Annotated in this window: 54 protein-coding genes and 1 pseudogene (2 of these 55 only partly in view); 22 read left to right on the forward strand and 33 right to left on the reverse strand. The window is 64.2% G+C overall.

Going from position 1 to position 56,663, the window contains the following annotated elements:
• From B5525_RS04300 to B5525_RS04335, 8 genes are all read left to right on the forward strand, one after another.
• A protein-coding gene (locus B5525_RS04300) for an AsmA family protein (RefSeq protein ID WP_079572927.1) crosses the window boundary here: on the forward strand, positions 1 to 941 show its final stretch. Its footprint begins 1,012 nt before the window's first position; only the last 941 of its 1,953 coding nucleotides appear in the window; its start codon lies beyond the left edge, outside the window; it ends in the stop codon at positions 939 to 941.
• A gap of 60 nt (positions 942 to 1,001) precedes the next feature.
• A complete protein-coding gene (locus tag B5525_RS04305) occupies positions 1,002 to 1,436 on the forward strand; it encodes a DUF4399 domain-containing protein (RefSeq protein WP_079564877.1) in 435 nt (144 codons plus the stop codon).
• A 272-nt stretch (positions 1,437 to 1,708) separates the two neighbouring features.
• A complete protein-coding gene (locus tag B5525_RS04310; RefSeq protein ID WP_079564879.1) occupies positions 1,709 to 1,999 on the forward strand; it encodes a hypothetical protein in 291 nt (96 codons plus the stop codon).
• Between the two features lie 911 nt (positions 2,000 to 2,910).
• Positions 2,911 to 4,299 (forward strand): extracellular solute-binding protein, encoded by a 1,389-nt coding sequence (locus B5525_RS04315; RefSeq protein WP_079564880.1) that lies wholly within the window; start codon positions 2,911 to 2,913, stop codon positions 4,297 to 4,299.
• Positions 4,300 to 4,617: 318 nt separating this feature from the next.
• Positions 4,618 to 5,487, forward strand: coding sequence for a carbohydrate ABC transporter permease (locus tag B5525_RS04320; protein WP_079564882.1), 870 nt, complete (start codon positions 4,618 to 4,620; stop codon positions 5,485 to 5,487).
• A complete protein-coding gene (locus B5525_RS04325; RefSeq protein ID WP_079564883.1) occupies positions 5,484 to 6,347 on the forward strand; it encodes a carbohydrate ABC transporter permease in 864 nt (287 codons plus the stop codon). The genes B5525_RS04320 and B5525_RS04325 overlap by 4 nt, the downstream gene beginning before the upstream one ends.
• Before the next feature lie 81 nt (positions 6,348 to 6,428).
• The gene (locus B5525_RS04330) at positions 6,429 to 7,292 is read left to right on the forward strand and encodes an MOSC domain-containing protein (protein WP_079564885.1); all 864 of its coding nucleotides are present in this window, start codon (positions 6,429 to 6,431) and stop codon (positions 7,290 to 7,292) included.
• A 23-nt stretch (positions 7,293 to 7,315) separates the two neighbouring features.
• Positions 7,316 to 8,311 carry an alpha/beta hydrolase family protein gene (locus B5525_RS04335; protein ID WP_079564886.1) on the forward strand — a complete coding sequence of 332 codons (996 nt, stop codon included), beginning with the start codon at positions 7,316 to 7,318 and terminating at the stop codon, positions 8,309 to 8,311.
• Positions 8,312 to 8,327: 16 nt separating this feature from the next.
• Here B5525_RS04335 and B5525_RS04340 read toward each other — a convergent pair whose 3' ends face one another.
• The 3 genes from B5525_RS04340 to B5525_RS04350 are packed head-to-tail and all read right to left on the reverse strand — an operon-like array spanning position 8,328 to position 11,232.
• Positions 8,328 to 9,146 carry an ABC transporter permease subunit gene (locus B5525_RS04340; RefSeq protein WP_079564888.1) on the reverse strand — a complete coding sequence of 273 codons (819 nt, stop codon included), beginning with the start codon at positions 9,144 to 9,146 and terminating at the stop codon, positions 8,328 to 8,330.
• On the reverse strand, positions 9,143 to 10,057 hold the full coding sequence (locus tag B5525_RS04345) for an ABC transporter permease (protein WP_079564890.1): 915 nt from the start codon (positions 10,055 to 10,057) through the stop codon (positions 9,143 to 9,145). The genes B5525_RS04340 and B5525_RS04345 overlap by 4 nt, the downstream gene beginning before the upstream one ends.
• The gene (locus B5525_RS04350; protein WP_079564892.1) at positions 10,054 to 11,232 is read right to left on the reverse strand and encodes an ABC transporter ATP-binding protein; all 1,179 of its coding nucleotides are present in this window, start codon (positions 11,230 to 11,232) and stop codon (positions 10,054 to 10,056) included. The genes B5525_RS04345 and B5525_RS04350 overlap by 4 nt, the downstream gene beginning before the upstream one ends.
• Before the next feature lie 105 nt (positions 11,233 to 11,337).
• Here B5525_RS04350 and B5525_RS04355 point away from each other — a divergent pair, with 105 nt between their 5' ends.
• Positions 11,338 to 12,651: a tetratricopeptide repeat protein gene (locus tag B5525_RS04355; protein ID WP_244567827.1), complete on the forward strand. Its 1,314-nt coding sequence runs from the start codon at positions 11,338 to 11,340 to the stop codon at positions 12,649 to 12,651.
• 92 nt (positions 12,652 to 12,743) lie between these two features.
• On the opposite strand, the pseudogene B5525_RS04360 reads toward B5525_RS04355, so the two are convergent.
• From B5525_RS04360 to B5525_RS04370, 3 genes and pseudogenes are all read right to left on the reverse strand, one after another.
• A pseudogene (locus B5525_RS04360) lies at positions 12,744 to 13,517 on the reverse strand (zinc-dependent alcohol dehydrogenase); the annotation flags it as partial.
• Positions 13,518 to 13,754: 237 nt separating this feature from the next.
• A complete protein-coding gene (locus B5525_RS04365) occupies positions 13,755 to 15,224 on the reverse strand; it encodes a glycerol-3-phosphate dehydrogenase (RefSeq protein WP_079564893.1) in 1,470 nt (489 codons plus the stop codon).
• Between the two features lie 96 nt (positions 15,225 to 15,320).
• The gene (locus B5525_RS04370; RefSeq protein WP_079564895.1) at positions 15,321 to 18,014 is read right to left on the reverse strand and encodes a sensor domain-containing protein; all 2,694 of its coding nucleotides are present in this window, start codon (positions 18,012 to 18,014) and stop codon (positions 15,321 to 15,323) included.
• A 288-nt stretch (positions 18,015 to 18,302) separates the two neighbouring features.
• On the opposite strand from B5525_RS04370, the gene B5525_RS04375 reads away from it, so the two are divergent.
• A complete protein-coding gene (locus B5525_RS04375; RefSeq protein WP_079564896.1) occupies positions 18,303 to 19,406 on the forward strand; it encodes an NAD(P)/FAD-dependent oxidoreductase in 1,104 nt (367 codons plus the stop codon).
• Positions 19,407 to 19,551: 145 nt separating this feature from the next.
• Here the strand turns inward: B5525_RS04375 and B5525_RS04380 are convergent, their stop codons facing one another.
• Positions 19,552 to 19,737, reverse strand: a complete 186-nt coding sequence (locus B5525_RS04380; protein ID WP_079564898.1) for a YdcH family protein — start codon at positions 19,735 to 19,737, stop codon at positions 19,552 to 19,554.
• Positions 19,738 to 19,977: 240 nt separating this feature from the next.
• On the opposite strand from B5525_RS04380, the gene B5525_RS04385 reads away from it, so the two are divergent.
• Entirely contained in the window at positions 19,978 to 20,184 is a 207-nt protein-coding gene (locus B5525_RS04385; protein ID WP_079564899.1) for a YdcH family protein, read from the forward strand.
• Between the two features lie 125 nt (positions 20,185 to 20,309).
• Here the strand turns inward: B5525_RS04385 and B5525_RS04390 are convergent, their stop codons facing one another.
• Entirely contained in the window at positions 20,310 to 20,690 is a 381-nt protein-coding gene (locus B5525_RS04390; RefSeq protein WP_079564901.1) for a response regulator, read from the reverse strand.
• Positions 20,691 to 20,909: 219 nt separating this feature from the next.
• On the opposite strand from B5525_RS04390, the gene B5525_RS04395 reads away from it, so the two are divergent.
• Both B5525_RS04395 and B5525_RS04400 read left to right on the forward strand, forming a co-directional pair.
• A complete protein-coding gene (locus B5525_RS04395) occupies positions 20,910 to 21,116 on the forward strand; it encodes a hypothetical protein (protein WP_079564902.1) in 207 nt (68 codons plus the stop codon).
• 36 nt (positions 21,117 to 21,152) lie between these two features.
• Complete coding sequence (locus tag B5525_RS04400; RefSeq protein ID WP_079564904.1) at positions 21,153 to 21,404, forward strand: hypothetical protein; 252 nt, start codon at positions 21,153 to 21,155, stop codon at positions 21,402 to 21,404.
• A 28-nt stretch (positions 21,405 to 21,432) separates the two neighbouring features.
• Here the strand turns inward: B5525_RS04400 and B5525_RS04405 are convergent, their stop codons facing one another.
• Positions 21,433 to 22,584: an epoxide hydrolase family protein gene (locus tag B5525_RS04405; RefSeq protein WP_079564905.1), complete on the reverse strand. Its 1,152-nt coding sequence runs from the start codon at positions 22,582 to 22,584 to the stop codon at positions 21,433 to 21,435.
• Between the two features lie 65 nt (positions 22,585 to 22,649).
• On the reverse strand, positions 22,650 to 23,378 hold the full coding sequence (locus B5525_RS04410; RefSeq protein ID WP_079564907.1) for a GGDEF domain-containing protein: 729 nt from the start codon (positions 23,376 to 23,378) through the stop codon (positions 22,650 to 22,652).
• Between the two features lie 182 nt (positions 23,379 to 23,560).
• On the opposite strand from B5525_RS04410, the gene purE reads away from it, so the two are divergent.
• On the forward strand, positions 23,561 to 24,049 hold the full coding sequence (gene purE / locus B5525_RS04415; protein ID WP_079564908.1) for a 5-(carboxyamino)imidazole ribonucleotide mutase: 489 nt from the start codon (positions 23,561 to 23,563) through the stop codon (positions 24,047 to 24,049).
• Positions 24,046 to 25,146 carry a 5-(carboxyamino)imidazole ribonucleotide synthase gene (locus tag B5525_RS04420; protein WP_079564910.1) on the forward strand — a complete coding sequence of 367 codons (1,101 nt, stop codon included), beginning with the start codon at positions 24,046 to 24,048 and terminating at the stop codon, positions 25,144 to 25,146. The genes purE and B5525_RS04420 overlap by 4 nt, the downstream gene beginning before the upstream one ends.
• Before the next feature lie 11 nt (positions 25,147 to 25,157).
• On the opposite strand, the gene aqpZ is transcribed toward B5525_RS04420, so the two are convergent.
• A complete protein-coding gene (gene aqpZ / locus B5525_RS04425) occupies positions 25,158 to 25,880 on the reverse strand; it encodes an aquaporin Z (RefSeq protein ID WP_079564912.1) in 723 nt (240 codons plus the stop codon).
• Between the two features lie 252 nt (positions 25,881 to 26,132).
• On the opposite strand from aqpZ, the gene rpsU reads away from it, so the two are divergent.
• Positions 26,133 to 26,438: a 30S ribosomal protein S21 gene (gene rpsU, locus B5525_RS04430; RefSeq protein WP_079564913.1), complete on the forward strand. Its 306-nt coding sequence runs from the start codon at positions 26,133 to 26,135 to the stop codon at positions 26,436 to 26,438.
• Between the two features lie 202 nt (positions 26,439 to 26,640).
• Entirely contained in the window at positions 26,641 to 27,213 is a 573-nt protein-coding gene (locus B5525_RS04435) for a tetratricopeptide repeat protein (RefSeq protein ID WP_244567828.1), read from the forward strand.
• 52 nt (positions 27,214 to 27,265) lie between these two features.
• Here the strand turns inward: B5525_RS04435 and B5525_RS04440 are convergent, their stop codons facing one another.
• From B5525_RS04440 to B5525_RS04490, 11 genes are all read right to left on the reverse strand, one after another.
• Positions 27,266 to 28,237 (reverse strand): hypothetical protein, encoded by a 972-nt coding sequence (locus B5525_RS04440; protein ID WP_079564915.1) that lies wholly within the window; start codon positions 28,235 to 28,237, stop codon positions 27,266 to 27,268.
• A 97-nt stretch (positions 28,238 to 28,334) separates the two neighbouring features.
• Entirely contained in the window at positions 28,335 to 28,619 is a 285-nt protein-coding gene (locus tag B5525_RS04445; protein WP_079572930.1) for a cupin domain-containing protein, read from the reverse strand.
• 30 nt (positions 28,620 to 28,649) lie between these two features.
• The gene (locus B5525_RS04450; RefSeq protein ID WP_079564916.1) at positions 28,650 to 29,747 is read right to left on the reverse strand and encodes a calcium:proton antiporter; all 1,098 of its coding nucleotides are present in this window, start codon (positions 29,745 to 29,747) and stop codon (positions 28,650 to 28,652) included.
• 54 nt (positions 29,748 to 29,801) lie between these two features.
• The gene (locus B5525_RS04455; RefSeq protein ID WP_079564917.1) at positions 29,802 to 30,608 is read right to left on the reverse strand and encodes an alpha/beta hydrolase; all 807 of its coding nucleotides are present in this window, start codon (positions 30,606 to 30,608) and stop codon (positions 29,802 to 29,804) included.
• Between the two features lie 18 nt (positions 30,609 to 30,626).
• Positions 30,627 to 32,024: an NAD(P)(+) transhydrogenase (Re/Si-specific) subunit beta gene (locus tag B5525_RS04460; RefSeq protein WP_079564918.1), complete on the reverse strand. Its 1,398-nt coding sequence runs from the start codon at positions 32,022 to 32,024 to the stop codon at positions 30,627 to 30,629.
• A gap of 42 nt (positions 32,025 to 32,066) precedes the next feature.
• Positions 32,067 to 32,384, reverse strand: a complete 318-nt coding sequence (locus tag B5525_RS04465; RefSeq protein ID WP_079564919.1) for a proton-translocating transhydrogenase family protein — start codon at positions 32,382 to 32,384, stop codon at positions 32,067 to 32,069.
• Positions 32,385 to 32,396: 12 nt separating this feature from the next.
• Positions 32,397 to 33,524, reverse strand: a complete 1,128-nt coding sequence (locus B5525_RS04470; protein ID WP_079564920.1) for a Re/Si-specific NAD(P)(+) transhydrogenase subunit alpha — start codon at positions 33,522 to 33,524, stop codon at positions 32,397 to 32,399.
• 133 nt (positions 33,525 to 33,657) lie between these two features.
• Entirely contained in the window at positions 33,658 to 33,810 is a 153-nt protein-coding gene (locus B5525_RS04475) for an aa3-type cytochrome c oxidase subunit IV (RefSeq protein WP_079564921.1), read from the reverse strand.
• A 103-nt stretch (positions 33,811 to 33,913) separates the two neighbouring features.
• Positions 33,914 to 34,315: a type II toxin-antitoxin system death-on-curing family toxin gene (locus B5525_RS04480; protein ID WP_079564922.1), complete on the reverse strand. Its 402-nt coding sequence runs from the start codon at positions 34,313 to 34,315 to the stop codon at positions 33,914 to 33,916.
• Between the two features lie 13 nt (positions 34,316 to 34,328).
• Positions 34,329 to 34,553, reverse strand: coding sequence for an AbrB/MazE/SpoVT family DNA-binding domain-containing protein (locus B5525_RS04485; RefSeq protein ID WP_079572932.1), 225 nt, complete (start codon positions 34,551 to 34,553; stop codon positions 34,329 to 34,331).
• Positions 34,554 to 34,707: 154 nt separating this feature from the next.
• Positions 34,708 to 36,639: a M3 family oligoendopeptidase gene (locus tag B5525_RS04490; protein WP_079564923.1), complete on the reverse strand. Its 1,932-nt coding sequence runs from the start codon at positions 36,637 to 36,639 to the stop codon at positions 34,708 to 34,710.
• Positions 36,640 to 36,778: 139 nt separating this feature from the next.
• Between B5525_RS04490 and B5525_RS04495 the strand changes: the two genes are divergently transcribed.
• The 3 genes from B5525_RS04495 (at position 36,779) to B5525_RS04505 (ending at position 42,750) form a co-directional block, all read left to right on the forward strand.
• Positions 36,779 to 38,287, forward strand: a complete 1,509-nt coding sequence (locus B5525_RS04495) for a sigma-54-dependent transcriptional regulator (RefSeq protein ID WP_079564924.1) — start codon at positions 36,779 to 36,781, stop codon at positions 38,285 to 38,287.
• Positions 38,288 to 38,696: 409 nt separating this feature from the next.
• The gene (locus tag B5525_RS04500) at positions 38,697 to 40,889 is read left to right on the forward strand and encodes a L,D-transpeptidase family protein (RefSeq protein WP_079564925.1); all 2,193 of its coding nucleotides are present in this window, start codon (positions 38,697 to 38,699) and stop codon (positions 40,887 to 40,889) included.
• Between the two features lie 265 nt (positions 40,890 to 41,154).
• Positions 41,155 to 42,750, forward strand: coding sequence for a DUF882 domain-containing protein (locus B5525_RS04505; protein WP_079564926.1), 1,596 nt, complete (start codon positions 41,155 to 41,157; stop codon positions 42,748 to 42,750).
• A gap of 25 nt (positions 42,751 to 42,775) precedes the next feature.
• Here B5525_RS04505 and B5525_RS04510 read toward each other — a convergent pair whose 3' ends face one another.
• From B5525_RS04510 to B5525_RS04520, 3 genes are all read right to left on the reverse strand, one after another.
• Positions 42,776 to 44,542 (reverse strand): adenylate/guanylate cyclase domain-containing protein, encoded by a 1,767-nt coding sequence (locus B5525_RS04510; protein ID WP_079564927.1) that lies wholly within the window; start codon positions 44,540 to 44,542, stop codon positions 42,776 to 42,778.
• Between the two features lie 86 nt (positions 44,543 to 44,628).
• Positions 44,629 to 44,901 (reverse strand): DUF2312 domain-containing protein, encoded by a 273-nt coding sequence (locus B5525_RS04515; protein ID WP_079564928.1) that lies wholly within the window; start codon positions 44,899 to 44,901, stop codon positions 44,629 to 44,631.
• Between the two features lie 296 nt (positions 44,902 to 45,197).
• Positions 45,198 to 45,500: a DUF1244 domain-containing protein gene (locus tag B5525_RS04520; protein ID WP_079572934.1), complete on the reverse strand. Its 303-nt coding sequence runs from the start codon at positions 45,498 to 45,500 to the stop codon at positions 45,198 to 45,200.
• Between the two features lie 203 nt (positions 45,501 to 45,703).
• Between B5525_RS04520 and B5525_RS04525 the strand changes: the two genes are divergently transcribed.
• A complete protein-coding gene (locus B5525_RS04525) occupies positions 45,704 to 46,309 on the forward strand; it encodes a DUF1036 domain-containing protein (RefSeq protein WP_079564929.1) in 606 nt (201 codons plus the stop codon).
• A complete protein-coding gene (gene pyk, locus B5525_RS04530; protein ID WP_079564930.1) occupies positions 46,306 to 47,742 on the forward strand; it encodes a pyruvate kinase in 1,437 nt (478 codons plus the stop codon). Before B5525_RS04525 ends, pyk begins: the two co-directional genes overlap by 4 nt.
• An 83-nt stretch (positions 47,743 to 47,825) precedes the next feature.
• Here pyk and B5525_RS04535 read toward each other — a convergent pair whose 3' ends face one another.
• From B5525_RS04535 to B5525_RS04575, 8 genes are all read right to left on the reverse strand, one after another.
• A complete protein-coding gene (locus B5525_RS04535; protein WP_079564931.1) occupies positions 47,826 to 48,251 on the reverse strand; it encodes an OsmC family protein in 426 nt (141 codons plus the stop codon).
• Between the two features lie 267 nt (positions 48,252 to 48,518).
• Entirely contained in the window at positions 48,519 to 49,193 is a 675-nt protein-coding gene (locus tag B5525_RS04540) for a TetR/AcrR family transcriptional regulator (RefSeq protein ID WP_079564932.1), read from the reverse strand.
• A 545-nt stretch (positions 49,194 to 49,738) separates the two neighbouring features.
• Positions 49,739 to 50,944, reverse strand: a complete 1,206-nt coding sequence (locus tag B5525_RS04550; protein ID WP_079564934.1) for an ABC transporter substrate-binding protein — start codon at positions 50,942 to 50,944, stop codon at positions 49,739 to 49,741.
• A gap of 200 nt (positions 50,945 to 51,144) precedes the next feature.
• On the reverse strand, positions 51,145 to 53,067 hold the full coding sequence (gene ftsH / locus B5525_RS04555; RefSeq protein WP_079564935.1) for an ATP-dependent zinc metalloprotease FtsH: 1,923 nt from the start codon (positions 53,065 to 53,067) through the stop codon (positions 51,145 to 51,147).
• Positions 53,068 to 53,333: 266 nt separating this feature from the next.
• Entirely contained in the window at positions 53,334 to 54,425 is a 1,092-nt protein-coding gene (gene tilS, locus B5525_RS04560; protein ID WP_079564936.1) for a tRNA lysidine(34) synthetase TilS, read from the reverse strand.
• 92 nt (positions 54,426 to 54,517) lie between these two features.
• Positions 54,518 to 55,606 (reverse strand): tol-pal system protein YbgF, encoded by a 1,089-nt coding sequence (ybgF, locus tag B5525_RS04565; RefSeq protein ID WP_079564937.1) that lies wholly within the window; start codon positions 55,604 to 55,606, stop codon positions 54,518 to 54,520.
• A gap of 168 nt (positions 55,607 to 55,774) precedes the next feature.
• Positions 55,775 to 56,266, reverse strand: coding sequence for a peptidoglycan-associated lipoprotein Pal (gene pal / locus B5525_RS04570; protein ID WP_079564938.1), 492 nt, complete (start codon positions 56,264 to 56,266; stop codon positions 55,775 to 55,777).
• A 297-nt stretch (positions 56,267 to 56,563) separates the two neighbouring features.
• Positions 56,564 to 56,663 carry the end of an N-acyl amino acid synthase FeeM domain-containing protein gene (locus B5525_RS04575; RefSeq protein WP_079564939.1) on the reverse strand. The gene runs 638 nt beyond the window's last position, so only the last 100 of its 738 coding nucleotides appear in the window; its start codon lies beyond the right edge, outside the window; the stop codon is at positions 56,564 to 56,566.

Genomic DNA, 56,663 nt, shown 5'->3' on the forward strand with positions numbered 1-56,663 from the left:
TCGCCAGCGGCGCGCGCGACTGGAACCGGCAGGCGTTCGACCTCAACGCGCTGTCCTCTACCGACCTCGACATGCGCCTGTCGGCGGCCCGGGTGACGATCGGCGCCTCGAAACTCGGCCGCACCGCCTTCGGCGCGAATTTGCGCGGCGGCGCGCTGGCGCTTTCGGTCGGCGAGGCGCAGGTCTATGGCGGCGTCGCCCGGGGCTCGTTCGGGATCGCGCGGTCGGACGCGGTCGCCGACGTCAAGGCGCAGTTCCAGTTCACCGACGTCGATCTGCAGGCCTGCGCTAGCGAATTATTCGGCGTCACCAAGCTGAGTGGCCGCGGCAATCTCAACGTCTCGCTGGTGGCCTCGGGCTCGAGCCCGTTTGGCTTGGCGTCATCGCTCGACGGCACCGCTTCCCTGACCGGCCATGACGGCGCCATCGCGGGCTTCAATGTCGAGCAACTCTTGAAGCGGCTGGAGCGGCGGCCGTTGTCCGGCGGCGGCAATTTCCGCTCCGGCTCGACGCCTTACGACACGCTGACGATCGCGGTGAAATTCGCCGACGGCATCGCCACCGCCAAGGACATCCGCGTCGAGGGCCCCGCCGCGCATCTGACGCTGACCGGCACCGCCTCGGTGCCCACCCGCGAATACGACATGAAGGGCGTTGCCAGCCTGAACACGACCGGCGGCACCCCCGGCTTCGACCTGCCGTTCGTGGTACAGGGCCCGTGGGACGATCCCCTGATCTTCCCTGATCCGGAAAGCCTGATCCGCCGCTCGCCGGCGAGCGCGCCGCTGCTCGACGCGGTCAAGGATCGCAAGACACGGGACGCAGTGCGCTCGGTGCTGGAGCGGATCACCGGCGGCGGAGCAAAACCGGCGGCGCCGGATACGGCGGTGGCGGCGCCGGCGGATGCGCCAGTGGCGGCCGGGGACGGCAAGACGAACTGAGGCTTGGTTGAAAGCGCCGGATCGCTCCGCGCGATCCGGCTTCATGTTTGGGAGTACAGGATGATCACATCGTTTGGAATCGCCCGCGCGCTCGTTGTCGCGTTCGCCGTCGCCGCCTTGACCCCGGCCTCGGCGCAAACGCCGTCGCCGGACGGGGCCAAGGTCTATTTCATCAACCTGAAGGACGGCGCCGAAGTCGACAGCCCCTTCCTGGTGCAGTTCGGGCTATCCGGCATGGGCGTAGCTCCTGCCGGCGTGGAAAAACCCAACACCGGCCATCATCATCTCCTGATCGACACCACCATGACGCCGGAGCAGATGAAGGAGCCCATCCCCGCCGACGATAACCACAAGCATTTCGGCGGCGGCCAGACCGAAGCCATGGTGACGCTGTCGAAAGGCCAGCACACGCTGCAACTGCTGCTCGGCGACTGGACCCACATCCCGCATGTGCCGCCGGTGATGTCGGAGCCGATCACCATCACGGTGCGGTAGCGACGGCATCGCGATTGTGTTTCCGAAAGCAGAAGCCGCTGGCCGTCATTGCCAGCGACAAACGCAAAGCGTTTGCGCAACGGAGCGGAAGCGGCGAAGCAATCCATTCTCTCTGCGTCGCAAGGATAGATTGCTTCCTCTCTACGTCGCAAGGATAGATTGCTTCGCTTTGCTTCGCTTCGATCCGTTCGTCCCAATTTGGTCTCAAATTCGCCCGCGTCTCAATCGAGGCTGATTGGATTGGGATGACGTACTGAATTAAGGGGTTTGCCATGGGCATCGGACCGTCGCCGCGCAAGAAGCAAAACCGTCCCGCCGTCGACAACGTCGTGTCGCTGCGGCATCCGGATGACGAGTTCTTCGACGTTCTGTCGCCGCTGCTTGAAGAGGCTGCGATCTCCAAAGACGATGAATCGCCGCGTCAGGAGCGCCACGACGTGGTGTGGCTCTCGAAGGAGAATGCCCGGCTTCGCGCGCTTGCGGTTGGGCTATCGAACCTGCTCGGAAACCTCCCCGTTCGCGCGTGGGAGGATGCCGCGCGATCTCAGCGCGACAAGGCGTGAGCATCTCGACGGCTTACGGCAGCCCGATCGATTTGGCGCGTCCGGCGAAATTAACATATCCGCCGGCGGCTCACGATCGGACGCGGTCGGCACCCGACGGGCAAATCACTTCGCGTTCTTGAACTTACTCTGTCCAGCCCCTCTCGCAAAAATATTCTGATTTTCCGAATACCCAAATCACTCTATAACTCCCCGCGTCCATCGTCACGAACGTTGGGGCGGGATGCGGTGGACGCGGCAGCGTCGGGCGCGCGAAATGTCGCAGGGCGGGCTTTGCCTGTGAGCGATGACAGGGCGCGCTGACGAACGATGCCAAAGACGCCTTCGCCCGGACTTCGGCGGATGGGTACCACGCCCGTCGAACGCTTTGGCGCAAGACGGCCGCGGACGGTGAAGTCGTGTGGTCCTGACGCCTCGACGCCGGCGTCAAGTCTCGCGAAGGCAAAGTCGGCCCAACCGGGCGCGGACATGCCAGGTTTCGCGGGGCGACGGTGACAAGAAAGCCCGATCACCGGGGAGAGTACGAAATAAGCCGTTAAAACCATTGCGCAGGGAAGGCCGGATTGCCTCCGCTGAACCTGTATGCTCGTGTGCGCATTCTTTCGTGCATCTTGCACACGAGACCGCGGGTGCAGCGCGCACCCGGCTTTCCCTGCGTCCTCTTCGGGGACGGAGAATTTTTGCATCGGCCCGGACGCTTTGCGCCGCGGGGGCGCGAAGACGCGCTTATTACTTTCGTCGTCCGTGCTTTCGCAGGGACGACGGTAGAGCGGGGTCTTGCCACGACGAAGGTAGAGCGTGCTGCCCCCTCCCTACGCAAGACATAGACGCGCCATCTGGATCAGTCCCCCGCAATGCGTTAGGCTCTCACCCAACCGGTTAACAAAAACCGGCAGATCAGGGAGAATAATGTGAAACCCAAGGGAACACGCGCGCTCGCATTGGCAGTCTCGGCCGCCATCGGCCTGCTCTGCGCGGCGGCGCCGGCACTCGCGCAGGACAAGAAGATCACGGTCTGGTGGGTGAAGGGCTTCTACAAGTCCGAAGACGATGCGCTGCTGGAGGCGATCAAGAAGTTCGAGGCCAAGACCGGCATCAAGGTCGAGCTGTCGCAATACGCGGTGCAGGACATGATCCCGAAGACGGTGGCGGCGCTGGATTCCGGGACCCCACCGGATGTCGCCTATGGCGACTCCTACGACGTGCAGGCGGCCGGCAAGTGGGCGTTCGAGGGCAAGCTCGAGGATCTCTCCGACATCCTGGTGCCGATGAAGTCGGCTTTCGCGCCGAACACGCTGGAGACGGCGCTGCTCTATAACGACCAGACCAAGAAGAAGGCCTATTACGGCTTTCCGCTGAAACAGCAGACCATGCACGTCAATATCTGGAAGGACATGCTGGAGACCGCCGGCTTCAAGGAAAGCGACATTCCGACCAAATGGGCGGACTACTGGAATTTCTGGTGCGACAAGGTGCAGCCGGCCTATCGCAAGGCGACCAGTTCGCGCGTCTACGGCGTCGGTCAGCCGATGGGTGTGGAATCCACCGACTCGTTCCAGTCGTTCTACACCTTCATGGACGCCTGGAACGTCAAGCTGGTCGACGACAACGGCAAGCTCCTGGTCGACGATCCCAAGGTCCGGGAGGAGCTGATAGCGGCGCTGAAGGATTATACCGATACCTACACCCGGGGCTGCACGCCGCCCTCCTCCACCACGTGGAAGGATCCCGACAACAACGTCGCCTTCCACAACAAGACGATCGTGATGACCCACAATTTCACCATTTCGATCGCGGCGAAGTGGTTCGAGGATTCCACCAACCCGGCGCTCACGCCCGAGCAGCGCGCCGCCGGCAAGAAGGCCTATGAGCAGGATATCATCACCGCGGGCTTCCCCAACAAGCCCGACGGAACGCCGATGAAATACCGCTCCGACGTCAAGACCGGCGTGATCTTCTCCGCCTCGAAGAACAAGGCGGAGGGCAAGGAGTTCGTCAAATTCCTGCTGCAGGAGGAGAACCTCCAGCCCTACGTCGAAGGCGGCCTCGGCCGCTGGTTCCCGGTCACGACAGCGGGGCAGCAGAGCCCGTTCTGGCAGTCCGACCGTCATCGCAAGACGGTCTATGCCCAGTTCACCGGCGGCACGATACCGTTCGACTTCACCAAGAACTACAAGTTCACCATCCTCAACAACGAGAACGTCTGGGCCAAGGCGATGAATCGCGTGGTGAGCGAGAAAGTGCCGGTCGACAAGGCCGTCGACGAACTGATCGCCCGCATCAAGCAGGTCGCGGGGTAGGACAAACGATGCTGGCCGCCAACAAAGCAGCCGGTATGATGAAGGCTTTGAAACCGTCGTTGCGAGCGCAGCGAAGCAATCCATCTCTCGGCGACGCAGAAGCTGGATTGCTTCGTCGCTTCGCTCCTCGCAATGACGGGATGCGCTTCTCCCTCTCCCCGCCTGCGGGGAGAGGGTCGGGGTGAGGGGCTCTCTCGGCGAGCGCGACTCGTTGAGAGTCCCCCTCACCCGGCGCTTCGTGCCGACCTCTCCCCGCACGCGGGGCGAGGTGACCACAGGTGACCGCTGGAGGCGGACTTCCACTAAGAGTACTTGAATATGGCGATCACGCTCTCAGCATCCGATATCCCGAGCGCACCATGGTCGGCGCGGCTGACGACGCCGCAGGTCTGGGGCATCGTGCTGCTGGTGCCGTATCTGCTGGTGTTCCTGGCCTTCGTGGTCTATCCGGTCGGCTACGGGCTATGGCTGGCGCGCCATCCCGCGAGCTATGTCGCGCTCTATCACGATCCGATCTTCGCGCGCGCAGCCGTCAACACGCTGATCTTTCTGGTCATCGGCATCAATTTCAAGATGCTGGTGGCGCTGTTCCTGTCGGGCTTCTTCATCCAGGAACGCTCCTGGATCAAATGGCTGTCGGTCCTGTTCATCCTGCCATGGGCGGTGCCGTCGATCCCGACCATCTTGTCGGTGCGCTTCATGCTCAATCCCGAATGGGGCGTGGTCAATCAATTGATCTTCAAGTTCACCGGCGAGGACGGCCCGAACTGGCTGAACGATCCGACGGTGGCGCTGACTATGGCCATCGGGGTGCACATCTGGAAGTCGCTGCCGTTCTGGACATTGATCCTGATCACCGGACGGCTCGCCATCTCGCAGGACCTGTTCGAGGCCGCCGACGTCGACGGCGCGAGCTGGTGGCAGAAATTCCGCTTCATCACCTGGCCGTCGATGCAGACGCTCTATGTCACCTGCACGCTGCTGTCGATGATCTGGACGCTCGGCGATTTCAACAGCGTGTATCTGTTGACCGGCGGCGGGCCCGCCGACCTCACCCATGTGCTGGCCACCCTGGGCATCCGCTATCTCAGGCTCGACCAGCTCGACATGTCGATGGCCTCGATCGTCTGCGCGCTGCCGCTGGTGCTGCCTTTGGTCTATTTCATGATGAAACGGTTGTCGCGATGAAGCTTCCCGCTCGGCTTCCCACCTGGCGCGAAACCGGCACCGAGGCGCGGCTGCTCCTGATCGGCATCCCCGTCTTCATCTGGACCATGGTGCCGATCTATCACATGTTCCTGTTCGCGATTTCGCCGAAGGAAGACGCCTTCTCCGGTAAATTGTGGCCCGCGCATCCGACCCTGCACAATTTCCACATCGTGTTTTACCAGCAGCATTACTTCCTGCGCGATTTCTGGGTGCAGTTCGGCAATTCCGCCGTGATCGCCGCCGCCACCGGCGCGCTGACGCTGTTCGTCGCCACCGCCGCGGCGTTCTCGATCTCGCGGCTGCGCGTGCCGGGCGGCCGGCTGACGATGAATCTCGCGCTGTTCACCTATTTCATCCCGGCGGCATTCCTGGCCGTGCCGATGTACCGCACCATGGGTACTTACGGCCTGCTCAACAGTTCCTGGGCGCTGATTCTGGCAATGGTGACCATCGCCTCGCCCTACGCGATCTGGGTGCTGAAGCAGGCCTCCGACAAGCTGCCGGTCGAGCTCGACGAAGCCGCGATCATGGACGGCGCCACGGTCCTGCAGATTTTCCGCCTGGTCTATCTGCCGCTGATGATGCCGTCGCTGGTCGCCATCGGCACCTACGCGGTGCTGCTCGCCTGGAACGAATATCTCTACGCCTTCCTGCTGCTGTCGAACGACCGCGACATCACGCTGCCGGTCGCGCTCGGCAACTTCCTCGCCGCCGACGATTCGCCGTGGGAACCGCTGATGACCACCGGCTTCATCTACGCGCTGCCGCCGGCCGCGGTCTATTACGCCTTCAAGCGCTACATGGTCGGCGGCCTGACCGCCGGTGCTGTAAAATCATGAGCGTTTGCGGCACGCGGATTGCTTGTGTTACCCGCGAGATCAACGGCTCCCCTGTCAGGCCCGTCGCGCGCGAGGAAATAAATGCCTGTTATCATTGGAACGATCCGCGCCATCATGCGCTACCCCGTCAAATCGATGCAGGGAGAAACGCTGGAGGGATGCGAAATGGGTGTCTCCGGCGTTGACGGCGACCGCGCGCATGCGCTGGTTGACCCCTCGACCGGAAAGATCGCCAGCGCCAAGCAGCCCAATTTGTGGCGTGATTTACTGGCGTTTAGCGCCAAGACGAGCGCGAAGACCGGTTCCCAAACCAATGCGTCAATCATCGTCTCCGACGGCGGCGGCAATCAGATCGACCTCACGGATCCGGATTTCGATATGAAGGTCTCGGAATGGCTGGGACGACGGATAAAATTAATCGACGTCAGGCCGGCCGGCATCGAACTCAACCGGGCGAGGCCGGATGAAGTCATGACGGAGGGAGTCGAGGCGACCGTGACCCAGGATGTTCTGGCGATCGCTTCGGCCGCGCCTGCGGGGGGATTTTTCGACTTCGCCCCGCTGCATGTGATGACCTCGGCCTCGCTCGAGGCCACGCGCGCTGCGGCTCCCGCGGCATCGATCGAGGCGGAAAGATACCGTCCCAACATCGTCATCGAAACTCCGTCTTCGGAGGTGTTTGTCGAGAACCAGTGGGTCGGCCGCCGCTTGCGCATCGGACCGCACGTCAGCATCGAAGTGATCGCGCCGACGCCGCGCTGCGCAGTGCCGATGCTTGCGCATGGAAACCTGCCCCACAGCCGCGAGGCGGTAGCGGTGGTGAACAAACTGAACAGAATCGAATTTCCGCCGCTCGGCCCCGGAACATTCCCGTGCCTCGGCGCCTATGCGACGGTCGTTGCCACGGGCCCGGTGAAGTGCGGCGACCAGGTCGTGCTGGAATGAACGGGCCGGCGATGGGAGCTTGAATGCCGGTCGGATTTCGACAAGGTCGATTCGAAGACACCACGCGACCGAACTGGGACGGCAGCGGACCGCGCCCGTTGAGTTGGGCTGCGTGGTACCCGGTATCGAATGAAGCTTCGGAACGCGTGTTCGCCTCACCCGCAACGGCGCCCTGGTTCTCGATCGGCCCGGCCGCGCGCGACGCGCCGATCAGCCCGGCCTGCCGCCGCTATCCGGTCGTGCTGCTCTCGCACGGCACCGGCGGGACCGTCATGCACCTGGAATGGCTGGCGCGCGATCTCGCCCAACGCGGTTTCATCGCCATCGGCGTCGACCATCACGGCAATACGACCACCGAACCCTATCGCGCCGAAGGTTTTTTGTGCTGGTGGGAGCGGGCGCACGACCTCACGCTGTTGCTCGATTTGATCGACGCAAGCGGCGCGTTCGCAGGGCATGTCGACGTGAACTGCGCCTTTGTCGCCGGCTATTCCCTCGGCGGTGCCACTGCAGCGGCGCTGATCGGCGCCATCAGCGAGACCTCGCGATTCCAGGCGTCGTCCTCCAGCAAGGACAACAGCGGTCCGCGGGAATTCCCCGGCCTCGCCGACCATTTGCCGGGCTTGCTCGAGAGCAGCGCCATTTTCCGGCAGTCCTGGGCGCGGATGCGCGACGACTACCGCGACCCGAGAATCAAGGCGGCGCTATTGATGGCGCCCGGCCGGTCCGTCCAGGGGTTCAGCGAAACAAGCCTCGCCGCGATCGACACGCCGGCCCGGATCGTGGTCGGCGGAGCGGACTTCGTGCGGCCCGGCGCGATCTGGCTGCATGAGCGGCTGAAGGCGAGCACGCTCGATCCCCTGGCGGCCGAGGCCGGGCATTATGTGTTTGTCCCCGAGGCCACCGAAGCCGGGCGCGCGGCCAATCCGGATTACTGCATCGACGCGCCGAGCGTCGACCGCCGGTCCGTGCACCAGCACGTCGCGGCGCTCGCCGCCGAGCTGTTCGAGTTGGGTTGAAAGGATGTGTGAGGCCCTACAACGGCGCGGCGCTCTCGCCTTGCGCGCTCGACAGTTTCGAGGCCAGCGATGCGATCACGATGACCCCCGCGATCAGGCCGATCACCAGGGTGCAGATGGCGTTGATCTCCGGTTTGACGCCGAGCCGCACTTCGGAATAGATCCGGATCGGCAGCGTCGCCGAGCCGGGGCCGGTGGTGAAACTTGCGATCACGAGATCGTCGAGCGACAGCGTGAACGCCAGCATCCAGCCCGCGGCGATCGCGGGCAGGATCAGCGGCAGCGTCACCGCGACGAAGGCGCGGAGCGGATCGCAGCCGAGATCCATCGCGGCCTCCTCGAAACTGCGGTCGAGCACGCCGAGCCGCGACTGCACCACCACGGCGACGAAGCACATCGTCAGCGAGGTGTGCGCGATGGTCACGGTCCAGAAGCCGCGCTCGGCGTTGACGGCGACGAACAACAACAGCAGCGACAGCCCGGTGATGACTTCGGGCATCACCAAAGGCGCATAGAGCATGCCGGAAAACAGCGCGCGGCCCCGAAAGCGCGCGCCGCGCGACAGCGCCACTGCGGCCAGCGTGCCGAGCAGCGTCGCGATCGTGGCCGAAGTCGCCGCCACCCGGAAGCTCATCAGGGCAGCCTCGAGCATGGCGCGGTCGTGGAAGAATTCGGAGTACCAGCGCAGCGACCAGCCGCCCCACACCGTCACCAGCCGCGAGGCGTTGAACGAATAGATCACGAGGATGGCGATCGGCAGGTACAGGAAGGCAACGCCCAGCACGAGCGAGACGGCGTTGAAGGTCGACAGCCCTTTCGGTCCGCGCGCCGTCATCGGGAATCCTCGAACCGGCGGCGCTGCAGCCGATCATAGAGGAGCAACGGCACCACCAGCAGCATGAGCAACATGACCGCGGCAGCCGACGCCACGGGCCAGTCCTTGTTGGTGAAGAATTCCAGCCACAGCGTCTGGCCGATCATCAGCGAATTGGAACCGGCGAGCAGATCAGGGATCACGAACTCCCCGACGATCGGGATGAAGCAAAGCAAGACGCCGGCGGCGACGCCCGGCAAGGACAGGGGAAACGTCACCAGCCAGAACGCCTGCCGCGGCGATGAGCCGAGATCGCTTGCCGCCTCCAACAGCGCCGGCTCCATTTTGGCCAGCGTCGCATAGAGCGGCAGGATCATAAACGGCAGATAGGAATAGACGATGCCGAGATACATCGCGCTGTCGGTGGACAGCCATACCACGGGTGCGGAGACAATATGCAGCACCAGCAGTATCTTGTTGAGCAAGCCATCGTGCTGGAGGACGTTGATCCATGCATAGATGCGGATCAAGAACGAAGTCCAGAAGGGAACGATGACCAGCATCATCGCAATAGGCTGCCAGCGTGTTGGCAGCCGCGACATGCCGTAGGCGATGGGATAGCCGATCAAGAGCAGGATCGAGGTCGAGACCGCCGCAACCACGAGGCTGCGCAAATAGGACAGCACATAAAGGTCGTCGGAGACCAGCAGCCTGAAATTATCCAGCGACAGCGCTGCAGCCGCCGCCTTCAGCGCCGCAATGCCTTGCGTGAGGTCGAACACCGGCAGGTAAGGCGGCTGCGCGATCGCGGTCTGCGACAGGCTGATCTTTACCACGAAAGCGAACGGCACCAGGAAAAACAGCATCATCCAGACGTAAGGCGCGATCGCGGCCAGCCGCGCCGGGCGGGTGAAGATGCGCCGCGCGCTCATTGTTCCAGGACCACGCAATCGTCGGGCGTGAACCACGCCACCACGCGATGACAGGCCTGATAGGCATCGATCTCGATCCGCGCCGTATTGGCTATCGACGAGCGAACAACCGCGCCGGAATCGAGCTTCACCTTGTAGCTGGTGACGCCGCCGAGATAGCTGACATCGGTCACGACGCCTTCGAGCCGGTTGATCGCCTGTGTGGCGGCCGCACCGTCGGAGGCCGGGCCGCGGCGCGACAATTTTACCTTTTCGGGACGGATCGCGACGCAGACACCGGGTTTTGTCATTGGCTGGCGCGGCTCGGCGACGACGATGGTGCCGGCGCCGCTGGTCGCGATCATCAGCCGCCCGCTGTCGCGCGATTCGAGCTGCCCCTCGAAGATGTTGACGTCGCCAACGAACTCGGCGACCCAGCGCGACGCCGGCTCCTCATAGAGCTGCCGCGGCGTTGCCACCTGTTCGAGGCGGCCGGCATCCATCACCCCGATCCGGTCGGCCACCGTCATCGCCTCTTCCTGATCATGGGTGACGATGACAAAGGTCATGCCAAGCCGGCGCTGCAGCTCGACCAGTTCGATCTGGGTGCTTTCGCGCAGCTTCTTGTCGAGCGCGGCCAGGGGCTCGTCGAGCAGCAACAGCCGCGGCCGGCGCGCCAGCGAGCGGGCCAGCGCCACGCGCTGCTTCTGGCCGCCGGAGAGCTGGTCGGGCTTTCGCTTCTCCAGCCCTTCGAGCTTGACCAGCGCCACCATCTCCGCAACGCGGGAAGCAATCTCCGTGCGCGCCATGCCGGCGCGCTTGAGACCGAAGGCGATATTGTCGCGCACGGAAAGATGCGGGAACAGCGCGTAGCTCTGGAACATCATGTTGACGGGACGCTGGTGCGGCAGGACCAGCGCAATATCCTTGCCGTCGAGCAGGATGCGGCCCTCGTCCGGCGTCTCGAATCCGGCCAGCATCCTGAGCAGCGTGGTCTTGCCGCAGCCGCTTGGACCCAGGAGCGCGAAAAACTCGCCGGCCCGGATGTCGAGTGACAGCCGGTTCACCGCCCGGAACACGCCGAATTTCTTCACCACCGCGTCGATGCGCAGCAGCGGCGTGTCCGCCGCCTCCGCCTCGATCGGGGGTGCCGACAATTCCGTGCCGGCGTCGATGATCGGTCGGTCCTCAGCCATGTATCCACTACTACACGGTGGGCGGGCCGGCGCGCAACGCACCGGCTTCACAGTCAGCCGGTCTCGTGCTGCAATACGATCCGGGCTGCGCGCTTGGGAGAGGAAATGAACCGGGACAGGTATGATCAGTCGCTGAGCACCGGGTCCGAGCGCGCCGCGGCGTTCAATCGTGACGGCGTGGACCGCATGCTTTCAGCCTGGAACGGCGCCGGCGACGCCTTCGATGGCGCCATCGCCGAAGATCCCGATTTTGCGCTCGCGCAAATTGCACGCGCCCGCGTCCACCAGATGAACATGGAAATCCCTGAGGCCCGCGCCCGGGCGGCGCGGGCCCGGCAACTGGCGGCCGCAGCAAGTCCGCGCGAACGGCGGCATGTCGAGATCATGGCCGCAACGATCGAAGGCCAGCCGAAAGCGGCGTTATCCGGCGCCGAGCAGCATCTCGAGGAATATCCGCGCGACGCCCTCGTCCTTTCGTTGCTGCTCGGCGCGTTCGGTCTCTATGCCTTCTCCGGACGCGCCGATCACGACGCGGCGAAACTCGCGATCTGCCAGCGTCACGCCGGCCATTACGGCGAGGATTGGTGGTTCCTCACCTATCTGGGCTGGTCGTATACCGAAGCCGGCAATGTCGGCATTGGCCGCGTGCTGACCGAACGGGCGCTTCCGCTACGGCCGGAAAACGCCAGCGCGGCGCATGGTCTTTCCCACGCCCTGTTCGAACTGGGCGAGCCGGAAAGTGGCCGCGCGTTTCTTTCCTCCTGGCTGAACAGGCATGAACAAGCGAGCTTCCTGCACGGACATCTGTGCTGGCACCTTGCGCTCGCGGCGATCGAAACCGGCGATCCGGACGCGGCCCTTGCGATCTACGAGCGCCAGATCAGGCCGCCCAATTCGCCATACCCGCCGCTGAACGTGCTCACGGATTCGGCTTCGCTGCTCTGGCGGCTTTCGCTTGCAGGCACTTCGGGGCTGGAGCCGCATTGGCGCGACGTCGCCGCCTATGGCGATCGATTCTTCCCTCAGGCAGGCGCGCATTTTGGCGATGTTCATTACGCGCTGGTCGCGGCGGCGACCAACCGGGACGCCTTGCAAACTCGGCTGACACAAATGGAAGTCCGCGCCGCCGACGGAAAACTCGCCCCGGGTGCGGGCGCGATCGGCCTTTGTCGCGGCATCCAGGCTTTTGCCGACGGCGACTACAGCAGCGCCGTCCGCATCCTCGAACCGCTGATGCCCGAGCTGGTACGAATCGGCGGCAGTCATGCCCAGCGCGAATTATGGGAAGACACCTTTATTGTAGCGTGCCTGCACGGCGGATATCCCGACAAGGCCGCGCGAATGATTTCCGAACGGCTGCATCGACGACCGTCCGCGCGCGACAGGGCATGGCTGCAGCAAGCAAACGCGCCGCGTTGAAACCATGATGCGGCGAGCCGCCGCGCGAGCATGATCGGGCTGCGCTGGCAAAATGCCGGAATCCGCGCGGGGCGCGGATCCCGGCCCGTATTCTAGGCGTCCGCCAACGCGCCGGCTTCGGATGCTTTCTTCAGCTGCTGGCTAAAATCCAGCACCATCCGCCCTTCGATCTTGCCGGCCTTGAGGTCGGCGAAGATCTTGTTGATGTCGCCGAGCGGCGCGGTCTTGATCTCGGACCGTACCTTGCCCGCGACGGCAAAGGCGATGGCCTCATCGAGGTCGCGGCGCGTTCCGACGATCGACCCGCGCACGGTGATGCGCTTCAGCACGACGTCGAAGATCGGGGTGGGAAACTCGCCCGGCGGCAGACCGACAAGGCTGACGGTTCCCCGGCGCCGCACCACCCGCAGCGCCTGCGAGAAAGCAGGCGGCGAGACCGCGGTCACGAGAACGCCGTGCGGGCCACCGCCGGTGGCTTTGAGAATATCCGCCACCGCATCCGGCGAGCCCGCGTCCACCGCGATGTCGGCGCCGGCGCTGCGGGCCAAAGCGAGCTTGTCCGCCGCGATGTCGAGCGCGGCCACGTGCAACCCCATCGCCTTGGCGTACTGGATGGCCACCTGCCCGAGACCACCAATGCCCGAAATGGCAACCCATTCGCCCGGCCTCGCCTCGGTTTCCTTGAGGCCCTTGTAGGTCGTGACCCCCGCACAGAGAATCGGCGCAATCGCCGCGAAGTCGACACCGACCGGAAGCCGCGCCGCAAAGGGCGCTGAGGCGATAACGTATTCCGCGAAACCGCCATTGCAGCTATAGCCGGTGTTGTGCTCGTGCTCGCAGACGGTTTCCCAGCCGGTCTCGCAATATCACCAGCGGCTTGCCGAATTGGTGCACCACCGCAGCCTTCATCGTCTCTGCCATTTGTCTAGCTCCATTGCTGTTGGAATTAGACTAGGCTGACATCACCGATGCGCTCGTTGACCCAGCTCAACACCGGCGCCGGCCGTGCCGGTGAAAAGATTTTCCGGGTTCTCAATCTTGTCATAACGTCCGATGACAATTTCGCGACAAGCGGATTCTGCCAACGGCGCGATTGACAATCCTCAACCCGCCTTCGTCATGAAGCCCGCCAACGCGTCGCGCTCCTCTGGCTTCAGGGTCAAACCGAGCTTCGTCCGCCGCCAGAGAACGTCGTCGGCAAACCGTGCCCATTCCTTCGCCATGAGATAGCGTACTTCCGCGCCCGTCAGTTGCGGCCCGAACCACGGGCCGAGATCGGCGCGGTCCTTGGCCTCACCGAGCACCTCCGCAAGGCGGGTGCCATAAGCACCGACCAGACGCTGCGCCTCGGCTTCGTCCAGGAACCGCCAGCGCTCCCGGGCGCGATCGACCTCGGCCTCGAAGTGCGCCCATGCGAAATCGCCGCCCGGCAACGGCGTCATTGCGGTCCAGCGCGGCGACATCGGATAGAATGGCGTCAACTTCGAGACCGCGCGTTCGGCACGCAACCGCGCGGTGGTGACATCGCCGCCGAAGATCGTCAGCAGCGGCGCCCGGCCGCGGCGCGCCTCGAACCTCATGGCGCCGTCCCGCGCGGCGCGCCTGCTGGCGGGGTCCATCGCCAGATTGGCACCGGAGATCGTCCTGATCACATCGGATGGTTCGACCCGCTCGCGAAAATACCGGTTGGCGGCGTCACAGAGATAGGCGACGTCGGCCGCCGCCATCGACACCGCGGCCGGATCGCCCTTGAACGCGTGCCCGACGGTGCCGATCAACGTGAAGTCGCGCTCATAGGGGCTGGCGAAGATCAGCCGGCGGTCGCTGTTCTGGAAAACATAGACGTTGTCGGTCTCGAACAGCCGCCGGACCACGATCTGGCTGATCTGCATGGCGCCGGCGCGCGGCGGCGGCAGCCGCAGAACGGTTTCCGCGACCGACGCGGCCCAGGCGCCCGAGGCGTTGGCCAGCGCCCGCGACGTGATCACCCGGCGTCGGCCGCGATCGATCACCGCCAGCCGCCAGACCTCGAGCCGGTCGGCACGGACGCAGCGCGCGCCGGTGCGGATGTCGGCGCCCCGTTCGGCGGCGTCGACGGCATTCGCGATCACCAGTCGCGAATCGTCCACCACGCAGTCGGAATATTCGAATGCGGTGCCGAACGGCCGCTTCAGCGCGTTGCCGAGCGGATGATGGGTGACGTCGACGGTCGCCGCACCTGGCAGGCCGCTCCGCGAGGCAAGCCGATCGTACAGCCAAAGCCCGGCGCGCAGCAGCCACGGCGGACGCTCGTCGGAATGGGCGGGGATCGCGAACCGCATCGGCCGCACCAGATGCGGCGCGATCTTGAGCCAGATGTCGCGCTCCGCCAGTTGCGCGCGCACGCGGCGCAACCGCCTGCGTTCCAGCACCGCGATATCGCCATGAACAAGTCGCGGCGAGGCCGCGGATGCGGCGGAACCGAGATCGCCCTGTTCCAGCAGGATCACCCGCAGGCCGCGTCCGGCGGCGTCGCGCGCAATGCTGACGCCGTTCAGCCCACCGCCGATGATCGCAAGATCGTAGTCCGCCATGCGCAAGCTATAGCGTCTTCAGGCGAAGCCTGTCCCGTACTTGATGCGCGATGGGTAACGGTTTGCGTGAAGAAACTGCGCCAAGCCGAAAAAAATTTATCCGGTCTTGCGCGCGGGCTCCGAGGTGTTGCCGCCATTACGGCCAACCATCGCGGCGTACTGGCCGATCGGGAGCGGTTTGCCGAGGAAATAGCCCTGCACCACGTCGCAACCTTCGTCGGCGAGGAAGCCGAGTTGCTCCTGGGTTTCCACGCCCTCGGCGACGATCGACATTTCCAGGCCGTGGCCGAGGCCGATGACGGCCCGTATGATCGCGGCCGATTGCGGATTGCGGCCGAGATTGATGACGAAGGCGCGGTCGATCTTGATCTTGTCGAACGGGAACGCCTGCAGATAGGAGAGCGACGAATAGCCGCTGCCGAAATCGTCCATCGAAATGCGCACGCCGAGCGCCTTCAGCCGGCGCAGTAGTGCCAGGCCGCGGTCGAAATCCTCGATCAGCACGCCTTCGGTGATTTCCAGCTCGAGCCGACCCGGCGACAGCCCGGTTTCGAGCAGGATCGAGTGCACGAGACTGACGACGTCGCCGTGCATGAATTGCGCCGGCGACAGGTTGACCGCGATCTGAAGCGGCAGCGGCCAGGAGGCGGCCTCGCGGCAGGCCTCGCGCAGGATCCATTCGCCCATTTCGACGATCAGGCCGCTCTCTTCGGCGAGCGGAATGAAATCGCTCGGCGGCACGAAGCCGCGCACCGGATGCAGCCACCGGGCCAGTGCCTCGAAACCGATGATTTCGCTGGCCGCGACGGTGTGGCGCGACATCGCCTGCGGCTGGTAATACAGCGACAGCTCGCCGTTCTTGATCGCGAGCGAGAGATCCTGGTGCAGCACGCGGCGATCGCGGATCTGCTGGTCCATCTCCGGCTCGTAGATGCTGATCGAGCCGCGCGATTTGGCCTTGGCGCGGAACAGGGCTGCGCCGGCATTGGCGAGCAGCGAAGCGGCGTCGGCGCCGTTGTGCGGGAATACCGAAATGCCCGTCGTGACGCCGGCGCGCACCGATTTGCCGTCGATCTGGAACTCCTTGGTCAGCGCTTCGGCGAGCTGCTCGGCCAGCAGCATGCCGGCGACCGGCTGCCTGCCGTCGATGATCAAGCCGAACTCGTCGCCCGAAAGCCGGGCCACGACGCCGCCGCGCGCCGAGGCCAGCAGACGGTGCGCCACTTCGATCAGGACCTTGTCGCCGGTGGCATGGCCGAACACGTCGTTGACTTCCTTCAGCCCGTCGAGGTCGAGCGAGAGCACTGCGAATTCTTCACCGGTGCCCTCGCAGGCCTCGATCATTTGCGAGAGCGCCTGCAGGAAGGCGGCACGGTTCGGCAGATCGGTGAGGCCGTCGTGATAAGCCATATGCGCCATGCGCGATTCGGTCTGGCGGCGGTCGGTGACATCCTCGTGGGTCTTGATCAGATATTGCGGGTCGCCGGCCTCATCGAGCACCGTCATCCGCCGGGTCAGGAACAGCCGCAAGCCGTCCTTGGTGCTGATCGGATGTTCCTCGACCAAAAGGCCGCGCTTCTTGATCGCCGCCTCGTCGCGGGCGATGATCAGCTTGGCTTCGCGGGGATTGAAGATATCGGAAGCGGTGAGGCCGGTGGCGTCTTCGCGGCGCCGGTTGAGGATCGCCTCGGCGCTGCGATTGGCCAGCAAATAGCGTCCGTCGCTGACGCGCTCCACGATCAGCGAGACCGGAATGTTGTCGACCACCAGTTCGAGGAATTTCTTGGTGCTCTCCAGTTCATGCGAAAGCGAACGGCGGTCGGTGATGTCGTCGAACAGCGCGATCAAGAACTCCGGCTGGTTCTTGTCGTTGCGCGCGATGACGCGCATGCTCGAGAGAACCCGCCTTTCCGAGCCGCGCTCGACCTCGAATTCGGAGCTGAACTGGCCGTCGGGCGAGTTGACCGCCGCCTGGTCCGCCGCTTCGATGCTGGCCGTCGTCTCGGGACGGAATATCTCATTGGCGCGTTTGCCGACGATGGCATCGCGGGAAAGGCGCGAGAAGCGCTCGAACGCGCGGTTGGCGAATATGTAGCGCCCGTCATCGATGTTCTTGGCGGCGACGCAAACCGGCACATTGTCGAGGACCGATTCCAGAAACTGCTTGGTCGACGCCAATTGCCGCGAAAGCCTGCGCTGCTCGGTGCAGTCTTCGTGGGTTCCGATCGTCCCGCCGTTCGGCAGTTTGAAAAGTTTGGTGATGACCGATCGTCCGTCGGGCAGTTCAGTGACATAACCCTCCGGCTCGCGGGCCTGTCTGACAAATTCCGCGAAGCTGACGATAACCTGCCCGCGCTTCCGCCTCAGTTCGATCAGATCCCGTCCGGTCATATCCTTTGAGATGTCGGCGCGCGTGAGCCCGTAGATCTCGAAAAAGCGGTCGTTGCAAAACACGACACGGTTCTGCGCATTGGTCATCATCACGCCGTGGCTGAGGTTGTTCAGCGCCGAACTGACGAATGCGCTTCTGCGCAACTGCGTGCGCTTGAACCTGCGCAAAGCGGTGTAGATCCACAGCGCGACCGCCCCGAGAAACGAGCAGACGACGATACCGCCGATCAGCAATTCCCAGACGGTGTTGGGATCGATGGAGCCGAGATAGCTCGGCGGCGCAAAATTATCGGACAAAGCCCAGGCGGCCTGCACCGGCGCTGCGGTGACGACCAGGCACACGAAGGCCTGCGCAGGAATCAAGTCCTTGCCGCCTGCCTGCCAGTTCTTGCCAACCATCAGTCACCCGCGCATTTCGGGCGGAGTGTCGGTCTTGACGCGTTTGGATCGGGTAAATGCCTACCCTTACAACCCAAAAATGTGACTCAAATTACGGCAATTGCCCTGACATGATTAATGCTTCCCTAACGCGATCCGGCTCCGGAAAGCGTTCCGAAACGAACCCGGCGGGTCCGTTCAAAAAGATCGTCGCGAACCGGGCGATAGCGCATGCGCGCGATTGACCCGGGACGGGCGCCAACTTAACGAAGCACACGTTAAATTGATGTCCTGGAACTGAAGGCGCGAATGGACAAGGTTGAGTGCGTCGTTATCGGCGCGGGCGTGATCGGTCTCGCGGTGGCGCGGCGGCTGGCGCAGGCCGGCCGCGAGGTGATCTTGCTGGAAGCGGCCGAAGGGATCGGCACGGCGACGTCGTCCCGCAACAGCGAGGTGATCCACGCCGGCATCTATTACAAGGCCGGCAGCCTGATGGCGCAAATGTGCGTCGGCGGCAAGCGGGCGCTCTATCGATACTGCGGGGATCACGGCATCCCGCATCGCAATTGCGGCAAGCTGATCGTCGCCACCACGCCGAAGGAAACCGAAAAGCTGCAATCGATCAGGGCGCACGCCGAGGCCAATGGCGTCGGCGATCTGCAGACCCTGTCCGGCATGGAGGCTCGCGCGCTGGAGCCGGCGCTGAACTGCGACGCCGCGCTGCTGTCGCCTTCCACGGGCATCATCGACAGCCATGCCTATATGCTGGCGCTGCGTGGCGACGCCGAAGACGCTGGCGCGGCCTGCGCGTTTCACACACCGCTGCTGCACGCCAGGGCGGCAGAGGGCCGCATCGAGCTCGACGCCGGCGGCGACGCGCCAATGTCGCTTGAATGCCGGCTGCTCGTCAACGCCGCAGGGCTCAACGCGCCCGCGGTCGCGCGCAACATCGACGGGATGCCGATCGAGCTGATACCGCCGGCCTATCTCGCCAAGGGAAATTATTTCAGCTGCAGCGCGCGGGCGCCGTTCTCGCATCTGATCTATCCGGTGCCCGAGCCCGGCGGGCTCGGCGTGCACCTCACCCTCGACATGGCGGGACAGGCCCGGTTCGGGCCCGACGTGGAGTGGGTCGAGAAAGTGGATTACGCCGTCGACCCGGCGCGGGCGGAGCGGTTCTATCCGGCAATCCGGCGTTACTGGCCGACGCTGCCGGACGGCGCGCTGATGCCGAGCTATTCGGGCATTCGGCCGAAGATCGTGCCGCCTGCCGTCGCCACGCAGGACTTCCTCATCCAGGGGCCGCGGGAGCATGGCGTGGACGGGCTGATCAATCTGTTCGGGATCGAGTCACCGGGACTGACGTCGTCCCTGGCGATCGCCGAGTATGTCGGCGATCTGGCAGGGGTATGAGCCTCAGACAAGGCGCATCGCCCGGAGGTGCGAACCACGTCGGCGGTCTCCGGGGCGACCGGCAGGCCCATCGGTCGCGGCACGCCAAAGCGTGCAGCTCTCAATGACCAGTAAATTTGCGGGGACCTTGGGAGAGTGGCGAGCGCTAGTGCAGCGTTTCGCCGGCGGTATGTCTCAACCGCTCGATTTCGTCCTTAACCATCAGTTTCCGGCGCTTCAGTTCGACAATCTGCATATCGTCTGTTGAGAGATGCACGAGAGCTTCATGCAATTCGTTTTCAAGAACCTTGTGTTTCCGTTCCAGTTCAACGAGATGCGCCTGAATTGCCATACGAAACCTCCTCGGTTGATTGAGACCTCAGATTCGATCCGGACGACCAAGTGTACACGAGTGAGGGAATCTGTCGATGGGGATCGAAAATGGCGGCCTCATTTTTCCGGCGACATCTGTAACGAATCGTGAGTAGGGAACCCGCGCCAGCTTGCGCGCCGGCCCGGCAAGGACGATATTCGATTGAGCCGTTTCCGCACCCCTTCAATATCTCATCGCGTTTTTCAGCTAACGTACATCATGACCGACGAAGATGAGCGCGAACTCGCCAACGAGCTCGCACGGCTGCAGCAGGAGCACCGCGATCTCGACGCGGCGATCGATGCCTTGCATCAATCTCCCGCGCCGGACTTGTTGCGGTTGCAACGGTTGAAGAAACGTAAGCTGCAATTGCGCGACCGTATCGCCTTCATCGAAGACCAGATCACGCCTGATATCATTGCCTGAAGCCGGATCGGTGCTGATGGAAATCAGAACCGAAGCTCCAGGTTCATTAACGCGTTTTCTCCACCCGAGCCGGTATCACGCCCGCATCAAATGCCGAACAGGCTTCGCTCGAAAACCCCATGGGTTCAGGTGCCGGTCGTCAGATCGCGCAGCACGCCCGTCACCTCGGTGGAACTATAGGGTTTTGGCAGAAAGCGCCCGCCCTCCGGCAGGTCCGTTTCCCTCACGCCGACATGGCCGGAGGTCGCCACGATCTTGATCGGCGGCCAGCGGCCGCGCACCGCGCGCGCGAGCTTCAACCCGTCCATCGAGCCCGGCATCTGGATATCGGTGAAAACCACGGTGATGTCCCGGCGCGCTTCCAGAATGTCGATGGCCTGATCGGCATTGGCCGCTTCGACAACCTCGAACCCGGCCTCCGCGATGATATCGACCGCGTCCATTCGAAGCAGAAACTCGTCCTCCACGACCAGCACCACGGGTCTCCTGGACTCAACAAGACCCATCCGGCCCACTCCCCTGCGACAAGGCGTTAAGCGCCGGATGTTGTTTTCGTTCCCTGGCTTGGACTTTCAGACCGGCTTCGGTCCGGCGGATCCCGCGGGCTGGCCCCGCCGCTTCCGACTGTGGATTCGTCGACCGGACTGACTGGAGCCCACTTGACACCACGAGAACAAAATAGGAACATTACAACTACCCTTTCAGCTGTCCCCGGGAGCACCGCTATGCCCGAAGCCTCTTGCCCATCCGACGTCAGCCGTTACGAGCAGGCCTGCGACCAGGCGATCGCGATGTGCGACGGCAATCTGCGCAGCACGATCAAAGCGCTGATCATGGCCAACGAATATCTGGAAAACGAACTCAACGAATTGCAGGCGGCGATTTCCTGCGGCTGCGCGCCAGCCGGACTGTCGAACAGCGACGCCGCCTGAGCGATCGAACCGGAGCCCACGGATCGGAGCACGACCATGGCCGATGTCACCTATTACGTCGCAATGCCGTTCCTGCAGGACGAGGGCGGCTCGCCGGTCGCCGGCGCTGCGGAGGAATGCCAGAGTTCGTCGGCGGCAACGCGCCGCGCGGAAGTCTTGTCGCGGGTTCCCGGCAGCATCGGCGCGGTCGCCTTCAGCCGCAGCGGCGATCCCATGATCGGCGAATTCGGCGACGCGCAGTTGCTCAGGAAGTTCGGCAACGTGCCCGACGATCTGAGCGGGTTGTGAGATTAGTGTTGAGAGAATGGTTGCGGAGTTACCGCAATTCCCGGAAGAAGGCGCGCACTTCGCTGGCGAGTAGATCCGGCTGCTCCAGGGCTGCGAAGTGTCCACCCCTGGGCATGATGCTCCAACGGCGGATGTCGGTGAAGACGCGTGCCGCCGCCGTGCGCGGTGGCTTGACGATCTCGCGCGGGAATTCGGCGTAGCCCGTAGGCACCGAAATCGTATCGCCCGGGGGCAGGATCGCCGAACCGTGAAGGCGGGCATAATAGGGCCAGAACGAGGAACCGATCGCTCCGGTGAACCAGTAGAGCGAGATATCGGCGAGCATGCGGTCGCGGCTGATCGCGCGCTCCACCTCGCCGCCGCAATCGGACCAGGCGCGGAATTTCTCCACGATCCAGGCAGCTAGGCCCGCCGGCGAATCCGTCAAGGCGAAGGCCAGCGTCTGAGGACGGGTGCCCTGGATCGACTGATAGCCGGTCTCTTCCCGCATCCAATGCCCAAGCTCGCCGAGGTAGCGCCGCTCCTCCTCGTTCGGGTTGGGAAAAGCCGAGGGATCGCGGCCTGCGGCCATCATCAAATTGATGTGGATACCGATCATCCGATCGGCATGTGCGTAACCGAGCCGGCTTGAGACCGCCGCACCCCAATCGCCGCCCTGCGCAGCAAATCGGGCATAACCGAGCACGTCATGCATCAGCGCGGCGACGCAATCCGCCATCTCCGGAACGCCAAACCGCTTTTGGCCGGGCCGGAAGGAAAGCCCATAGCCGGGCAATGACGGCGCGACGACGGTGAAGGCATCGCGCGCATCGCCGCCGAAGCGCACGGGGTCGGTCAGGCGTGGAATGATGTCGATAAATTCAAATACCGAACCGGGCCAGCCATGCAGCAGGAGCAACGGCATCGGGTCGGGGCCAACCCCGGGCACATGCAAATAGTGCAGGTCGATGTCGTGCAGCGCGACACGGAATTGCGGAAAGGCATTCAGCGCGGCTTCCTCGGCTCGCCAGTCAAACTCGTTGCGCCAGTATTCGGTTAGCCGTTGCAGATAAGCGACATCGGTGCCGTAAGCCCAGGCGTCACCGGGCGCCTGGTCAGGGAAGCGTGTGCGGGCGAGCCGGTCGCGGAGATCGGCGATATCGGCATCCGGGATGCGAAGACTGAATCCGGTCGGTTTCATGATCCTGCTCGGCTCGACCTCTGCAGTCTCTAGAAACTCACCGCGCTGGTCCAGAGGCAGCGGCGTCAATGTTGAGGCGTTATCTCATGCCTCCGTTGCGCCTTGCGCACATACATCGCGCTGTCGGCTTCCTCGAGCGCGCGGCCGGCTTCCGCATGCGGGCCGAGAATGGCAACGCCGGCCGATGCGCCCGCGGTGACGTCGCGGCCACGAAAGGTGAAAGTGAGCCGGTCGATGGCCTGTTCCAGCGAGGCCGCTTTCGCCTTGGCATCGGTCTCGCTCAGGTTCCACAGCAGAACCGCGAACTCGTCGCCGCCGAGCCGCCCGACCACGTCGGAGGAACGCACAAGGCGCAGCAGCGTGGCCGCGACGGCCTTCAGGACCTGATCGCCGGCGGCATGCCCGAAGGCATCGTTGATCGGCTTTAGGCCATCGACGTCGAGCACGACCAGCGCGCCGCTCGCGTGATAGCGCTTGATGTAGGAGATCGCCCGGTGGAACTCTCGCTCGAAGCCGCGCCGATTCGGAATATCCAGCAGGAAATCCGTATCCGCCGACGCTTCCAGTTCCTCGATCCGCTTCCGCGCGCGCGCCAGTTCGGTCCGCAGCCTGCGAATCGCGGGCCTGGCGTCCTTGGGGCCGACCGGCAGCCGGGGCACTGGTTTTGGCTGCTTCGCCGGCCGGGCCAGGCGCGGCACGACCTTGCGCTTGTCCACCCCATTTTTGCGGCGTTTCGCAGCTTTGGGCTTTGACGTTTTGGGGGCGGCCGCCCCTGTTTTCTGGTTCCTGGGCATCTCAAACCCGCTTCCACGTGGCGTTGACGCAGCCCTTCGGGCTGGAATCATGCGCTAAGAAGGCTTGCCGGAATTCACCAAGACAGGATAGTCCATTCCGGACCCCTTGCCGCGCCTTGCCGAACCTCGGGCCGATCCTATAATCCGGCCTATGTTTTTGGATTCCCGAAAGAATTAACCACATGCCCGCCCCCGTCGCCATCATCATGGGAAGCCAGTCGGACTGGGAGACCATGCGCCACGCCGCAGAAACCCTGGGAGCGCTCGGGGTGGCCTGCGACAAACACATCGTCTCGGCGCATCGCACGCCGGAGCGGATGTTTGCCTTTGCCAGGGGGGCCAAGGCGGCCGGCGTCAAGATCATCATCGCCGGCGCCGGCGGCGCGGCGCATCTGCCGGGCATGACGGCGTCGCTGACGGAATTGCCGGTATTCGGCGTCCCCATCGAATCCAAGGCGCTGTCCGGCGTCGATTCGCTCTATTCCATGGTCCAGATGCCGGCCGGCGTCCCGGTCGGAACGCTGGCGATCGGCAAGGCCGGCGCCATCAACGCCGCGCTGCTGGCGGCCAGCGTGCTCGCGCTGAACGATAAAGCGCTCGCGGGCAGGCTCGCTGCCTGGCGCAAGGCGCAGACCGATGCGGTCGGCGAGCGTCCGGAGGATCCGGCGTGACGGCTCCACTCAAGGTGAAGCTGAAGCCCGGCGACACCATCGGAATTCTCGGCGGCGGACAATTGGGCCGGATGCTGGCAATGGCGGCGGCGCGGCTCGGCCTGCGCTGTCACGTGTTTTCGCCGGATCCGGATTCGCCGGCGTTCGACGTGGTGCTGAACGCGACCTGCGCCGAATATGCCGATGTCGAGGCGCTGGAATTATTCGCGAACGACGTCGACGTCATCACCTATGAATTCGAGAACGTGCCGTCCGCAGCCGCGATGGTCCTCGGCGCGCGCCGCCCGGTGCTGCCCGACCGGAAAATCCTGGAGACCACGCAGGACCGGCTCGCCGAAAAGGACTTCGTGAAACGGCTCGGCATCGGCACAGCCGATTACGCCGATGTGTCGTCGGCCGCGAGCCTGTGGGCCGCGATCTCGCGCATCGGCCTGCCGGCCGTACTCAAGACCCGCCGCTTCGGCTATGACGGCAAGGGCCAGGCGATCATCCGCGCGGGCGACGATCCGGACAGGATCTGGGACGATCTCGGTACCAAATCCGCCATCCTCGAGGCGTTCATTCCGTTCCAGTGCGAGATCTCCGTGATCGCCGCGCGCTCGGCGGACGGCCATGTCGAATGCTTCGACGTCACCGAAAACGAGCATCGCGACCACATCCTGAAAATTTCGCGGGCGCCGGCCAATATTTCCGATGCGCTGGCTAGCGAGGCGCGCGCGGTTGCGGAGAAGATCGCGAGCGCCCTGAATTACGTCGGCGTGCTCGCGGTCGAGATGTTCGTGGTGCAATGTGAGGCGGGGCCGAAGGTCCTGGTCAACGAGATCGCGCCCCGTGTGCACAATTCCGGACACTGGACCCTGGACGGCGCCTCGATCTCGCAATTCGAGCAGCACATCCGCGCCATCGCCGGCTGGCCGCTCGGCAAGCCGGTCCGCCACGGTCCGGTCACCATGACCAACCTGATCGGGGACGATATCAACGACTATGAGCAATGGCTGACCATCCCCGGCGCTACCATCCACCTCTATGGTAAGGGGGCGCCGCGCCCGGGCCGCAAAATGGGACACGTGACGCAGGTATCGGCGCGCGAAAAATAGCCGCCGTCGCATCAAGCCGAAGTGCGCCCCGCGACAACGCCGTCCGGCTGCGCGCTAAGCCAGCGATAGAGCACACCACCCAGCACGCCGCCGATCAAGGGCGCCAGCCAGAAAAGCCAAAGCTGCGCCAGCGCCCAGCCGCCGACGAACAGCGCCGGTCCGGTGCTGCGCGCCGGATTGACCGACGTGTTGGTCACGGGAATGCTGACCAGATGGATCATCACCAGCGTAAGCCCGATGGCCAGCGGCGCGAAGCCCGCGGGCGCGTTGCCATGGGTGGCGCCCATGATGATGAACAGAAACATCATCGTCATCACGACTTCCATGATGAAGCATGCCACCAGGCTATAATGGCCGGGCGAATGCGCGTCATAGCCGTTCGCGGCAAAGCCCTTGGCGACGTCGAAGCCGGCGGCGCCGCTCGCAATCACATATAGCAGCGCAGAGGCGGCAACGGCGCCGATCACCTGTGCGATCACATAGGGCGCGATCTGCCCGGTCGGAAAGCGCCCGCCGGCGGCGAGGCCGACCGTCACCGCGGGGTTGAGATGGCAGCCGGACACGTGACCGATCGCATAGGCCATGGTCACGACGCTCAACCCGAACGCAAGGGACACCCCGACCAGCCCAATACCCACTTGCGGAAAGCCCGCAGCGATCACAGCGCTGCCGCATCCCGCAAATGTCAGCCAGAACGTGCCGATGGCCTCAGCGGCATATTTCTTCACATCCATGTCGCGTCTCCCCTGATTTATAGCCGGGTCGCTCAAAACTCCGGGAACAGCCCTGGTCTGGGCGCCGAATCAGGGCCAACCACGACAGATTCGCCGCTTTTCATGGCTTTACTTGGCCGGGAAACCCGCTTCACAGATGGACATCGGCGGCATTGTCTGATACATCCGCGCGCTCAAGGTTAAGGGCCAGGCCTTTTGCCGGCCCTTTGCTTTATCAGAATTCCAATCCGACCAATTGAAAGAGGATGCCGCGTGCAGGTTCTCGTTCGCGATAACAATGTCGATCAAGCCCTCAAGGCGCTGAAGAAGAAGATGCAGCGCGAGGGTATTTTCCGCGAGATGAAGCTCCGCGGTCACTACGAAAAGCCCTCCGAGAAGAAGGCCCGGGAAAAGGCCGAAGCCGTGCGCCGTGCGCGCAAGCTCGCTCGCAAGAAGCTGCAGCGCGAAGGCCTGCTGCCGATGAAGCCGAAGCCGGTGTTTGGCGCCGGTCCCGGTGCCGAGCGCGGTGGCGCCGGCGGTCGTGGCGGTCCCGGTGCAGGTCCGCGCGGCCCGCGCTGATCGAAGGTTTCTCAGATTTGAGTTCGGTGACGCGAGCCTTACGGCTCGCGTTGTTGTTTGTGCGTACGCATTTTTGGCCGATGCATTTCGGGGCGCGGCAGGCTAACAATAGGACGTAAGCCGCGCGAGCATTCCGCATCTCATGGTCCTTCCGGTCCCGTCTTCTCTCTCCGGAACCTTGCGTTCCGGCTGGCGCGCGCCCGTGGCTGTTCTGCTGGCCGCGATCGCGCTCGGCGGCTGCTCTTTCGACCTGGGATCGTTTTCGTCCACGTCGGATAAGGAAGAGCCAAAACCCGCTCCGGCGGGAGCCGCGGTGGCCCAGGCGCAGGTCTACGCCACGCACGGCCAGGTGCTTGCCAAATCCGGAAAACCCGAAGAGGCGCTGGCGGAGTTCAATCACGCCGTCGAACTCGATCCCAACAATGCGCAGGCGCTGTATGGCCGCGGACTGCTCTATCAAGGCGACAAGCGGCATCAGCAGGCGATCGACGATTTCACCGCGGCCAATGGCCTGAAGCCGCAACAGGCGGAGCCGCTGCTCGCCCGCGCGGTCAGCTATCTCGCGCTCGACAAGGCCAAGGAAGCCGCCGCCGATCTCGACGAGGCGGCGCAGGCCGATCCGCAGAACGCGCAGATCTGGAGCACGCGCGGGCAGGCCTATGAACGGCTCGGCGACAAGGCCAGGGCCGCCGAATCATACGGCCGCGCCATCAATCTGCGCCCCAGGGATGAAGCCGCGCGCAACGGCCTGGCGCGCGTCGGTGGCAAGACCTGACGGATCAATCAAGACTTGAACGATCAGGACCGGATCGATCAGGTCGTGCGCGCTATTTCGGCAAAACCGCGTGAAACACCGACTTCGCCGCCAGCAGCATGTCTTCGGCGACATTGGTGTGTTCGCGCCGCTGGGGCTCCGCTTCGGCGCGCAGATCCATCGGTCCCGGCAGCGGCAAGGACAGAGACGGCGACGCCTCCGGGATATCGGCGGGAGGAGTCGGCCGGCGGGGATCGTCGATGCGGGCGGGCTTCGCCGGCGTTGATCCGGTCGGCGCATTGAAGGCATCACCGGCGGGGGTGGAAACCATGATCGGGGGCGGCAGCGGCCGAACCGCGGGAGCGGAGGCGACAGGTGCTGCAACCGGGGGCGCTGCTACAATGACGCGAGGCGTTTCCGGGACACGGGCGGCTTCCTGCGGCCGCGGCGAAACGTCGCCGGTGCCGCGCAGCCGCTCGATGGCCGCGCGCGCCAGTTCGTTGGCATCGCGACGCTCTTCCGACGCGGCCGCAGCCTCGGCAGCCGGAGCGGCAACGACAGGCGCGGCAGCCACGGCGGGGGTGGGCGGCGCGACCGGGGCCGGGGCAGACTTGGCAACGGCCTTTTCGCGGGGCGCCGGCGTGTGACGGCGGGTTTCAGCCGGGAGGCTCGCGGTTTCCGCCGGCTTATCAGCGGATTTCTCGATGGGCTTCTCAGCGACAGCCGGCTTTTCGACCACCGCCGGCTTTTCAGCAGCGGTCTGCTCGAGCATGGCTTTTTCGGAGATGCCCTTGGCCGTGACCCCCGGCTGCGGGAGGGCGCCTACGGTCTCCGGCTTTACGTCCGCCTTTGCTTCAGCCGCTTTTGCTTCAGCCGCCTTTGCTTCAGTCCTGGTCTCCGCCTTCGGGTCGACCGGGGAGACCGCGGCGGCAGCAGGCGCGTCGGGCTTGGCGACGATGTAATGATTAACGATGTAGGCCCCAAGGATGGTCGCAATGACCGAGGGCAAGATATCCATCGTAAATTTCGAGACGATTTTCAGCATGCCTGCCTACTCCCAGCCCCGGTTTGATGCTGAAACTTTGAGGCACATTGAGGGATCAACTGCGACGGATCGGTGGCAATCGGTTAAAACCCGTTAGTCATTGTTTCAATTCGACTTCCAGGAACACGATCTCGGATGCGGTTTCGTTGAGCACGTCATGCTCGACCCCGGCCTTCCGGAAGTAGGATTTGCCGACGTTGAGCTGCGCCTTGGAACGTTCCCCGTTGGGCGCCACGATGGTCATTTCACCCGCCGTGACGGGAACAATGACGTAGTCCATGCCATGGGTGTGATGGCCGGTGGCGCTGCCCGGCGCCAGCCGCCATTCGGTGACGCGGACCTCCGCGGTGTCGACCTGAACCTCCGATTTGGCGCTGAGCATTGTCACTCCTCTTCAGCCTCTTCAGCCTCTTCAGGGCACGAACACCAGGAACACGAATACGGCAAATACCACCACATGGACCAGGCCGAACAGGATGTTGGTACGGCCGGTGCCGAAGGTCAGCATGCTCAGGATGAAGGTCAGGCCCAGCAATACCATGCTTTGCGGGTCGAGCCCGAGCACCAGCTGCTTGTCCAGCGCATAGGCCGCCACCGCGACCGCCGGGATCGTCAGCCCGATGGTCGCCAACGACGAGCCGAGCGCGAGGTTCATGCTCTTCTGCAGGTCGTTCTTGCGCGCGGCGGCGAGGGCGGCGACGCTCTCCGGCAAGAGGATCAGGAGCGCCACCAGGACGCCGGCGAAGGCCGGCGGCGCGCCGATCCTGGCGGTTGCGAAATCCACCACCAGCGAGAATTTCTTTGCCAGCAGCACGACCGCCAACAGCGACACCAAAAGCAGCGTGATACTCAAGCCCAGCATGGCGTTCGACAGCGGACGCCCGTCTGCGCCGGGATCGTGTTCGCTGCCGACGAAATAGCCGCGATGACGGACGGTCTGGGTATAGAGGAACACCGCATAAAGCAGCAGGGTAACGACGCTGACGAAGCCGAGCTGGACGGCGGAATAGACCGGCCCCGGCGTGGTCAGCGTATAGTTGGGCATGATCAGCGTGATGGTCCCCATCACGATCAGGACGCTGAGATAGAGGTTCGATCCCGCGACCTGGACGTCCTGCTCGCGGTAGCGCAGGCCGCCTGCGAGGATGCAGATCCCAACGAGGCCGTTGCAGACGATCATCACCACTGCGAATACGGTGTCGCGCGCCAAAGTGGGCACCGGCTTATCGCCCAGCATGATGGTGGCGATCAGCGCCACCTCGATCACCGTGACCGCCAGCGTCAACAGCAGCGTGCCGTAGGGCTCGCCGACCCGCTCGGCGATCACCTCGGCATGATGCACGGCCGCGAACACCGTGCCGAACAGGATCACCAGCAGGGCCGCCGCAAAGGCCGATCCGGCCGCCGACGGCGTGAAGGTGACGCCGAGCGCGGTGGCGCCTGCGAAAAACAACACGGCCAGGGCCGGGAATATCCACGCCGATCGCGGCATCGGGCCGTGCGCACTCATGTGACCTCATTTTCAAAGTCGGGGCCTGAACTATGCGCCAAACCGCGGCAGCCGTCAGCTTTTTGCAGCATTGATGAACCGCCGGGCCGTTTCGATCGCCCCGTAGTCGTCGAGATTGTTATGACCGCCATCGGCAAACCGCACGAATTGTTTCGGCTCTCGCGCGAGCGCGAACAATCGCTCGCCAAGGTGGATCGGAATGGTGGCATCCCGCGCACCATGCATGATCAGCAGCGGAGCCGTCATTCGCGCGATGCGCTGATCGGAGCGAAACGAATCCCGTATCAGCCAGCGCACCGGCGCATACCAGAACAGCGAACCGGCAACATCCGCCACTGACGTGTAGGGAGCTTCCAATATGACCTTTCCGACCGCGCGATCGACCGCCAGCGCGACCGCGACGCCGCTACCCAGCGAAAAACCCCAGAGGACCATCCGGTCCGCGCCGTAGCGCGCCGCCGCAAAGGCATAGGCCGCCGCGGCATCGCTGAGCAGCCCCTGCTCGCTGGGCCGTCCGCTCGAACCGGCATAACCCCGATAGGACAGCGCGACGAGCCCGGTCCCGTCAGCGGTCATGTTGCGAAAATGGCTGACGAGTGCCGCCAGAAAATCTCCGTTGCCGGGAAAATAGATGACGACCGCATGGCCCGGCTTGGCCGGCACGTGCCAGACGATGACCTTCTCGCCATCCGTCGTGGTGAGCGTATGTTCCTCGGCCTCGCGAAAACCGACAGCTTCGGGAGCGGCGCGCACCCTCTCCGGGATCGGAAACATCAACGCCCGCTGCGCGAAGTAAAGGAGGGCAAGACCGCCGAGATAGCCGCCCGCTGCGAGACCGACAAGCCATTTCAGGACGGTCATGATTTCCCGTGAGGGGGCTTACATCGCCTTGACGATGTTCTCGGTCATCTTCTTGGCGTCGCCGAGCAGCATCATGGTGTTGTCGCGGTAGAACAGCGGATTGTCGATGCCGGCATAGCCGGAGGCGAGCGAGCGCTTGATGAACATCACGGTGCCGGCCTTCCAGACCTGCAGCACCGGCATGCCGTAGATCGGCGATTTCGGATCGTCCTCGGCGGCCGGATTGGTGACGTCGTTAGCGCCGATCACGAAGGCGACGTCGGCCTGGGCGAATTCCGAATTGATGTCCTCGAGTTCGAACACCTCGTCATAGGGCACATTGGCTTCGGCGAGCAGCACGTTCATGTGGCCGGGCATGCGGCCCGCGACGGGATGAATGGCGTATTTCACCTCGACGCCTTCCTTCTTGAGCGTGTCCGCCATCTCGCGCAGCGCGTGCTGCGCCTGCGCCACCGCCATGCCGTAGCCGGGCACGATGATCACCTTCTGCGCGTTCTTCATGATGAAGGCCGCATCATCCGCCGAGCCCAGTTTGACCGGGCGCACTTCGCCGGTGCCGCCGCCCGCGGCAGCGGTCTCGCCACCGAAGCCGCCGAGGATGACCGAGATGAAGGAGCGGTTCATGGCGTGGCACATGATGTAGGACAGGATGGCGCCGGATGATCCGACCAGCGCGCCGGTGATGATCAGCGCCGAGTTGCCGAGCGTGAAGCCGATGCCGGCGGCGGCCCAGCCGGAATAGGAGTTCAGCATCGAGATCACGACCGGCATGTCGGCGCCGCCGATCGGGATGATCAGGAGCGCGCCGAGCACCAGCGCCAGGATCACGATCAGCCAGAAGTCGAGCGCGCTGCCGGATAGCACCAGGCCGACGATAAAGAACACCAGGGCCAGGGCCAGCACGATGTTAATGACGTGCCGCGCCGGCAGGATGATCGGCGCGCCGCTCATGCGCCCCGACAGCTTCGCGAACGCGATCACCGAGCCGGTAAACGTCAGCGCGCCGATGGCGACGCCGAGCGACATTTCGACCAGGCTCTGCGGATGGATGTTTCCGGGCGTGCCGATGTCGAAGGCCTCGGGTGCGTAGAACGCGCCGGCGGCGACCAGCACCGCGGCCATACCGACCAGCGAGTGGAATGCGGCGACCAGTTCCGGCATCGAGGTCATCGGCACCCGCCGCGCGATCACCGCGCCGATCGAGCCGCCGATGGCGACGCCGAGGACGACGAGCAGCCAGCCGATGGCGTCGGCCGGCGGATGCGCGGCGAGCGTGGTCCCCACCGCGATCGCCATGCCGATCATGCCGAAGAAGTTGCCCTGCCGCGATGACGCCGGGCTCGACAGGCCCCGCAGCGACAGGATGAACAGGACCCCGGCGACGAGGTATAAAACCGCAGCAAGATTGGCGTTCATCTCAGGCCCCCAATGTCTTCGTCACCACGAGGTGCACGCCGTTCACTTGATCTTCTTCTTGTACATCGCGAGCATGCGCTGGGTGACCAGGAAGCCGCCGAAGATATTCACGCAGGCAAAGATCAGCGCGACAAAGCCGAAGCCGCGCGCCCATACCCCGCCGCTGCCGACCATCGCGACGCCGACCGCAAGCAGCGCGCCGACCACGATCACCGAGGAAATCGCATTCGTCACCGACATCAGCGGCGTGTGCAGCGCAGGGGTCACCGACCACACCACGAAATAGCCGACGAACACGGCGAGCACGAAAATCGACAGCCGGAACACGAAGGGATCGACGGCCTGCGCGATATGTTCCATGGCGGCTCTCCTTTAGGTCTTCGGCTGGAAGTTCGGGTGAATGACGGCGCCGTCCTTTGTCAATGCGGTAGCCTTGACCAGTTCGTCGTCCCAGTTCACCGCCAGTTGCTTGGTGGTTTTGTCTACCAGCGTCTCGATGAAGGAAAACAGGTTGCGCGCATAGAGGCTTGACGCCGAGGCCGCGACGCGGCCGGCGACATTGGTGTAGCCGACGATCTTGATGCCATCGAGATCGACGACTTCGCCGGGCTTTGCGCCCTCGACATTGCCGCCGCGCTCGACCGCGAGATCCACCAGCACCGAACCCGGCTTCATCGACTTGACCATCTCGGTGCTGACGAGCTTTGGCGCCGGCCGGCCTGGGATCAGCGCCGTCGTGATCACGATGTCCTGCTTCTTGATATGCTCGGCGGTGAGCGCGGCCTGCTTGGCCTGATACTCTTTCGACATTTCCTTGGCGTAGCCGCCGGCGGTCTGGGCGTTCTTGAATTCCTCGTCCTCGACCGCGAGGAATTTGGCGCCGAGACTTTCGACCTGCTCCTTGGTCGCAGGGCGCACGTCGTTCGCGGTGACCACGGCGCCGAGCCGTCGCGCGGTCGCGATGGCCTGCAGGCCGGCGACGCCGACACCCATCACGAACACTTTTGCCGCCGGAATGGTGCCGGCCGCGGTCATCATCATCGGGAAAGCGCGGCCGAAGGCCTCGGCCGCCTCGATCACCGCACGGTAACCGGCGAGATTGGCCTGGCTCGACAGCACGTCCATCACCTGCGCGCGGGTAATGCGCGGCATCAATTCCATCGCAAACGCCGAGATGCCGGAATCCGCCATCGCCTTCAGCGCGGCGTCGTTGCCATAGGGGTCCATGATGGCGACGACCAGCACGCCGCGCTTGTATTTGCCAAGCTCGGACGCCTCGGGCCGCTTCACCTTGATAACGATGTCAGCGTCCTTGACCGCGTCGGCGCTGACGGTAGCGCCGGCCGCGGTGAATTCGGCATCCGGCAGCCCCGACTTAATCCCGGCGCCGGGCTCGACGGCGACATCGACGCCCAGAGCCTTGAATTTCTTCACGGTATCGGGCGATGCGGCGACCCGCGGCTCGGAGGGGTCGATTTCCTTGGCGACGGCAATCTTCATATAGCCTCCGGCGGCGCGAGACGGGCGCGCGCGCAAACTAGCGTTTCTCCCGCGGGGATGAATACCGGTTTCGTGACCGGATTGCGTGCAATTTTTCTAAAACGCTCCGCCGGGCGGCGGCGCGGCCGATGCATCAGGTCAGAAACAGCCCCATCATGGCGACGATGAAGACGACGGCGAGAGTGCCGTACTTCACCAGCATGATGAAACCTTCATAGGTCTGCTCATGCGCCGGATAATCGTTGCCGTCGGCGGTCGTGTAGGCCACTTCGTTATGTTCAGCCATGGTGTCTCCGGTGATTTCTTGCGTCTTGCGGTGGAATTACCGGAATCCACGGGAGAGAGCAACGGCCACGGGCCTTTTGTGCACCAGCTGCGATTGCGAGGGACTAGCGGGCCTCGGGCGGCCAATTGTCCCGGATCCAGCGGGTCAGGCTTTCCTCGCTGACCTCGCCGGCGGCAAGAGAGAGGATGATGGCCGTGGCGTGCGCGGGATCGGGCTCGAAAGCGACGCCGTTTTTGTGAAGGAATACTGTCATTGCCATGAAGGCGATGCGCTTATTGCCATCGACGAAGGCGTGATTTTTCGCGAGCCCAAAGGCATAGGCAGCCGCAAGTTCAGCCATCTCAGATTGTTCGTACCGCCATTTATTGATCGGACGCTCAAGCGCCGACCGCAGCATGCCTTCATCACGCAAGCCTGGAGCTCCGCCGAAGCGGCGCAACTGGCGGCCATGGATTGCGATGGCCTGCTCGTAAGTGATCCAGAGCGGCTCGTTCGGCTCGCTCATTGGAGTGCTCGACTTATTTGGCGAGAGCCGCGAGCGTGTCCTTGTACTTGTCCATAACCTGGTCGGCTATTTCCATGGTCTTTTCGAAGTCGGGATCGTACGGCATTGCTTGAAATCCGCCACCAGCGAGTTCGGTGATGTGCAGTTCCTGACCTCGCTTGAGGTCGAGCCGCTGCATCAATTCGCGAGGGAGCAGAAGACCGTCGGAATTCCCGATCTTTTTGATTTCGATTTTCATTGTGAAATCGTCCTTTTCGTTGAGCACAATTGCTCCGAGTTCGTTCAATGAATTCGAGCCACATGATGGACATCCAGAACGTTAAAAGGTGTAATACATTCGTATAACACACCTCTCCAACCCGTTCAACAGATGTTTTACGCGCCATCGTCGCTCAGTCCATCTCCTCCAGTTCGTCGATCATGCCCGCGATGACCGACAGGCCGCGGTCCCAGAATGTGGGATCCCTGGCGTCCAGCCCGAACGGCCTGAGCAGCTCGGAATAATGCTTGGTGCCACCGGCCGCGAGCATGGCGAGATAACGCTCGGCAAATCCTTCGGCGGCATTTTCGTAGACCGCATAGAGCGAGTTCACCAGGCAATCGCCGAACGCGTAGGCATAGACGTAGAACGGCGAATGGATGAAGTGCGGGATGTACATCCAGAAATTCTCATAGCCTGGACGGATATCGATCGCGGGACCCAGGCTTTCGCCCTGCACGCTGAGCCAGAGTTCGCCGAGCCGCTCGGCGGTCAGTTCGCCGTTTTTCCGCTCGGTATGAACGGCGCGCTCGAACGTATAGAACGCGATCTGGCGCACCACCGTATTGATCATATCCTCGACCTTGCCGGCGAGCAGCGCCTGGCGCTGCTTGGCGCTCCTGGTCTCCGCCAGCAGCCGCTTGAAGGTCAGCATTTCGCCGAACACGCTGGCGGTCTCGGCCAGCGTCAGCGGCGTCGGCGCCATCAGCGGTCCGTTCCGGGCCGCCAGCACCTGGTGCACGCCGTGGCCGAGCTCATGGGCAAGCGTCATCACGTCGCGCGGCTTGCCCTGATAGTTCATCAGCACATAAGGATGCGCCGACGGCGTGGTCGGATGCGAGAATGCGCCGGGCGCCTTGCCGGGACGCACCGGCGCATCGATCCAGCGATCCGTGAAAAAGCGCTCGGCGATGCGGGCCATCTCCGGCGAGAATCCGCGGTAGGCCGTCAGCACCATGTTCTTGGCCTCGGGCCAGGCGATGCTGCCGGTGGCGGCGAACGGCAGCGGCGCATTGCGGTCCCAATGCGCGAGCTTCTTCTTATTGAACCAGCCCGCCTTGAGCTGATAATAGCGATGCGACAGCCGCGGATAGGCCGCGCGGACCGAACTCACCAGCGCATCGACGACCTCACGCTCGACGCGGTTGTTGAGATGGCGGGAATCGGCGACATCCTGGAAGCCGCGCCAGCGGTCGGAAATTTCCTTGTCCTTGGCGAGCGTGTTGGTGATGAGCGCAAAGGTCCGCTCGTTGGCCTTGAACGTCTTGGCCAGTGCCTGCCCGGCGGCCTTGCGCTTTGCGCCGTCACGGTCCTGCAGCAGGTTCAGCGTCGGCTCGATCGCCAGTTCCTTGGCCGCGACCTTGAAGCGCAGGCCCGAGATGGTCTGGTCGAACAGCCGGTTCCAGGCGGCATAGCCGCTCTGGGATTTCTCGTGAAACAGCTGCTCGACGCGATCCTCAAGCTGATAGGGCTTTTCCTTGCGCAGATCCTCGATCCACGGACGATAATGCGCCAGCTCGGGCGTCTGCAGCGCGCGTTCGATCACGGCATCGTCGATCCGGTTCAGTTCGAGCCCGAAGAACAACAAATGCACCGATGCATTGGTCAGCCGCTCGGAGACGTCGCCGTAGAATTTGGAGATCGCGGGATCGACGCTGTCGCCGGCGTGAACCAGCCCGGCATAGGAGCCGAGACGGCCGGCGAGATCGTCGATCGCCTCAAAGCGTCGTACCGCCTCCGCGAGCCAGGCGCCGCCGCCCTGTTCCGCCGCCTTTTCGGCGAGTTTGCCCCTGTAGTCGGTCTCAAACGCGACGCAATCGGCATCCATCCTTTCCAGGTCGCGGGTGACTTCCAGCGCGTCGATACCGGAATAGAGATCGGCCAGATTCCATTCCGGCAATCTGCCGGGCTTGTTGCCGTTCCTGGTTTTGGCCGCGGATTTCTTGGCCGTTGAGTTCTTGGCCATTAAGTTCTTGGCCGTCGAGTTCTTGAGCGTGGAGTTCTTGGCGGCGGCCTTGCGTTGAGCTGCCGGCTTGCGGAGGGCGGATGTGGAGCGCGAGGTCATCTTGTTCGAAACCTGTGTTCAATCATTAAGGCTGCGCGGGCGAAGTGAAAGCGGGACGGCAACATTTAAGAGTGCGTTAATCGGCATCGGCGAGATTGCCCCGATTCGAGACAGATAGTTGTAGCGCGCGGGGAAAGCCATGGCTGCCAGCATTTTGATTGTCGACGACGATGCGGTCGCCCGCCGCCTGGTCGAAAACATGGTGCAGAAATGCGGCTACGACGCCATTGTCGTCGATTCCGGCGACGCGGCCATCGCCACGCTGACCGCTCCTGAGGCGCCTGTCATCGACGCCATGGTGCTGGATCTGGTGATGCCCGGCCTCGATGGCATGGGCGTGCTGGCCAAGATCCGCGACGCCGGCCTCAACATTCCCGTGATCGTGCAGACCGCCCATGGCGGCATCGACAATGTGGTGTCGGCGATGCGCGCCGGTGCCCAGGATTTCGTGGTCAAGCCGGTTGGCATCGAGCGGCTGCAAGTCAGCTTGCGCAACGCGCTCAACGCCAGCGCGCTGAAAGGCGAACTGCAACGCATCCGTCACAGCCGCGAAGGCCGCCTGACCTTCGCCGACATCATCACCCGCAGCGATACCATGGCCGCCGTGCTGCGCACCGCGCAGAAGGCCGCCGCTTCCACCATTCCGGTGCTGATCGAGGGCGAATCCGGCGTCGGCAAGGAATTGTTCGCGCGCGCCATCCATGGCAGCGGCGAGCGCAAGGCAAAACCGTTCGTTGCGGTCAATTGCGGCGCGATCCCCGACAATCTCGTGGAGTCGATCCTGTTCGGTCACGAGAAAGGCGCCTTCACCGGCGCCACCGAACGTCACACCGGCAAGTTCGTCGAAGCTTCCGGCGGCACGCTGTTCCTCGACGAGGTCTCGGAATTGCCGTTGGCGGCGCAAGTGAAATTGCTGCGCGCGCTGCAGGAAGGCGCGGTGGAAGCCGTCGGCGGGCGCAAGCCGGTCAAGGTCGACGTCCGCATCATCTCGGCGACCAACCGCAAATTGCTCGATCGCGTCAAAGGTGGGCAATTCCGCGAAGACCTGTTCTATCGCCTGCACGTGCTGCCCTTGACCATCCCGCCGTTGCGTCTGCGCCGCGAAGACATCCCGCATCTGCTCCGGCATTTTCTGGCGCGGTTCTGCGCCGAGGAAAACCGCCACATCACCGGCATCAGCGGCGAGGCGATGGCGCATCTTTCGCAGCAGGAATGGCCCGGCAATATCCGCCAGCTCGAGAACACGGTCTATCGCGCCGTGGTCATGAGCGAGAGCGACCAGCTTGGACTCTCGGATTTTCCGCACATCGCCACGCAGTCAACCGCTGCGCCGGAGGCGCATGGCGAGCCGCTGATCGTCGGACCCGCCGCCTTTCATTCGACCGTACCGGCCATGGTTTCCGGTAATGAAATACCTATCGCCCCACTCCCCTCGGCGGGAACGCTGGCGATGCTGACCAACGCCGGCGAAATGCGGCCGCTCGAAGAGCTGGAGAGCGAGATCATCCGCTTCGCGATCTCGCATTATCGTGGCCAGATGTCCGAGGTCGCACGCCGGTTGAAGATCGGCCGCTCGACGCTCTATCGCAAGCTCGACGAGGCCGCCGACGACGATTCAACGGCAGGCAGCGCGGAGGACGCGCACTAGCGGAACAGATTGTGGCGCCGCGGTGTCCAGGACGAAATGGCTCAAGACGTAGCTTTTCCATAACCTTTGCCAGAACCCGTGAACCGTTGCGCTGCGGTGACAGACAAAAGCAAAAGCGCGTGGCAGATACGCGCCATCCGTTGCAAAGCCGGTGCTTTGAAGTCAGTTTGTCGTGAGCGGCCCTGTGTGGCGCTGGCTGCGTAACAGAGGCACGTGTATCGTCTGCGCGGGATCGTTGCGTGCAGGCATGCAGAGAGATTTGGAGCGCATTCAGGCAAGAACCAAACGTTGACTGCAGACGTTGACTGAATGGTGTTTCGAAGTGAAGCCGGCGCTTTTGGCGAAAGCTGTACGGACGAAGCCGAGAACTGTTCCATGGCGGGGCAGTTTCGCCCAAGGGGTTGTGACGATGCGAGACCGTTTGAATAACCGTGCCGGATTTGACCGTGTGTTGATGGCGGTGGCCGCGACCTTCCTCACGGTGTCCGCCCTCACGGTGTCCTCGGCGTTCGCCCAGGCCGATCCGGCACGCAACAGCGCCGCCGAACTTGCGATCGATGCGGCGATCCCGCGTCCGGAACCCGCCAACGTCCCGCCCCCGACCGTCAACGATTTCAAGCCGGACATCGCAGCACCTGCAGCCGACGCGGCCAAGATGGATGCACCCAAGATGGATGCACCCAAGGCAGCGGAGAAGGCGCCCGAGGAAAAACCGGCCGAGATCGTCACCGCTCCGGCGCCCGACATCAACAAGGCGGAGACCGTCAAGGATACGACGACCACCACCCCTGCTACGCCCCCGGCCGCCGCTGTCGCAACTCCCGCCGCCGAACCGGCCAATGAGCCGGTCAAGGCCGCGAGCAACGTCCCGGCCGCGGATCAGCCGGTGGCCGATAAACTCAAGGATCTGCTAGGCAGCAAGTCGGCGCGCTATTTCGACCGCAAGGCGGAACGCACCGCGATCGAGAAGTTCTACACCGCGCATGACTTCGCGCCGCTATGGACCCAGGGCGGTGCGCTGACCGCGACCGGCAAGGGCGTCGTCGCGCGGCTGAAGGACGCCGCCTCCGATGGCCTGAACGCGGCCGACTATCCGGTGCCCGATTTTGCCGCGGCCAATAACCCCGACGCGCTGGCGGAAGCCGACCTGAAACTGACCGCCAGCATTTTGGACTATGCGCGTCAGGCCCAGAGCGGTCGGATGCACTGGTCGCAGGTCTCGGCCGACATCCAGTATCCGGAACACCCGATCGATCCCAATGAAGTGCTGACCCACGTCACCACGGCCAAGGACGCCTCGGCGGCCCTTGACAGCTACAACCCGCCGCAAAAGCTCTACCGCGAATTGAAGGCGAAGCTCGCCCAACTGCGCGGCCAGGGCGATGGACCCGTGATCGAGATCGCGAGCGGGCCGGCGCTCAAATTCACGCCGGCGCGGGGCAAGAAGCAGCCCGCCGTCGCGGTGGAAGATTCCCGCGTGCCGCAGCTGCGCGCCAAGCTTGGCATCACCGAGAACGCCGACGATACCCATTACGACTCCAAGGTCGCCGAGGCCGTGCGCAAATTCCAGGAAGGCGCCGAACTCAGCGCCACCGGCGTGCTCGACGACCGCACCGTCAAGGCCATCAACAGCCCGAAGCGCGACCGCCAGATCGACACCGTGCTCGTCAACATGGAGCGCTGGCGCTGGCTGCCGCGCGACCTCGGCGCGGCCTCGATCGGCGATGCCTATGTCATCCTCAATATCCCGGACTATACGCTCAAGGTGATGCAGCACGGCGCTGTGGTCTGGACCACCAAGGTGGTCACCGGCAAGCCCGGCGTTCATGCAACGCCGCTGCTGACGGAGACCATGAAGTTCATCACGGTCAACCCGACCTGGAACGTGCCGCCGTCGATCATCTACAACGAATACCTGCCGGCGCTGCAGCAGGACCCGACCGTGCTGGAACGCATGGGGCTGAAGCTTGAACGCGCCCGCGACGGCTCGATCCACATTTCGCAACCGCCGGGCGAGGCAAACGCGCTCGGCCGCATCCGCTTCAATTTCCCCAACAAGTTCCTGGTGTATCAGCACGATACTCCAGACAAGAACCTGTTCGCCAAGGAAGAGCGGGCCTTCAGCCACGGCTGCATGCGGGTGCAAAATCCCGATCAATACGCGTCCGTCCTGCTCAACATCACGATGCCGAACGAGCACTACACGCCGGACAAGATCCGCGGCATGTACGGCCACAGCGAGATCGACCTGAAATTCCCCACGCCGATCCCGGTCAACATCACCTACCAGACGGCATTCGTTGACGAGGCCGGAAAGCTGCAGCTCCGCAAGGATGTTTACGGCCGCGACGCCACCATGCTGGCGCTGTTGAAGAACGGCAGATCCAAGGATCTGGAAAACGTGGTCGCGCATTCGCAGCCGAGCTATTCGCACCCGACCGGTAATCTGCCGGCTGGCGTCAGCTTCGCCAGCGACAACACCGGCTTTTCTTCGGGATCTTCGGGACCGTCGTTCTTCGAGCGGCTGTTCGGGGCGCCAACGCTGACGCCGCCCGCCCCCATCGGCCGTCGCCCGGCGCCGCGGCGGGTTTATACCCGCTGATCGTTCGCCGGCTGGCAGCCAGCCGACCCAAGCGAATTCCGGTGCGAAATCAACGGCCCCACCCCTCACGGTGGGGCCGTTTACGTTAACCATTCCCCCGCGGAATCTAACCTGGGCACTTTTTCGCCACACTCGACGGGTTAGCTTTAAGTCGACTTGGGGGGTGGGATTTAAGCTTGGATTAACCCACCCAGCGTTAAGACTGCGTTAACCCTCTTTCGCCACACGGGGTAGCGGAAGAGTTCATTGATCGGTCGTCCTCTGGGTGGGCTCATTCTTGCTGTCTGGTTTCGCACGCCAATTCAACGCTCTGTCGCTGCCTAGGGCCGGATCTCATGTCGGCCTCGCTTGCGTTTTGCTCCTCGTGGGAGCCGGATCGGTTCATGACGCGACCGCGCTGAACGAAACCCGTACGCTGTCGTTCCATCACACCCATTCCGATGAAGACCTCACCGTCACCTTCAAGCGCGACGGGCGCTACGACGAAGAGGCGCTGAAGCAGCTCAACCACTATCTCCGCGACTGGCGCAGCCAGGACCAGACCGTGATGGATCGTCGTTTGTTCGACATCCTCTGGGAGGTCTACCGCGACGTCGACGGCAAAAAGCCGATCCAGATCATTTCCGCCTACCGCTCCCCCGCCACCAACGCCATGCTCCGCCGCCGTTCCTCGGGCGTTGCGCGCTTCAGCCAGCACATGCTCGGCCATGCCATGGATTTCTACATTCCGGACGTGCCGCTCGAGCAGATCCGTTTCGCCGGGCTGCGGCTGCAGCGGGGCGGCGTCGGCTTCTATCCGACATCGGGATCGCCCTTCGTTCATCTCGACACCGGCAACATCCGGCACTGGCCGCGCATGACGCACGACCAGTTGGCCCGCGTCTTCCCTGACGGCCGGACCGTGCACGTTCCGACCGACGGCAAGCCGCTCAAGGGCTATGAGCTAGCGCTTGCTGACATCGAGAAACGCGGTGGCGGCGGCGATGCTTCGACCGTGAGCAAGCCGAGCCTGTTCGCCTCCCTGTTCAGGGGCAAATCGAACGACGAGGAAGACGAGGGCGCAAGCGCCGAAATTGCCGAAAAGCCGGCAGGCCCGATCGCTTCAGCCGCCACCGCCAGGTCTGCGGACGCCGTGCCGGTGCCCCGCACCAAGCCGCCAGTCGGCGCGACCTTCCAGCTCGCTTCGGCTGACGCGCAGATCATTCAATCCTCCAAGGCCAAGCCGGCCGCGCCGGCGCAAAAGGCCGAGGCAAAGCCGCAGACCCCGGCTGACATCATCAATGCCCGCGGCTTCTGGGGCGATACCCCGGCAGCGCCGAAGCAGGCCACCCCGGCGCAGGTCGCCGCCATCAGTGCCCGGCAGGCGCTGGCCGCCGCCGATCCGCAACCGACCGCGAGCGTTTCCGCGCTGCAGGCGATGGCCTATGCGCCGGCGGCCTCCTCGTCGGTCGACCATTCCAACATCGTCGCGGCCGGCGCGCCGATCCCGCGCAGCTTCCGCGCGTCCGCCTCGCGCAATGCCGCGCCGGCCACCGGCATCGACACCATCGTCAGCAAGGGATCCCAGGGTCAGGGCAATCTGGTTGCGACCTCGACGCGGCTCGCCGCAGCCGGCGGCAACAGCATCTGGATGCGGGTAATGATGCTGGCGCCGAGCGCAAGCAGTTCGATGAACGCCACGGTGCTCGGCGACGCCGACATGACCGTGATGCGGGTTTACTTCGTCAAGCCGCAGGCCGCGATCGCCATGACCTTCTCGGACGATCCGCAGATGGGAATGGTCACCGACCGCTTCTCGGGATCGGCCACCGCGAAGCTCACGACGCAATCCTTCGTGATGCAGACCGCCTCGTTGCGCTGAGCGCGCACACTACTTCGCCGCTGCGTCAGGCCGGCAAGCCTGCCTTGAGCAGGCCGGCCTCGTGGCGCTGGCGGTCGGCTGCGTGCTTGTAGTGCTGGGTGGCGAGGTAAGCGGCCACCGAGAATTTAGGCTCGGACTTTAGAACCTCAGCCGCGTGCGCGGCGGTCGCGACCGTGTTGCCCAGTTGCGCGAACGTGGCCGCGAGGAAGGCATGATGGGTGTAGTCGGGTCGCGTGATCCGCGAGAAGGCTTCGACGGCCTCGGCATATTTCTCGGCGCAATAGCAGGCGCGCCCGAGGTGGCTCCAGAAGCGCTCCGGATGGTACGGGTTGACGCGCATCGCCTTCTTGATCCAGTCGATGCCCTCCTCCGGCCGCCCGAGCCAGGTTAGAAGCTCGCCCTGCTGCACCACAACGAGATCGTAATTGGAGTTGAGCGCGAGCGCCCGCTCCTGATGATACGCGGCCTTGTCATGATCATCGCGCGTCAGGTTCAAGGCGGCGAGGATCCGATGCACGTCGGCGTCATTGTCATCGAGCGCCAGCGCGGTCTCCAGCTCCGCTGCCACCCGCTGCAGGGCGGCGTCGCGATCCGCACACCAGCCATAGACCCACGTCTGGCCCAGCACGCAAGCCTTCCAGGCGTGAGCATGACCATAGTTCGGGTCGAGCGCGAGGGCGCGGTCAAGCAGCCGCTGCGCCTCGTCGTTGTCCTTCTGGGTCGAGCGGTGGTGCAGCACCTTGGCCGCCAGCACGCACTCATAGGCCGCCATGTTGTCGGTCGGCTTGCGCTTCGCCCGGTCGTGGGTAGCGGCCTCGAGGCGGCCGGGGAGCGTCGCGACGATCGCACGGGTCATCTCGTCCTGGATGGCGAAGATATCCTCGAGGTCGCGGTCATAGCGTTCGGCCCAAATGTGTCGATCGGTTTCCGCATCGATCAACTGCACCGTGACACGGATGCGACCACCGGCCTTTCGCACGCTGCCCTCGAGGACGTATTCGACGCCGAATTCGCGCGCGACCTCCTGCACCTTCACCGCCTTTCCCTTGTACACGAAGGTCGAATTGCGCGAGATGACGAGCAAATCGTGGAAGCGTGACAGCTCCGTAATGATGTCCTCGGTGAGACCGTCGGCGAAGAATTCCTGCTCCGGATCGCCGCTCATGTTGACGAGCGGCAATACGGCGATGGACGGCTTCTTGGAAATCGGCGTTGCCGCCGCGGCGTTCTTCGCGCCCTCCGGCGCGGCTTTTGGATCCGGGTCGAGCCGAACCCGGAAGACGCGGATCGGACGGGCGATGTTCTTGACGCTCTGGTCGCCGAGATCCTCGAACGCGACGTCATCGAGTCGTTGACCGACCTGATCGCGCACCGCGCCCGAGACACAGATGCCGCCAGGTTCGGCGAGCATTTCGAGGCGCGCCGCCACGTTGACACCGTCGCCAAAGATGTCGTTGTCCTCGACGATTACGTCGCCGAGATTGATGCCAATGCGGAACTGTATCCAGCGCGCCGGCGAGACGTCCATGTTGCGTCGCGCCATCCGGCGCTGAACCTCGGCAGCGCACAGCACAGCGTCGGCGACGCTGCGAAATTCGACCAGCATGCCGTCGCCGGTGGTCTTGATGATGCGGCCATGGTTCTTCGCGATGGCCGGATCGATCAGCTCTATTCGATGGGTCTTGAGACGCGCGAGTGTCCCCGTCTCGTCGACCTCCATCAGCCGACTATAGCCGACCATGTCGGCGGCGAGGACCGCTGCGAGCCTGCGCTCTGGTCCGGGCACGTCCATTTCTGGTTCCCCGACCGGGGACTCTAACAGATGCAGAAGCCCTTGCCCAAGCCTGTTTGCGCGGGAAATGCCTGCCGGCTAACGCCTCACAGCATTCCCAGCGCCTGCATGTAGGTTTCCAGGATGGTTTCCGCCTCGGCCCGCTCGTTGGCGTCCTGCTTGCGCAGGCGGACGATGGTACGCAGCGCCTTGACGTCGAAGCCGTTGCCCTTGGCTTCGGCATAGACGTCGCGGATGTCGTCGGAGATCGTCTTCTTTTCTTCTTCAAGCCGTTCGATGCGCTCGATGATGGCCTTGAGCTGGTCTTTGGCGAATTGGGTCGCGGGCTCGTCCTTGACGGCGGCGGCAGAGGTGGCCATCGGGTACTCCTGAATGGAACTGAGGTTGAGGCGAAAAGTGGAAGCGCCGCACGCTTCATCACGCACCGCATCCCGAAACGACCCTCAAGAGTGGCGCGCTCTCCGTCAAGGCGGCATCGCCCTCATCCACAGCGCGCCCACAGGAGAAAGCCTCCCTCATGGTGAGGAGGCGCTATTGCACCGTCTCGAACCATGAGGTCCGTGGTCTTCATCCTTCGAGACGCGGCGAGGACGCCGCTCCTCAGGATAAGGAAAGGAACTGAGTATGGGCTTCATTGGAGCTAAGTCAGTGAGAATCAATGCCCGTTCTGCGCCTTCTTCATCGCCGCCAGTTGCTCGGCGCTGGCGGTGCCCTGATAGGTCTGCTTCCAGGTCTCGTAGGGCATGCCGTAGACGGCCTCGCGACTCTCGTCCTTGGAGAGGTCGGCGCCTTTGGCATCGGCGGCTTCCTTGAGCCAGTTGGACAGGCAGTTGCGACAGAAGCCCGCCAGATTCATCAGGTCGATGTTCTGGACATCGGTGCGGGAGCGCAGATGTTCGACCAGGCGCCGGAACACGGCCGCCTCAAGTTCCGTTCTGGTTTTGTCGTCAATCGCCATGACCGCGCGCTCGTTTCCCGTAACCATATTGATGTTAGGTGGGTGCTGTCACAGATTTTGCCATATCGCAGGGCAAATTGGTCACCAGCAAGCCGGATTTCGGCCGGATCCAGCCCGAAATGCAGCGTTGAAACACCCCTTTGCCGTTGACAGTCCCCGCCGGCTCACGCGAAATCGTCAATGATTTGATATAGCCTCACTGAATGATCCCGACGAATTCCCATCGCCCCAACCGATTCGCCCTACGCTTGACCGCCGGTTTGCTGCCGGCGCTGGCGCTGGTTTTCCTGTGCCTGGGGAACAATCCCGCGGCAGCCGACTTTCGCCTCTGCAACAACACCTCGAGCCGGGTCGGGATTGCGCTCGGCTACAAGGATGCCGAGGGCTGGACCACCGAGGGCTGGTGGAACGTATCCTCGCGGGCGTGTGAGACCCTGCTGAAAGGCACACTGGTCGCGCGCTATTATTATGTCTATGCGCTCGATTACGACCGTGGCGGCGAATGGTCGGGACAGGCCTTCATGTGCTCGCGCGACAAGGAATTCACCATCAAGGGCACCGACAATTGCCTGGCGCGCGGCTTCGATCGCACCGGCTTCTTCGAAGTCGATACCGGCGAGCAGCGCGCCTGGACCGTCCAACTGACCGAATCCAACGAAACCCAGCCCGCGCAGCGGGTGCCGGGCATTCCGGGAACGGTCGGCCCCGGTGGCCCCGGAAATCTTCCGGGCATCACCAATGCGCCGACCGGAACGGCTCCGGGCGCGTCTGGCCTGCCACCAGCCGCAACGCCCGGACCCAAACCATGAGACGCCTGCGCCGCATCAAGATCCTGGCGACCCTCGGTCCTGCTTCCTCCGACAGCGCGATGATCCGCCGCCTGTTCGAGGCCGGCGCCGATGTGTTCCGCATCAATATGAGCCACACCTCGCACGACAAGATGCGCGAGCTGGTCAAGACCATCCGCAATGTCGAGAGCAGCTATGGCCGGCCGATCGGTATTCTGGTCGACCTGCAAGGGCCCAAATTGCGGCTGGGCTCGTTCGCCGAAGGCTCGATCCAGCTCCACAACGGCGAGAGCTTTGTGCTGGATTCCGACAAGACGCCCGGCGACAACACCCGCGTCCAGCTTCCGCACCCGGAGATCCTGGCCGCGCTGCGGCCCGGTCATGCACTGCTGCTCGATGACGGCAAGGTGCGGCTGATCGCCGAGGAAACCTCGCCCGAGCGCGCCGTTACCCGCGTCGTGATCGGCGGCAGGATGTCGGACCGCAAGGGTGTCAGCCTGCCCGACACCGATTTGCCAGTATCGGCGATGACGCCGAAGGACCGCGCCGACCTCGAAGCCGCCGTGGTGACCGGTGTCGACTGGATCGCACTGTCTTTCGTGCAGCGCGCCGAAGATGTCATCGAGGCCAAGAAGCTGATCCGTGGCCGCGCCGCCGTGATGGCCAAGATCGAGAAGCCGCAGGCGATCGACCGGCTGCCTGAAATCATCGAGGCCTCCGACGCGCTGATGGTGGCGCGCGGTGATCTCGGCGTCGAATTGCCGCTGGAGCGGGTGCCAAGCCTGCAGAAGCAGATGACAAGGATGGCGCGGCGCGCCGGCAAGCCGGTGGTGGTCGCCACCCAAATGCTGGAATCGATGATCCAGGCACCGGTGCCGACGCGCGCCGAAGTCTCCGACGTCGCGACCGCGGTCTATGAAGGCGCCGACGCCATCATGCTGTCGGCGGAATCGGCGGCCGGCAAATTCCCGGTCGAGGCGGTCTCGACCATGAACCGCATCGGCGAGGAAGTGGAGCGCGACCCGACCTATCGCGGCGTGCTCAACGCGCAGCGGGCCGAACCGGAGCCGACCGTCGGCGACGCCATCGCGGATGCCGCGCGGCAGATCGCCGAGACGCTCGACCTGTCGGCGATCATTTGCTGGACCAGTTCGGGATCGACCGCGCTGCGGGTCGCGCGCGAACGGCCGAAGCCGCCGGTGGTCGCCATCACGCCGAATCTCACCACCGGACGCAAGCTCTCAGTCGTCTGGGGCGTGCATTGCGTGGTCGCCGAAGACGCCCATGACCAGGACGACATGGTCAGCCGCGCCGCCAGCATCGCATTCCGCGACGGTTTTGCGCGCGCCGGCCAGCGCGTCATCATCGTCGCCGGCGTGCCGCTCGGCATCCCCGGCACCACCAACATGGTGCGCATCGCCTCCGTCGGCTCCGACCGCGACGCGGATATGTGAGCGTTGAAATTCCGGGTTCGCGTCGGGGCGTGTCGTCGGGCCGCGCTTTGCGCGGACCCGTGGATCCGCCCGGAATGACGAGCTCAGAGCAGCGTCGCGTCCAGCGTGATCTTGGTGTTCAGCAGCTTCGATACCGGGCAGCCGGCCTTGGCCATGCCGGCCAACTCCTGGAATTTCGCGTTGTCGGCGCCGGGAATCTTTGCGCTCAGCGCGAGATGCACGGAGGTGATGGCAAAGCCTTCGCCCACCTTCTCCAGGGTGACGTCGGCCTTGGTCTCCATTTGTTCGGCGGTGAGCTTGGCTTCGCCCAATATCAGCGACAGCGCCATGGTGAAGCAGGCGGCGTGCGCGGCGCCGATCAGCTCTTCGGGATTCGAGCCCGGCTTGCCCTCGAAGCGGCTGGCGAAGCCGTAGGGATAGTCCTTCAGCGCGCCACTCTTGGTCGAGATGGCGCCCTTGCCGTCCTTGATGCCGCCCTGCCACTTGGCCGATCCCGATGTCGTCGTCATGCGAGACTCCTTGAGGATGAATTGAACAAGCAACCAGCCCTAAGCGACCAAAACGGCGGAAGATGTCAATTCACGAGCGCGATATGAGGCGCCGGGTTCGATAGTAACGGCGCACCTGAAGTCTTCTCTCGCGCACATAAGACAACGTAATGTGGGCAAAGGCGCTGTTGCGCCGCGCCCACCATCTTCACAACGGTTGTTTGAAATCTTCCGGTGGGCACGCTTCGCTTTGCCCACCCCACGGCTTCCGACCGAGCCGCAATTCCTCTACGCGCCCACCAGCGTCTTTGCCGGCAACACCGCCTGCACCACGAGGCCGCGGGCGCGCGCGTCCATGACGCCGACGGCGCGCAGCGCCAGCAGCGTCACGGTCTGCACGGCGTCACGCAGCCTCCCCTGGTCGTCCAGATTGTCCGGCGCCAGCGGCCCGACCAGCGATTCGTGCAGCGCGCCGAGCAGCGCGGTGGCGGCGAGCGCCGTGTCCTGCGCGGGCAGATGCCCGGCGCGGACCGCGGCATCGATGCGGGCTGCAATCTCGCCGGCGATCTCGCGGCGGCTCGCCAGCCGCGACGCGGTGACGTCGACATCGACCGGCTCGGCCAGGATACCCCAGGCGAGCTTGCGCTGCGACAGCACATGCACCGCAACCGTGGTGACGGCGGCGGCCAGCGCGGAGGACGGCCCGGGCGCGGCATCGGCGGCGCGGCGGATCGCGGCGAGTTCATCGCGCGAGACGTCTGCGATCAGTTCCGAGATAAGGTCGGCTTTCGAGGGGAAATAGCGATACACGGTGCCGGCGGCGACGTTGGCGCGGACCGCGACGGGGGCGATCTGCACCGCGGCCATGCCGCCTTCGGCAGCCGCATCCCGTGCCGCCGCCAGAATGGCGCTGCGCCGTGCCGCGAGGCGTTTTACAACTTGGTGGGTCCGTCGATAGACCATGGCCGCGTTTCTCGTCCCTGCGGGCTTCGGGCCAGCCAGCCTTGGCTGGGAAGCACCCGCGTTCACTGTTTTCTGGCGATTTCGGAGAAAATCGCTTTGAAGAAGTGAACAACTATTCAGGGTCGATGACAAGACGCAAAAATGCCTATTCAGGACTGCGTCTTAGGTGTGGGCGCCGGCTCCATTCCCGCGGCCGGCTCTCGCCGCCACCAGGAACGCCGCGGCCTACAACCTCTTGAGGTTTTGCCGCGCGCTCGGCGGATTGCGGGTTCCGGCCCGGTCAGGCCGGCACGGCCGAGGCCGGCCGGCGCAGCGAGAACGGCATCGCCTCGGCATAGCCGAAGCGGACGATCAGATCGGGCCGTCGCTCGCCGAGGGCGAGGTGCCCTCACGAAGCACGCTAGCTGCGCCGGCCCTGAACGGAGTTGACCTCGCTCAACCCCTGCACCAATTCGTCGGCGTTCCGGGGCGCATCGAAAGTGCGAACCCGTAATCTCGAGATTCCGGGTTCGCGCCGATGCGCGCCCCGCAGTGACGGACAAAATTCAGTTCCCCGTCTGCAACTCGCCGAAACGGTCCCAGGTCTTGCCGTTGAAGCGCATGAACTGCATCTGGTCGACCGGAACGTGGTCGCTGGCTGAGGTGTTGATCCTGATGCCGGGCAGCAGCATCGGCAGCTCCAGATCCCTGATGGAATAGGCCTGCTTGAGAATATTCTCAGTCGACAGATCGTCGCCGCAGGCCTTCAGCACGTGCTCCATCGCCATCGCGCTGTTGTAGGCGTTGACGTAATTGGTGTCGTGCAGATCGGCGTCGGGGGCGTATTTGACCATGAATCCCCGCCACGTCTTGACGCCGGCATCGTCGTTCCAGGCGGGATCGTCGGGATCCTTGACATAGGCGGTGGAGAGAATGCCGGTTCCGGCCTCGAGCCCGGCCGGCTGCATCACCGTGGAGATCCACACCGCGACGTTGGACAGAAACGTCATCGGCTTCCAGCCGATCTCGTAGACCTTGCGGATCGATTGCGCAGCGAATTTCGGCGTCGCCGCGATCACCAGCACGTCGGCGCCGGAAGCCTTCAGCTTGACGATCTGGGAGTCGATGGTCGGATCCTGGACTTCGTAGGTCGCCGCGCTGACGACCGAATCATATTTGTCGCCGAGCACGTCCTTCAGCCCCTGCAGATAATCGCGGCCGAAATCGTCGTTCTGCGAGATCACCGCGAACCTGGCGTTGGGGTTCTTCGCGAGCGCATAACGCGCGTAGAGCCGCGCCTCGTAGCGGAAAGGTCCCTGCACGCCGAGCGTCGCCTGCGGATATTGCGCGATGTCGGCGAATTTCGACGCGCCGGAGCCGACGAACAATTGCGGGATGTTCTTGCCCTGCAGATATTTGGCGATGGCCGTGTTGTGGGCGGTGCCGATCGAGGAGAAGATCAGCGCGACTTCATCGCTCTCCACCAGCCGCCGGGTCTGCTCCACCGTTTTCGGCGGCGCGTAGCTGTCGTCGAGCGAAATCAGGTTGATCTTGCGGCCGTTGATGCCGCCGCGCTCGTTAAGCATCTTGAAATAGGCGACCTCGCCCTTGCCGAGCGCGCCGAACGCCGAGACCGGGCCGCTGTAAGGCATGGTCTGGCCTATTCTGATCTCGGTCGCGGTGACCCCGCGCATTTCGGCTGATATCGCGGCCGCAGGCCACGCCAGCAGCGCAAGCGCGCCGACCACGCCAATTCCCGTGACGAAACGCATCGACACCCCTCCCCTTTTTGTCGGCGCGCTTCAGATGGCGCCGCGGCAGGCGCGGTTCGGCCCGCGCTCTCCGCAAAACATGCCATGACGGATGGATGGAGGCCAATCATAATCATGATGAAATAGAAGCAACCGAATACGACGCATAAAAAACGCGGCGTTGCCGCCGCGTTTGCTTATTCAACGATGGGTACGAGGCATCACGCCTGTGGCTGCGGCTCCAATCCGGGATCCGGATCGGGACGCGGGCGCGGCTTGCCGGCCGGCGGCACCGCCGAGGTGCGCGGCGTGGTCGGCTCCAGCACCGACTCGCGGTTCGGCTTCTTGCCGTTGAGCAGATCCTGGATCTCGTCTCCGGTCAGGGTCTCGTATTCGAGCAAGCCCTTCGCCAGCGCCTCAAGATCGGCGCGCTTCTCGGTCAGGATCTTGGTCGCGTGGTTGTAGCCTTCCTCGACCAGCCGCTTGATCTCGCTGTCGATCTTCTGCACCGTCGCCTCGGAGGCGTTCTGGGTGCGCGACACCGACATGCCCAGGAACACCTCGTCCTGGTTCTCACCGTAGGACACGGTGCCAAGTTCTTCGGAGAGCCCCCAGCGGGTCACCATCATCCGAGCCAGCCGCGTGGCCTGCTCGATGTCGGAAGAAGCGCCCGAGGTGACCTTCTCGCGGCCGAACACCAGTTCCTCGGCGACGCGGCCGCCCATCATGATGGCAAGGCGCGAGGTCATCTGCTCGAGCGACATCGACAGCTTGTCGCGCTCGGGCAGCTGCATCACCATGCCGAGCGCACGGCCGCGCGGAATGATGGTCGCCTTGTGGATCGGATCGGTCGCGATCACGTTGAGGCCGACGATGGCATGACCACCCTCGTGATAGGCGGTCAGCATCTTCTCTTCTTCGGTCATGACCAGCGACTTGCGCTCGGCGCCCATCATGACCTTGTCCTTGGCTTCCTCGAACTCGGCCTGGGTCACCATGCGCTTGTTGCGGCGCGCGGCGGTCAGGGCGGCTTCGTTGACGAGGTTCATCAGGTCGGCGCCGGAAAAGCCGGGCGTGCCGCGCGCGATAGTCTTCAGGTTGATATCCGGCGCCAGCGGCACCTTGCGGACGTGAACCTTGAGGATCTGTTCGCGGCCGACGACATCCGGGTTAGGCACCACCACCTGGCGGTCGAAACGGCCCGGGCGCAGCAGCGCCGGATCGAGCACGTCGGGCCGGTTGGTGGCGGCGATCAGGATCACGCCCTCATTGGCCTCGAAGCCGTCCATCTCGACCAGCAACTGGTTCAAGGTCTGCTCGCGCTCGTCATTGCCGCCGCCGAGGCCGGCGCCGCGATGACGGCCGACCGCGTCGATTTCGTCGATGAAGATGATGCAGGGCGCGTTCTTCTTGGCCTGTTCGAACATGTCGCGCACGCGTGAGGCACCGACGCCGACGAACATCTCGACGAAGTCCGAGCCCGAAATCGTGAAGAAGGGAACATTGGCTTCGCCCGCGACCGCGCGCGCGATCAGCGTCTTGCCGGTGCCGGGAGGGCCGACCAGCAGCACGCCGCGAGGAATCCGTCCGCCCAGCCGCTGATATTTGCCGGGGTCGCGCAGGAATTCGACGATCTCCTGCAGGTCCTGCTTGGCCTCGTCGACGCCGGCGACGTCCTCGAAGGTCACGCGGCCGTGGGCCTCGGTGAGCATCTTGGCGCGCGACTTGCCGAAGCCCATCGCCTTGCCGGCGCCGCCCTGCATCTGCCGCGATAGGAAAATCCAGACGCCAATCAGGGCGATGAACGGCAACCAGGAGACGAGTAGCGACACGAACCACGGCACGTTGTCGCCGGGCGGCTTGGCAGTGATCTGGACCTTGCCGTTATAAAGGCGCGAAACCAGGGTCGGGTCGTTCGGCGAATAGGTCTGGAAGCTCGAGCCGTTGGTGAAGGTACCGTGGATCTCCGGTCCCTGGATCACAACGTCGCGAACATGGCCCTGATCGACCTCGGTCAACAGCTGCGAGAAGGAGATGTCCTGCGAGGACGTGCGCTGACCCGGATTCTGGAAGAGCGTGAACAGCGCCAGCAACAGCAAAACGATAATGACCCAGAGGGCGAAGTTGCGCAGATTGGCGTTCATCGATCTTCCTTCGTGGTCGCGCGGATCGCGGCCTTATGTCCTTGGGTAGGGTAGGCAGGCGTGAGGGAATCCCCTCTGGACTGCAATACAATCTAGGTGCCGCCCCGGTCCATGCCAAGGGAACCACGTAGGACTATTTAGCCCATCCTAGCCCGATTCCCGTTCAAATAATGGCGGCGAATCAGGGGTCTTTCGGGGGTGGTTAAGAGTCCGCGAGCGGATCCGCCCATGAGTCCCTTCAAGCGCACCGGTAACTCGGTCCCGTTTCACCCCGCCCGGTGGCGGCGGGGCGGCGCCGGCTCGATGCGGATCCGGCCGTCGGCCAGGCTGACCAACGCACCGGCGAGGGTCTGCCTGAGCCGTGGCGGGCCCGGTTTGGGCCGGCTTCCGCGCGCACTTTCGTCCGCCGTCCGGTCCAGCGCCGCCAGCAGGGTTTCGACCTTGCCAAGCTCGGCCGGCCCCTCATGACCGAACCGATTGATCGCTCGCAGCAAGAGCCGCAGGCGGATTTCCTCGGGCATGGCGGCAAACGCGGCCATATCGAAGCTTCTTGCGTTCAGCCTCTCGGCAACGCCGGCGGCGATTCCGGCTTGCGCGGCGTAGCGATCCCGCAGCGCGAGGTAGCGCTCGGCGCCCTCGGCCAGAACCTCCACTGCGGCGTTGGCCCGGGCCAATCGCGACGCCAGCCGCGCCAGGCTGCGCGCATCGCCACCTTCGGCCGCGAGCGCCGGCATGACTTCCCGCAGCCGCGGACGCGTGAAATTCCGATCGAGGTTGGTCGGATCGTTGGCGAAGCCGATCCCGGCCTTGTTGAGCGTCGCGATCAGCTGCGCTTTCGACACATCCAGAAACGGGCGCGCCAGAAGCAACCCATCGCGCTCGGACTCCCGCGCCATCGCCGCGAGTCCTGCGATACCGCTGCCGCGCAACAGGCGCATCAACAGCGTCTCGGCCTGATCGTCGCGGGTATGCGCGGTGAGGATATGGGTCGCGTGGCTCTGCCGCGCCGCTTGCGCCAACAGATGGTATCGCGCCGATCGCGCGGCGGCCGGCAATCCGGTTTTCGGTTTGGCGCCGGTCCAGCGCAGCGTCCGATGCGGCAGATCGAGGCTCTGCGCCATACGCTTGACATCGCGCGCCTCGCGCGCCGCCTCGGGCCGCAAACCGTGATCGACGGTGACCGCGATCAGGTCCGGCCCGCGCGCCAGGGCGCGGCGCCAGCGCGCCGCCAGCCACATCAGCGCGATCGAATCGGGACCGCCGGACACCGCGAGCACGATCGCGGGCGCGTTTTTCCAATCCGCAAACAGATGTTTTGCGTCCTTCGCCGAGATCGGGGAATGGTCGTCGCTGGGCATGACGCCGCCGGCTGATGTCGAGGCCTGATCGATTATGCGCGAGCGGCGAGCTGACCACAACGCCAGGCGCCAATCGGCCGATCAGCGCGGCGTCAGCACTTGATCCGCTTCTGCTCGCGGTCGACGGCGGCTTTGACGCCGCCCGAGGCGCGCGGATATTTCCGCAGGACCTCGCCGAGGGCGGCGCAGGCCGCCTCTTTCTCTTTCAAGGCCGCCAGCGACTGCCCGAGCCGCAGCAGTGCGTCCGGGGCTTTCGCCGATTTATCGAATTTGGTGGTCACCCCGAGGAAGGCTTCCGCGGCGTCGCGATATTTCTGGCGCTGGAAATAGCTCTCGCCCAGCCAGTATTGCGAGTCCGCGATCAGAGGATCGCTGGGATATTTCGTCGCGAAGTTGCGCATGGTCTCTTCGGCCAGCGCATAGTCCTTGCGCTGCATATAGCCGATGCCGAGATCGAACTCGTCCTTCGGGGTTGCCGAGGGCGGCAGGGTGGTCAGCGTGGGACCGGCGCCGGGCGCGCGCGGTACCGGATTGGGCGCTCCGCCGGTGTTGCCGAGATCGAGCGGCTCGCCCGGGCCACGTCCGCCGGGAGCGCCAACCGCGCCGTCGACCCCGCCCTGGGCCGGCATCGGGAGCTGACCGCCGCCGAGCGCGCGCGGCGCGCCCGGGGCATTTGGATTCTGAGTGGGATCGAAGGCGTCCCCGCGCCGCCGGCCGGCCGGCGGCGCCTCAGCCGGTTCCTGCCCGATCGGCGCCGGCGCGGCAATTTGCTGCTGCCCGTAGCCCGGCTGCCGATAGCCCGGAGAGAGCTGCACCGGAGGCGCCCCCGCAACATTGGGCTGCGCGATACCGGGCTGGGCGACATTCGGCTGCGCGACACTTGGCTGGGCCATGCCAGGCTGGGCCAAACCTGGTTGGGCCAAACCTGGTTGGGCAACGCCGGGCGGTCCACCGGGCGCGGCCTGCGCGCCGCCCTGGAGTGCCCTCAAGCGGTCCTCGAGCTGCCGGTTGCGGTATTGCAGTTCCTCGTTCTGGCCGGTGAGCTGCCGCAACTGATTCTCAAGTTGCTCAATCCGCATTTCCGGGTCGAGAGCATCGGATTGCGCCAAAGCCTGTGATGCCAGCATCAGTGTCGCGGCGATCGTCACGGCGCGGGCAGTTCTATGAAACCTGGATGACATTTTGGCCTGACGACGAAAGCGGCGTGACATCGAAAGCGGAGCCCATTGAGAGAGGGAGTACGCCAAAAATGTGACTGAAACAAACGCTTGATGGAAGCAAAACGGTCAAAACAAAACCGGCGCCCGAGGGCGCCGGCGGCAACATTTGCGAAAACAATCGCTGCTTGGTTAGGAGCTGGCGTTGAGGACTGTGACGGCGCGGCGGTTCTGCGACCAGCAGGAGATGTCGTTGCAGACCGCGACCGGGCGTTCCTTGCCATAGGATATTGTCCGCATCCGCGACGGATCGATGCCGCGTGAGGCCAGGAAGGTCCGCACCGACTGCGCGCGCCGTGCGCCCAGCGCGATATTGTATTCGCGGGTTCCGCGCTCGTCGGCATGACCTTCGATGGTGAAGGCGTAGCGGTTGTAGGTCTGCAGCCACTGCGCCTGCTTTTCGAGGGTCGCGATCGCCTGTGGCGACAAATCGGTCTGGTCGCTCTCGAAGAAGACGCGGTCGCCAACATTGACCACGAAATCCTGCTGGCTGCCCGGGGTGGCCGCGCTGGCCATCGCACCGTCGGCGCCGAGGTTCTTGTTGGCGCAGGCACCCATGGACAAAGCCACCGCGAGCACCGCGGCCAGCTTCAATCCCTGGAGGATACGCATTTGATGTTTCATTCCGGAGCCTCCACGCTCACGTTCTAGACTGTCATCCGGTCTACAGGGCGATGGTTAAGCGAACGTTCCGTCAACCTTGATGGGATGTTGCCAAACCCGATCAAATGCCGACGAACGGCGAAAAGCAGCCCCGATGGTTAATGATTTGTAAATGTGGCGCGAGGGTGAAGGCAAGCCTTGGCGCGCCCGGAACTGCCCATTTTAGGATCGATCCGAAGCCGATCTGCAACACCGTGAGCGCAACGTGAGCGCAAAATGGCACCCTTGACCGCCCCTAGCGGGAACCCGGCCGACCGGTCAGGACTGCTGCGGCACGATCGAGGCTGCCTCGAACGTCGAGATTACGGCGGTCCGGAAGGGCGTGCGATCGCGCTGGAACAGCGTCCGCCGCTCGAAG

Source organism: Bradyrhizobium erythrophlei, from assembly GCF_900129505.1.
GTDB lineage: Bacteria > Pseudomonadota > Alphaproteobacteria > Rhizobiales > Xanthobacteraceae > Bradyrhizobium > Bradyrhizobium erythrophlei_D.

Coding starts and splice junctions, on each gene's coding strand:
- B5525_RS04410 (WP_079564907.1), bottom strand. CDS start 23,378: ATGCCCAGGAACCAGAAAACAGGGGCGGCCGCCCCCAAAACGTCAAAG.
- B5525_RS04370 (WP_079564895.1), bottom strand. CDS start 18,014: ATGGTTGGCAAGAACTGGCAGGCAGGCGGCAAGGACTTGATTCCTGCG.
- B5525_RS04375 (WP_079564896.1), top strand. CDS start 18,303: ATGGACAAGGTTGAGTGCGTCGTTATCGGCGCGGGCGTGATCGGTCTC.
- B5525_RS04340 (WP_079564888.1), bottom strand. CDS start 9,146: ATGACGGCGCGCGGACCGAAAGGGCTGTCGACCTTCAACGCCGTCTCG.
- B5525_RS04335 (WP_079564886.1), top strand. CDS start 7,316: ATGCCGGTCGGATTTCGACAAGGTCGATTCGAAGACACCACGCGACCG.
- B5525_RS04365 (WP_079564893.1), bottom strand. CDS start 15,224: ATGGCGGACTACGATCTTGCGATCATCGGCGGTGGGCTGAACGGCGTC.
- tilS (WP_079564936.1), bottom strand. CDS start 54,425: ATGCCCAGCGACGACCATTCCCCGATCTCGGCGAAGGACGCAAAACAT.
- B5525_RS04400 (WP_079564904.1), top strand. CDS start 21,153: ATGGCCGATGTCACCTATTACGTCGCAATGCCGTTCCTGCAGGACGAG.
- B5525_RS04455 (WP_079564917.1), bottom strand. CDS start 30,608: ATGACCGTCCTGAAATGGCTTGTCGGTCTCGCAGCGGGCGGCTATCTC.
- B5525_RS04500 (WP_079564925.1), top strand. CDS start 38,697: ATGCGAGACCGTTTGAATAACCGTGCCGGATTTGACCGTGTGTTGATG.
- B5525_RS04330 (WP_079564885.1), top strand. CDS start 6,429: ATGCCTGTTATCATTGGAACGATCCGCGCCATCATGCGCTACCCCGTC.
- B5525_RS04385 (WP_079564899.1), top strand. CDS start 19,978: ATGACCGACGAAGATGAGCGCGAACTCGCCAACGAGCTCGCACGGCTG.
- B5525_RS04310 (WP_079564879.1), top strand. CDS start 1,709: ATGGGCATCGGACCGTCGCCGCGCAAGAAGCAAAACCGTCCCGCCGTC.
- B5525_RS04535 (WP_079564931.1), bottom strand. CDS start 48,251: ATGACGACGACATCGGGATCGGCCAAGTGGCAGGGCGGCATCAAGGAC.
- B5525_RS04525 (WP_079564929.1), top strand. CDS start 45,704: ATGATCCCGACGAATTCCCATCGCCCCAACCGATTCGCCCTACGCTTG.
- ybgF (WP_079564937.1), bottom strand. CDS start 55,606: ATGTCATCCAGGTTTCATAGAACTGCCCGCGCCGTGACGATCGCCGCG.
- B5525_RS04355 (WP_244567827.1), top strand. CDS start 11,338: ATGAACCGGGACAGGTATGATCAGTCGCTGAGCACCGGGTCCGAGCGC.
- B5525_RS04450 (WP_079564916.1), bottom strand. CDS start 29,747: ATGAGTGCGCACGGCCCGATGCCGCGATCGGCGTGGATATTCCCGGCC.
- B5525_RS04395 (WP_079564902.1), top strand. CDS start 20,910: ATGCCCGAAGCCTCTTGCCCATCCGACGTCAGCCGTTACGAGCAGGCC.
- B5525_RS04345 (WP_079564890.1), bottom strand. CDS start 10,057: ATGAGCGCGCGGCGCATCTTCACCCGCCCGGCGCGGCTGGCCGCGATC.
- B5525_RS04460 (WP_079564918.1), bottom strand. CDS start 32,024: ATGAACGCCAATCTTGCTGCGGTTTTATACCTCGTCGCCGGGGTCCTG.
- B5525_RS04320 (WP_079564882.1), top strand. CDS start 4,618: ATGGCGATCACGCTCTCAGCATCCGATATCCCGAGCGCACCATGGTCG.
- B5525_RS04520 (WP_079572934.1), bottom strand. CDS start 45,500: ATGGCGATTGACGACAAAACCAGAACGGAACTTGAGGCGGCCGTGTTC.
- aqpZ (WP_079564912.1), bottom strand. CDS start 25,880: ATGGATGTGAAGAAATATGCCGCTGAGGCCATCGGCACGTTCTGGCTG.
- B5525_RS04470 (WP_079564920.1), bottom strand. CDS start 33,524: ATGAAGATTGCCGTCGCCAAGGAAATCGACCCCTCCGAGCCGCGGGTC.
- B5525_RS04490 (WP_079564923.1), bottom strand. CDS start 36,639: ATGACCTCGCGCTCCACATCCGCCCTCCGCAAGCCGGCAGCTCAACGC.
- B5525_RS04485 (WP_079572932.1), bottom strand. CDS start 34,553: ATGAAAATCGAAATCAAAAAGATCGGGAATTCCGACGGTCTTCTGCTC.
- ftsH (WP_079564935.1), bottom strand. CDS start 53,067: ATGAACGCCAATCTGCGCAACTTCGCCCTCTGGGTCATTATCGTTTTG.
- B5525_RS04495 (WP_079564924.1), top strand. CDS start 36,779: ATGGCTGCCAGCATTTTGATTGTCGACGACGATGCGGTCGCCCGCCGC.
- B5525_RS04325 (WP_079564883.1), top strand. CDS start 5,484: ATGAAGCTTCCCGCTCGGCTTCCCACCTGGCGCGAAACCGGCACCGAG.
- B5525_RS04515 (WP_079564928.1), bottom strand. CDS start 44,901: ATGGCCACCTCTGCCGCCGCCGTCAAGGACGAGCCCGCGACCCAATTC.
- B5525_RS04465 (WP_079564919.1), bottom strand. CDS start 32,384: ATGGAACATATCGCGCAGGCCGTCGATCCCTTCGTGTTCCGGCTGTCG.
- B5525_RS04445 (WP_079572930.1), bottom strand. CDS start 28,619: ATGCTCAGCGCCAAATCGGAGGTTCAGGTCGACACCGCGGAGGTCCGC.
- B5525_RS04510 (WP_079564927.1), bottom strand. CDS start 44,542: ATGGACGTGCCCGGACCAGAGCGCAGGCTCGCAGCGGTCCTCGCCGCC.
- B5525_RS04475 (WP_079564921.1), bottom strand. CDS start 33,810: ATGGCTGAACATAACGAAGTGGCCTACACGACCGCCGACGGCAACGAT.
- purE (WP_079564908.1), top strand. CDS start 23,561: ATGCCCGCCCCCGTCGCCATCATCATGGGAAGCCAGTCGGACTGGGAG.
- pal (WP_079564938.1), bottom strand. CDS start 56,266: ATGAAACATCAAATGCGTATCCTCCAGGGATTGAAGCTGGCCGCGGTG.
- B5525_RS04440 (WP_079564915.1), bottom strand. CDS start 28,237: ATGCTGAAAATCGTCTCGAAATTTACGATGGATATCTTGCCCTCGGTC.
- B5525_RS04405 (WP_079564905.1), bottom strand. CDS start 22,584: ATGAAACCGACCGGATTCAGTCTTCGCATCCCGGATGCCGATATCGCC.
- B5525_RS04380 (WP_079564898.1), bottom strand. CDS start 19,737: ATGGCAATTCAGGCGCATCTCGTTGAACTGGAACGGAAACACAAGGTT.
- B5525_RS04550 (WP_079564934.1), bottom strand. CDS start 50,944: ATGCGTTTCGTCACGGGAATTGGCGTGGTCGGCGCGCTTGCGCTGCTG.
- pyk (WP_079564930.1), top strand. CDS start 46,306: ATGAGACGCCTGCGCCGCATCAAGATCCTGGCGACCCTCGGTCCTGCT.
- B5525_RS04390 (WP_079564901.1), bottom strand. CDS start 20,690: ATGGGTCTTGTTGAGTCCAGGAGACCCGTGGTGCTGGTCGTGGAGGAC.
- B5525_RS04480 (WP_079564922.1), bottom strand. CDS start 34,315: ATGAGCGAGCCGAACGAGCCGCTCTGGATCACTTACGAGCAGGCCATC.
- B5525_RS04540 (WP_079564932.1), bottom strand. CDS start 49,193: ATGGTCTATCGACGGACCCACCAAGTTGTAAAACGCCTCGCGGCACGG.
- B5525_RS04350 (WP_079564892.1), bottom strand. CDS start 11,232: ATGGCTGAGGACCGACCGATCATCGACGCCGGCACGGAATTGTCGGCA.
- B5525_RS04305 (WP_079564877.1), top strand. CDS start 1,002: ATGATCACATCGTTTGGAATCGCCCGCGCGCTCGTTGTCGCGTTCGCC.